The 57671-nt window shown below is 42.6% G+C and carries 52 protein-coding genes (1 of these 52 only partly in view); 16 read left to right on the top strand and 36 right to left on the bottom strand.

Annotated elements, in window-relative coordinates:
• Positions 1–22: 22 nt before the first annotated feature.
• Together MSMAS_RS04340 and MSMAS_RS04335 are read right to left on the bottom strand one after the other, a co-directional pair.
• Positions 23–622: a TIGR00296 family protein gene (locus tag MSMAS_RS04340; RefSeq protein ID WP_011032437.1), complete on the bottom strand. Its 600-nt coding sequence runs from the start codon at positions 620–622 to the stop codon at positions 23–25.
• Positions 623–832: 210 nt separating this feature from the next.
• Complete coding sequence (locus tag MSMAS_RS04335) at positions 833–2083, bottom strand: phosphoglycerate kinase (protein ID WP_011032438.1); 1251 nt, start codon at positions 2081–2083, stop codon at positions 833–835.
• 200 nt (positions 2084–2283) lie between these two features.
• Here MSMAS_RS04335 and MSMAS_RS04330 point away from each other — a divergent pair, with 200 nt between their 5' ends.
• From MSMAS_RS04330 to MSMAS_RS04315, 4 genes are all read left to right on the top strand, one after another.
• Positions 2284–2877 (top strand): uracil-DNA glycosylase, encoded by a 594-nt coding sequence (locus MSMAS_RS04330; protein WP_011032439.1) that lies wholly within the window; start codon positions 2284–2286, stop codon positions 2875–2877.
• 414 nt (positions 2878–3291) lie between these two features.
• Entirely contained in the window at positions 3292–3588 is a 297-nt protein-coding gene (locus MSMAS_RS04325; protein WP_011032440.1) for an Hsp20/alpha crystallin family protein, read from the top strand.
• 23 nt (positions 3589–3611) lie between these two features.
• On the top strand, positions 3612–3806 hold the full coding sequence (locus tag MSMAS_RS04320; RefSeq protein ID WP_011032441.1) for a 4Fe-4S dicluster domain-containing protein: 195 nt from the start codon (positions 3612–3614) through the stop codon (positions 3804–3806).
• A 142-nt stretch (positions 3807–3948) separates the two neighbouring features.
• Positions 3949–4116 carry a 4Fe-4S dicluster domain-containing protein gene (locus MSMAS_RS04315; RefSeq protein ID WP_011032442.1) on the top strand — a complete coding sequence of 56 codons (168 nt, stop codon included), beginning with the start codon at positions 3949–3951 and terminating at the stop codon, positions 4114–4116.
• Positions 4117–4239: 123 nt separating this feature from the next.
• On the opposite strand, the gene MSMAS_RS04310 is transcribed toward MSMAS_RS04315, so the two are convergent.
• The 4 genes from MSMAS_RS04310 to MSMAS_RS04295 all read right to left on the bottom strand — a co-directional run bounded on the left by MSMAS_RS04310 (position 4240) and on the right by MSMAS_RS04295 (position 8213).
• Entirely contained in the window at positions 4240–5598 is a 1359-nt protein-coding gene (locus MSMAS_RS04310; RefSeq protein WP_011032443.1) for a HEAT repeat domain-containing protein, read from the bottom strand.
• Positions 5582–6460 carry a hypothetical protein gene (locus MSMAS_RS04305; RefSeq protein WP_137726805.1) on the bottom strand — a complete coding sequence of 293 codons (879 nt, stop codon included), beginning with the start codon at positions 6458–6460 and terminating at the stop codon, positions 5582–5584. Before MSMAS_RS04305 ends, MSMAS_RS04310 begins: the two co-directional genes overlap by 17 nt.
• A gap of 1 nt (position 6461) precedes the next feature.
• Entirely contained in the window at positions 6462–7091 is a 630-nt protein-coding gene (locus MSMAS_RS04300; protein ID WP_011032445.1) for a helix-turn-helix transcriptional regulator, read from the bottom strand.
• A gap of 369 nt (positions 7092–7460) precedes the next feature.
• Positions 7461–8213: an acetate--CoA ligase family protein gene (locus MSMAS_RS04295; protein WP_048046339.1), complete on the bottom strand. Its 753-nt coding sequence runs from the start codon at positions 8211–8213 to the stop codon at positions 7461–7463.
• 261 nt (positions 8214–8474) lie between these two features.
• Here MSMAS_RS04295 and MSMAS_RS04290 point away from each other — a divergent pair, with 261 nt between their 5' ends.
• The gene (locus MSMAS_RS04290) at positions 8475–8801 is read left to right on the top strand and encodes a hypothetical protein (protein WP_048046338.1); all 327 of its coding nucleotides are present in this window, start codon (positions 8475–8477) and stop codon (positions 8799–8801) included.
• On the opposite strand, the gene MSMAS_RS04285 is transcribed toward MSMAS_RS04290, so the two are convergent.
• Entirely contained in the window at positions 8787–10013 is a 1227-nt protein-coding gene (locus MSMAS_RS04285; RefSeq protein WP_015411143.1) for an acetate kinase, read from the bottom strand. The two genes, MSMAS_RS04290 and MSMAS_RS04285, sit on opposite strands and share 15 nt — an antisense overlap.
• A 103-nt stretch (positions 10014–10116) precedes the next feature.
• Positions 10117–11118: a phosphate acetyltransferase gene (gene pta / locus MSMAS_RS04280; RefSeq protein ID WP_011032449.1), complete on the bottom strand. Its 1002-nt coding sequence runs from the start codon at positions 11116–11118 to the stop codon at positions 10117–10119.
• A gap of 343 nt (positions 11119–11461) precedes the next feature.
• Between pta and MSMAS_RS04275 the strand changes: the two genes are divergently transcribed.
• From MSMAS_RS04275 to MSMAS_RS04250, 6 genes are all read left to right on the top strand, one after another.
• Positions 11462–12031, top strand: a complete 570-nt coding sequence (locus tag MSMAS_RS04275) for a flavodoxin family protein (RefSeq protein WP_048036470.1) — start codon at positions 11462–11464, stop codon at positions 12029–12031.
• Between the two features lie 280 nt (positions 12032–12311).
• Positions 12312–14081 (top strand): chloride channel protein, encoded by a 1770-nt coding sequence (locus MSMAS_RS04270; protein ID WP_048046337.1) that lies wholly within the window; start codon positions 12312–12314, stop codon positions 14079–14081.
• Between the two features lie 363 nt (positions 14082–14444).
• Positions 14445–14798 carry a carboxymuconolactone decarboxylase family protein gene (locus MSMAS_RS04265; protein WP_011032452.1) on the top strand — a complete coding sequence of 118 codons (354 nt, stop codon included), beginning with the start codon at positions 14445–14447 and terminating at the stop codon, positions 14796–14798.
• A 463-nt stretch (positions 14799–15261) separates the two neighbouring features.
• Positions 15262–15756 (top strand): SRPBCC family protein, encoded by a 495-nt coding sequence (locus MSMAS_RS04260; protein WP_175413369.1) that lies wholly within the window; start codon positions 15262–15264, stop codon positions 15754–15756.
• A gap of 53 nt (positions 15757–15809) precedes the next feature.
• Positions 15810–16283, top strand: a complete 474-nt coding sequence (locus MSMAS_RS04255; protein ID WP_011032454.1) for a VOC family protein — start codon at positions 15810–15812, stop codon at positions 16281–16283.
• A gap of 117 nt (positions 16284–16400) precedes the next feature.
• The gene (locus MSMAS_RS04250; RefSeq protein WP_011032455.1) at positions 16401–16820 is read left to right on the top strand and encodes a RidA family protein; all 420 of its coding nucleotides are present in this window, start codon (positions 16401–16403) and stop codon (positions 16818–16820) included.
• Positions 16821–16934: 114 nt separating this feature from the next.
• Here the strand turns inward: MSMAS_RS04250 and MSMAS_RS19405 are convergent, their stop codons facing one another.
• Entirely contained in the window at positions 16935–17102 is a 168-nt protein-coding gene (locus MSMAS_RS19405; RefSeq protein ID WP_015411148.1) for a hypothetical protein, read from the bottom strand.
• Between MSMAS_RS19405 and MSMAS_RS04245 the strand changes: the two genes are divergently transcribed.
• From MSMAS_RS04245 to mtaA, 3 genes are all read left to right on the top strand, one after another.
• A complete protein-coding gene (locus MSMAS_RS04245) occupies positions 17083–17763 on the top strand; it encodes a CPBP family intramembrane glutamic endopeptidase (RefSeq protein ID WP_015411149.1) in 681 nt (226 codons plus the stop codon). The two genes, MSMAS_RS19405 and MSMAS_RS04245, sit on opposite strands and share 20 nt — an antisense overlap.
• Before the next feature lie 411 nt (positions 17764–18174).
• On the top strand, positions 18175–21603 hold the full coding sequence (locus MSMAS_RS04240; RefSeq protein ID WP_048046336.1) for a HEAT repeat domain-containing protein: 3429 nt from the start codon (positions 18175–18177) through the stop codon (positions 21601–21603).
• A gap of 143 nt (positions 21604–21746) precedes the next feature.
• Positions 21747–22784 carry a methylcobamide:CoM methyltransferase MtaA gene (gene mtaA, locus MSMAS_RS04235; RefSeq protein ID WP_011032458.1) on the top strand — a complete coding sequence of 346 codons (1038 nt, stop codon included), beginning with the start codon at positions 21747–21749 and terminating at the stop codon, positions 22782–22784.
• Positions 22785–22832: 48 nt separating this feature from the next.
• Here mtaA and MSMAS_RS04230 read toward each other — a convergent pair whose 3' ends face one another.
• From MSMAS_RS04230 to cfbD, 10 genes are all read right to left on the bottom strand, one after another.
• Positions 22833–23198 (bottom strand): cupin domain-containing protein, encoded by a 366-nt coding sequence (locus tag MSMAS_RS04230; protein WP_011032459.1) that lies wholly within the window; start codon positions 23196–23198, stop codon positions 22833–22835.
• 48 nt (positions 23199–23246) lie between these two features.
• Positions 23247–23888 carry a hypothetical protein gene (locus MSMAS_RS04225; RefSeq protein WP_226987725.1) on the bottom strand — a complete coding sequence of 214 codons (642 nt, stop codon included), beginning with the start codon at positions 23886–23888 and terminating at the stop codon, positions 23247–23249.
• A 357-nt stretch (positions 23889–24245) separates the two neighbouring features.
• The gene (locus MSMAS_RS04220) at positions 24246–24920 is read right to left on the bottom strand and encodes a PHP domain-containing protein (protein ID WP_048039858.1); all 675 of its coding nucleotides are present in this window, start codon (positions 24918–24920) and stop codon (positions 24246–24248) included.
• 595 nt (positions 24921–25515) lie between these two features.
• Complete coding sequence (locus tag MSMAS_RS04215) at positions 25516–27144, bottom strand: IS1634-like element ISMma3 family transposase (protein WP_048046335.1); 1629 nt, start codon at positions 27142–27144, stop codon at positions 25516–25518.
• A 127-nt stretch (positions 27145–27271) separates the two neighbouring features.
• The gene (gene hflX, locus MSMAS_RS04210) at positions 27272–28558 is read right to left on the bottom strand and encodes a GTPase HflX (RefSeq protein WP_080503017.1); all 1287 of its coding nucleotides are present in this window, start codon (positions 28556–28558) and stop codon (positions 27272–27274) included.
• 2 nt (positions 28559–28560) lie between these two features.
• On the bottom strand, positions 28561–28956 hold the full coding sequence (locus MSMAS_RS04205) for a DUF2209 domain-containing protein (RefSeq protein WP_011032463.1): 396 nt from the start codon (positions 28954–28956) through the stop codon (positions 28561–28563).
• A 122-nt stretch (positions 28957–29078) separates the two neighbouring features.
• A complete protein-coding gene (endA, locus tag MSMAS_RS04200) occupies positions 29079–30131 on the bottom strand; it encodes a tRNA-intron lyase (protein WP_048039778.1) in 1053 nt (350 codons plus the stop codon).
• Between the two features lie 212 nt (positions 30132–30343).
• The gene (gene cfbB / locus MSMAS_RS04195) at positions 30344–31840 is read right to left on the bottom strand and encodes a Ni-sirohydrochlorin a,c-diamide synthase (RefSeq protein ID WP_048039780.1); all 1497 of its coding nucleotides are present in this window, start codon (positions 31838–31840) and stop codon (positions 30344–30346) included.
• Between the two features lie 150 nt (positions 31841–31990).
• Positions 31991–32788 (bottom strand): Ni-sirohydrochlorin a,c-diamide reductive cyclase ATP-dependent reductase subunit, encoded by a 798-nt coding sequence (gene cfbC, locus MSMAS_RS04190; RefSeq protein ID WP_015411155.1) that lies wholly within the window; start codon positions 32786–32788, stop codon positions 31991–31993.
• Positions 32789–32876: 88 nt separating this feature from the next.
• Positions 32877–33989 (bottom strand): Ni-sirohydrochlorin a,c-diamide reductive cyclase catalytic subunit, encoded by a 1113-nt coding sequence (gene cfbD, locus MSMAS_RS04185; RefSeq protein ID WP_048046334.1) that lies wholly within the window; start codon positions 33987–33989, stop codon positions 32877–32879.
• On the opposite strand from cfbD, the gene MSMAS_RS19710 reads away from it, so the two are divergent.
• Positions 33988–34110, top strand: coding sequence for a hypothetical protein (locus tag MSMAS_RS19710; RefSeq protein WP_015411156.1), 123 nt, complete (start codon positions 33988–33990; stop codon positions 34108–34110). The genes cfbD and MSMAS_RS19710 overlap by 2 nt on opposite strands.
• A 289-nt stretch (positions 34111–34399) precedes the next feature.
• Here MSMAS_RS19710 and cfbE read toward each other — a convergent pair whose 3' ends face one another.
• The 5 genes from cfbE to MSMAS_RS04160 form a co-directional block, all read right to left on the bottom strand.
• Positions 34400–35851, bottom strand: coding sequence for a coenzyme F430 synthase (gene cfbE, locus MSMAS_RS04180; RefSeq protein ID WP_011032468.1), 1452 nt, complete (start codon positions 35849–35851; stop codon positions 34400–34402).
• A 26-nt stretch (positions 35852–35877) separates the two neighbouring features.
• Positions 35878–36270, bottom strand: a complete 393-nt coding sequence (gene cfbA, locus MSMAS_RS04175; RefSeq protein ID WP_011032469.1) for a sirohydrochlorin nickelochelatase — start codon at positions 36268–36270, stop codon at positions 35878–35880.
• A 502-nt stretch (positions 36271–36772) separates the two neighbouring features.
• Positions 36773–39478, bottom strand: a complete 2706-nt coding sequence (locus MSMAS_RS04170) for a PAS domain S-box protein (protein ID WP_048046923.1) — start codon at positions 39476–39478, stop codon at positions 36773–36775.
• A gap of 612 nt (positions 39479–40090) precedes the next feature.
• Positions 40091–41080 (bottom strand): tocopherol cyclase family protein, encoded by a 990-nt coding sequence (locus MSMAS_RS04165; protein ID WP_011032471.1) that lies wholly within the window; start codon positions 41078–41080, stop codon positions 40091–40093.
• A complete protein-coding gene (locus MSMAS_RS04160) occupies positions 41073–42659 on the bottom strand; it encodes a hypothetical protein (RefSeq protein ID WP_011032472.1) in 1587 nt (528 codons plus the stop codon). Before MSMAS_RS04160 ends, MSMAS_RS04165 begins: the two co-directional genes overlap by 8 nt.
• Positions 42660–42926: 267 nt before the next feature.
• Here MSMAS_RS04160 and MSMAS_RS04155 point away from each other — a divergent pair, with 267 nt between their 5' ends.
• Positions 42927–44171: an IS110-like element ISMma5 family transposase gene (locus MSMAS_RS04155; protein ID WP_011032474.1), complete on the top strand. Its 1245-nt coding sequence runs from the start codon at positions 42927–42929 to the stop codon at positions 44169–44171.
• A 12-nt stretch (positions 44172–44183) separates the two neighbouring features.
• On the opposite strand, the gene MSMAS_RS04150 is transcribed toward MSMAS_RS04155, so the two are convergent.
• The 12 genes from MSMAS_RS04150 to MSMAS_RS04090 form a co-directional block, all read right to left on the bottom strand.
• A complete protein-coding gene (locus MSMAS_RS04150) occupies positions 44184–44531 on the bottom strand; it encodes a hypothetical protein (protein WP_011032475.1) in 348 nt (115 codons plus the stop codon).
• Positions 44532–44543: 12 nt separating this feature from the next.
• Entirely contained in the window at positions 44544–45836 is a 1293-nt protein-coding gene (locus MSMAS_RS04145) for a TIGR00341 family protein (protein WP_011032476.1), read from the bottom strand.
• A 157-nt stretch (positions 45837–45993) separates the two neighbouring features.
• The gene (locus MSMAS_RS04140) at positions 45994–46473 is read right to left on the bottom strand and encodes a YgaP-like transmembrane domain (RefSeq protein ID WP_011032477.1); all 480 of its coding nucleotides are present in this window, start codon (positions 46471–46473) and stop codon (positions 45994–45996) included.
• A gap of 81 nt (positions 46474–46554) precedes the next feature.
• Positions 46555–47028 (bottom strand): hypothetical protein, encoded by a 474-nt coding sequence (locus tag MSMAS_RS04135; RefSeq protein ID WP_048045991.1) that lies wholly within the window; start codon positions 47026–47028, stop codon positions 46555–46557.
• Positions 47029–47299: 271 nt separating this feature from the next.
• Complete coding sequence (locus MSMAS_RS04130; RefSeq protein WP_011032479.1) at positions 47300–48130, bottom strand: transglutaminase-like domain-containing protein; 831 nt, start codon at positions 48128–48130, stop codon at positions 47300–47302.
• Positions 48131–48463: 333 nt separating this feature from the next.
• The gene (locus MSMAS_RS04125) at positions 48464–48718 is read right to left on the bottom strand and encodes a hypothetical protein (RefSeq protein WP_011032480.1); all 255 of its coding nucleotides are present in this window, start codon (positions 48716–48718) and stop codon (positions 48464–48466) included.
• Between the two features lie 415 nt (positions 48719–49133).
• Complete coding sequence (locus tag MSMAS_RS04120; RefSeq protein WP_011032481.1) at positions 49134–49946, bottom strand: alpha/beta fold hydrolase; 813 nt, start codon at positions 49944–49946, stop codon at positions 49134–49136.
• 54 nt (positions 49947–50000) lie between these two features.
• Positions 50001–52238 (bottom strand): amino acid permease, encoded by a 2238-nt coding sequence (locus tag MSMAS_RS04115; RefSeq protein ID WP_011032482.1) that lies wholly within the window; start codon positions 52236–52238, stop codon positions 50001–50003.
• Between the two features lie 969 nt (positions 52239–53207).
• On the bottom strand, positions 53208–53567 hold the full coding sequence (locus tag MSMAS_RS04105; RefSeq protein WP_011032483.1) for a hypothetical protein: 360 nt from the start codon (positions 53565–53567) through the stop codon (positions 53208–53210).
• Between the two features lie 1200 nt (positions 53568–54767).
• Positions 54768–55442 (bottom strand): nucleotidyltransferase domain-containing protein, encoded by a 675-nt coding sequence (locus tag MSMAS_RS04100; protein ID WP_048045850.1) that lies wholly within the window; start codon positions 55440–55442, stop codon positions 54768–54770.
• 546 nt (positions 55443–55988) lie between these two features.
• Positions 55989–56342: a hypothetical protein gene (locus tag MSMAS_RS04095; RefSeq protein ID WP_011032485.1), complete on the bottom strand. Its 354-nt coding sequence runs from the start codon at positions 56340–56342 to the stop codon at positions 55989–55991.
• A 401-nt stretch (positions 56343–56743) separates the two neighbouring features.
• On the bottom strand, positions 56744–57671 hold the 3' portion of the coding sequence (locus tag MSMAS_RS04090; protein ID WP_048046333.1) for an acyltransferase family protein. 248 nt of this gene lie beyond the right edge of the window; only the last 928 of its 1176 coding nucleotides appear in the window; the start codon falls outside the window, past its right edge; it ends in the stop codon at positions 56744–56746.

Raw genomic sequence — 57671 nt, 5'->3', positions numbered from 1 at the left:
ATATCTCTTTCAGAACTTTTCTTTAGAACTTCTCTTCTATAACTTCCCCGTCAGGCTCCTTTTCTTTGAATATCTGCCCTTCGAAACAGTAGACTTCTGCCCCTTTAACCCAGGCATCCGGAGAAAGACCTGCTTTCATGCATGTGTGGCTCAGAAAGTCAATGGAATCCATGTCATTCTCAGGCGCCACCTGTGGAAGCAGCAGACCCTGGCAGTAGCCCTGTTTTACGATAAGCCCGTGCTTGCCGATCTCCACCTTATCCGGAAGCTCCTTTGGAGAAGCATTGATTTTTTCAGGCTGGGTCAGTATAGTAACCTCAACCAATATATTTTTCATCTCGTCCTGTTCAACAGTAGGAAAGCGAGGGTCACGGGTTGCCGCAGAGATTGCGGAGTCCAGTATTGCTTCTTTAAGGGTTGAATCAGGGTAAGGATGACCTATACATCCCCTCAGGAGGCCGCCCTCGGTTAATGTGACAAAAACGCCCCTATATTCTTCAAAGACCGGAGAAAGCTCAACACCTGACGCGTCAGGTCTGGGAGACTTTCCCTTCGACAAAAATATTTCAATAGTTTTCCTTGCAAGCTTGACTGCAGCCCTGCCTTCTGTTTCTGTAAGCATGCTTGAACCAACACCTGTAACTGCATTTAACCTTTTATAAGCTTAAGCTGTTAATCATATCTTTAAGCTGAAGACCAGCCAGATTATAAGTCATTATCAGCTTATGGGTATCTGTTTACTTGTATGTCTGTGCGCCGGTGTAACAGTATGTTTATCGAAGCTGGTTAAAGTAGGTTTCTGGCATTGCCGGAAGCTGCAGGAAACAGGCCTTTAAAGCTTTTTAGCTTCCTGATACTTATTGTAAGCAGCCTTGAGAGCTTCGACGCCTGGCAGCTTTTCCCCTGCAAGGAAATCAATACAGGCTCCTCCTCCAGTGCTTATGTGTGAAAAGCGGTGTTCAAGCCCGAGGTGTGCAACTTCCACAGAGATATGCCCGCCGCCAATGATAGAGAAATCGGATTTAATAGCAGCTTTTATAATTTCATGGGTTCCGAGGGCAAAGTCCTCAATCTCTGAAACCCCGGCAGGGCCGTTCAGGACAACTGTTTTGGCATTCTGGATTTCATTGGTGTAGTCCACAATGGTTTCAAGACCTATATCGTTAATGGGCAGAGAATCGGAATTAAGTTCGGAAATAGGAGCTTCAACACGCTTTTTGTTATCATTTAAAGCAACGTCTTTCGGAAGTCCGATTTTATCTTCGAACTTCGCAAGCAAACCTCTCGCCCTTTCTATCTGGTCTTCGTAGCCCTGGGATTTAATGAAATCCAGATTGGCTTTTCCTATATTTACTCCGGAAGCGGCAAGGGCAACGTTTGCAACTACCCCTGTAAGGAGGACTCTGTCAGCTCCCCCGTTTGTGAGGACATTTTCGGTTACTCTAAGTGAGTCGTCCACTTTTGCCCCCCCCAGCACGAAAACGCTTGGCCTCTCTCCACTTTTAACTCCTTTTTCCAGGGAAATAAGTTCTTTTTCCATTACCCTGCCTGCTCCGGAAGGGAGGACTTCGGTAAAGCCTACAACAGAGAGATGAGACCTGTGAGATACCGCAAACGCGTCATTAAGGAAAATATCAACAAAGGGTGCCAGTTTTTTAACCATAAAAGTATTGGCCTGCTCGGCTGTAGTCCTCTCGAGGCTCTCTTCAGAATAGAACCTGACGTTTTCGAGCATGATGACGTCCCCGTCTTCCATAGAAGCGATCTGAGTCTTCGCAAAAGTCCCGAAGATGTCGTCCACATAAGTAACTTGCCTGCCCAGATACCTGGACAGCAGGTGAGCATGAGGTTTCATAGTGGTGAAGTCTTTTTTCCCAGGCCGGCTCTGGTGCGCAAGCACAACGACTTTTGCACTCTCAAGGTCTTTAAGAGTGGCAATATGACTCCTGATCCTCATATCGTCCAGAATGTGACCCTGAGTGTCCATAGGAGAGTTCATGTCGACCCTTAAAAGAATCGTCTTTCCGCGTATGTCAAAATCATCGATCGTAAGAAAGTTTCTGGAAGTCATTACCCTCAGCACACCTTTGTAAACAAAATTTTATATATATCGAAGAATAAAGCTTGATAAATAAAATTTAAGAGAATCTTATTCTTTCAGTATTGGTTATCTTGTCATGGAATTTTTTCCATAAATAAGTTTGTCCTCGTATACATCTCAAGAGATAGATTACTATTTTTATATGAAAAATAAGAAAAGAATAAGCCAGAGAGGCAATCGATATGGTAGCAGAGGAAGAGAATTGCGGAAACCGTGAAGAAAGGGTTAGAAAACTGGTTGAAGCAGGGTATGAGACTGTAGCACGGGAGATAATAGCCTGTATAAGGTGCCCTCTCCATGAAAGTGCAATTAAAAGAGTGATAGGAAAAGGATCCTGCAATCCGAAAGTTTTCTTTATAGGAGAAGCCCCCGGAGAAAGTGAGAACAAATCAGGAATTCCCTTTTACGGCAGGGCGGGAAAAAAGCTGGACCAGATGGTTGAGTATATGGGGCTTTCGGAAGAAGACTGGTTCGTAACAAACACAGTTAAATGCCGTCCCCCGGGAAACCGAAAGCCAAGGGTACAGGAAATAGAATGCTGCAAACCCTTCCTTATTGCCCAGATAACCCTTCTTAACCCCAAACTCATAATTCTCCTGGGCAACACAGCTGAAAAGTCATTTTGCCCGGAAAGAAAACTGGAGTGGGGAGTCCCGGTAGAACATGAGGGAAGGACAATCCTTAAACTTTACCATCCTGCAGCCCTGATTTACACAGCTTCGAAGATAGAAGTCCAGCGCGGTTTCATTGATAAAAACAGGGAGCTCTGGCAGTAAAGAAAAATAATAGAAGGGAAGAAAAATAATAGTAAAGAAGAAAAATAATAGTAAAGAAGAAAAATAATAGTAAAGAAGAAAAATAATAGTAAAGAAGAAAAATAATAGTAAAGAAGAAAAATAATAGTAAAGAAGAAAAATAATAGTAAAGAAGAAAAATAATAGTAAAGAAGAAAAATAATAGTAAAGAAGAAAAATAATAGTAAAGAAGAAAAATAATAGAAGGGAAGAAAAATAATAGTAAAGAAGAAAAATAATTGAAAAGGAGAAAAAAATAGAAAGAAGAAAAATGGAACTGAAAAGGCGTTATTCCTCATAAAATATAAATAAAGCGATCCCGCTATAATTATCTAGATTTGCTTTATAATTATGTCACATAAATAAGAATTATTTTACAATACCGGGGGGTAAGAGATGTCAATGGTGAAAATGTCACCTGATGTGCTTTCATGTTCTGATGATGAGGGAAATCTGCTTATAGAGGTAGATATGGTCGGGGTAAAGAAAGAGAATATTGAATTGAAAATGGTTGAAGAAGGCTTTTTCATAAGGGCAAAAAAGGAAGAAACCGGAGTTGAATACGCTGGAACATACGCATTTTGCTGTAATGTAGTCCCGGAAAAAGCTGTTGCAAAATACACTGATGGAAAACTGTATGTGAAAGTGCCCTACAGGGAATCTACAGAAACGGTAGATGTTAAAATCCAGTAAAAAACCGATTAAATGGAGAAAATATGCATCCAGTAATTGATTATAGCAAATGTAACGGCGCTCTTGCCTGTTATGAGGTCTGTCCTGCAGAAGTTTTTGATATTGAAGAAATGAACGGGGTAAAAAAAGCAGTTGTAGCCCGCCCGGAAAACTGTATAGAATGCGAGCAATGTGTGGAAGCCTGCCCGATAGATGCTATTGAGCTGGTAGAGGAGTGAATTTCAGACCTCCGGAAAGAATTGCCAGGAAAAGCAAACAGAGTACCCGGCAAGAGCTCAGCAGAAAAAAAACGATAGAGATTCCGGAATAAGCCGAAAATCCTGAAGGGATAAAAGTGCACCCAAGAATTGACTATAATAAATGCATTGTTCACTTGAATGCTATGATACATGCCCTGTGGACGTTTTTGACGCGGAAGAAACAGAAGAAGGAAAGAGAGCAGTTGTGGCGCGTCCTGAAGACTGCATAGAATGCGAACAGTGCGTTGAGGTCTGCCCTACCGACGCAATAGAACTGGTAGAGGATTAACAGACCCGGATTGCAATGACTATGATTGAAAATGCATCATGAGCACAGGTCTCCCTGGCAGGGAAAAAGACACAGTATAGCGGGGAGATAGGCTGATAAAGCCTCATTGTTACCTCCAGCGTATCAGGAAGTAGGAGAGTAATTCTCCTCCCTTCCTCCCTCTATATTATTGAGTGCTTCCTCCGCAGCAGTTCTGACATTCCTATATTCTTCCATATCCGTGCTGATCCGGCGCAAACCCTCGACAGCTTCCGGTCCTCCGAGTTCCCCAAGAGCCCGGATCTCCGCAACCCTAACATCCCTTTCCTTTTCAGTCTCCATAGCTTTGAGGAGAGGTCCAACGGCTTTCTGATCTCCAAGTTTGCCCAGACCATTTGCAGCACTTTGCCTTATTTCATGACGTTCATCTCCAAGTAAAGAAATAAAAGGATCAACTGCTTGAGGATCTCCAGTCTCGGAAAGAAAATGAACAATTACCAATCTTACATGCCGGCTCTCATCATCAAGGGCATCGATCAGGGCGGCTGTGGCATCAGGATCATTATATCTCCCCAAGGCATGGACAGCAACACTGTGGAGAGCCGGATTTTCAGCTTGAAGGAATGCCACAATAAAGGGTATTGCTTCTTTACTTCCAATATCTCCGAGGGAGTAGGCAGCAGCTTTCTGCACCTCGAACTCGTCGTCTCCAAGCGCATCGATAAGAGGCTGTTCTGTCCGGGCAATTTCTTTAGGTCCTTTAAAGTAACCCAGAGCACTGGCAGCTTCCTCTCGAACCTCCGGGACCTTATCGTCCAGCATTTCAACCAGGTAGGGAACAGCAGCAGGGTTCTGGATCTGCCCAAGGGCACGAATACTGTTGATACGGACATCCGGGTTCCGGCTGTCAAGCAGCTCAATAAGTTTTTCAACTGCCTCTTCGTCCCCCAGGTTTCCCACAGCACCAGCTGCAGACCTCCCGAGTTCCCTGTCATCAAACAGCTCTATGAGAGCAAGAGCAGCTTTCGGGTCCCCTATGGCTCCCAGAGCAAATACGGCTTTGCTGCGCACTTCATCATTATCGTCATCAAGGAGCTCAATAAGCAGGTCCGCGGCTTCCGGAGCTTTCAGCTCTCCAAGAGCCTCAGCCGAATTCATACGGACTTCAGGTTCAGGGTCCTCAAGAGCCTCAATAAGAGGTTTTGATGCTCTCGGTTCTCCTATTCTTCCAAGGGAATAGGCGGCAAGGCTGCGTACCTGCGGGTTATCATCTTCTAAAGTTTTTATAAGAGAATTGACCGAAGGCTCCCCTATATCGATAAGTGCATAAGCTGAAGCATAACTTACATTCCGGTCTTCATTCCCGAGGCTCCGTACCAGTTTGTCCACCCTGGCCTCGATAGGTTCCTGGCCAAGACAACCAGCACAGATTCCGGAGAACAGGAGCAGGAGAAGAAAAAGTTTTGCAGACCTGCTGCCGAGAAGTTCACACAGCTTTATCATATGCATCACCCCCTTTCCCTCCAGGAGGAACTAACAACTCAGCAGAAACCGACCTGTTCTGCCACGTCGAAGTCACATTAATCCTGAAACGATCTCCACTTTTTCCAACCACCGCATTCTGGACGGGCATATAAGATTCTCCTGAGGGCTCTCCATATGCTATTTCCACAACTGCATAGGGATAATCCGACCAGGTCCAGAGAGGAGTCTTGTCATACTCACCCACACCATAGATCTCGGAAGATGTAAACACCAGGTCCCCGGTCTTCTCGTTTATCACTGTAAAGTTTGTGGATACATTCTTTTCGGAGCCTAGACCTTTGTTGATAAGGTAGCCGTAGATCCTGTAAATATCAGAAGTATTCCTTCTCTCCATTTCATATTCCAGTTTAAGGTAGAGATCTCTGGGAATTTCGGGAGGAAGAATCTCTACCAGATAGGTATCTTCATCAAGAGTCCTGCTATTCTCCACAACCTTCACTTTTACAGGATATTCTCCGGGAAGATAATACCCTATCCATACGCCAACCGAGTTATTTCCCGGAAGAAGATGGATCGGCTTCTCGTGCGAAACAAACTCAGTATCCCACGGGTCTCCGGAATCCGAAGGTATGAGCAGTCCGGAATTGTGGTGAGCCACTCCGTCACTGTCCACAAAAGTATTTTCAACCTCAAGCCACACGTCTACAGGTCCTGTACCATTGTTCCTGAGCACTATGTCCAGCTGTCCTGATTCCTGAACTCCAATAGGAGCAGCGCTCATATCTGCGATATGTACATCAGGCCCTGTTCCATACCAGAAAATTCCCAATAGCAGTATAAGAAAGAAAACTAAAACACAAATCAAGGTTCCTTTCCTCACTTTATTCCCCCTCAGCCCCTTTATCCTTCATTCCGGCATTATCCTTAAGCTCATTAGCTATCGAAATGCAGTTGGTAAGCCCGTACTTTTTCTTTGTTATTATGCCCCGCCTTTCCAGGTTAATAAGGACCCTGGAAACTTTGGCTTTGGAAAAATCAAGGGAATTCACGAGTTCATTCTGGAGAATTCTTCCCCCTTTTGCCGCAATCAGTTCGACAGCTTTTTTTTCATCCCCTTCAAGGACCCGCAAAAGGACAGCCGTAGGGTCTATATGAGCCCTATCAGGCTGGAACCCTTCACCCTGGAAATTCTCAGCAGAATCAGATGAGACCTCAAAACTCCTCTCCTGGGGGTCCTCGACTGCAAGATTAAGAACTTTTACCCGGGCTGAAGGGGTAGTCAAGGAAAAAACGGGTTCTTGAAGCCCTGAAGACCGCAATACCTGAGCCAGAGCCAGCCCTCCCGTAAACCCGGAGAAAAGAAGGATATACGCTTCTTTTACTGTATACACATACGGAATATCCACAACTTTGAACGTGTCTCCTTCGAGCTGGATTACCACCGGAGTGTCTTCAAGCAGAAGATCAACGGCGACAATGCTTGAGAGGAGCAGGATACCCACAGCCAGCACGAATTTTTTTCGTTCTTGGATCGTACTACCACCTCATTTACTACCTCCAGTATGTATGAAACAAATGTTATAATTTTAGTTTGACCTGAGCCCGAGACGTCTCATAATTCCGAAACCACCGGGAGTTGATATCGAAAAAATATTTTTGGCGAGCATATAAAAAAATAAGAGGATTTACCCCTCTAAGACAGAAAAATAAGCCAGGATACGGAATAAATCGTGTACGTAGAACGGCAGTAAAACGGGCTCTGGATATAAACAGACAGAGTATGGACAGGTTAAGAAATAAAGAGGGAGAAAAAAGCCTGTTCACGATAAAAGTAATCCAGAATCTCACTTGTTCTTCAGATTACCAATTTATATAAAAAATTAATTTTTCTTCAATGTAAGCCTCATGTCCACTGCAAAAGCTCCCTTCCCTTCTTCCAAAACCATCATAGGATTAATCTCAAACTCCTCAATTTCCGGAAAATCACAGACAAGCCTTGAGATTCTTAAGATGGCATCCACCAGAGCGTCAATATCCGAAGGCTTTGCACCCCGCGCTCCGGCAAGAAGAGGATAGGCTTTGATCCCTGTAATCATCTCCCTGGCTTCCTTTTCATTCACAGGGGCAATGGCAAACCTCACATCCTTGAGGATTTCCACGTAAACCCCGCCAAGCCCGAACATTAACATAGGCCCGAATGTCGGGTCGCGGATCATCCCTATAATTACTTCATTTCCCCCTGAGAGCATTTTCTGTATCTGTACTCCTTCAAGAACCGCATCCGGCCTTTTTTCAGGAATCTTTTCCATCATCCCCAGATAAGCTGCCCTCACCTCATCTCCACTTTGCAGAGAAAGCCTGATCCCTCCAACATCCGATTTATGTGATATCTGCGGAGAAACAACCTTCATCACCAGAGGATAACCTATCTCCTCAGCAGCTTTCACGGCTTCCTCTTCAGTTTTTGCAAACACAGTTTTCACCACTGGAATACCATACGCTTCCAGAATGCCTAAAGACTCAAGGCCCGGTGTTCGCCGCTGAACATCCAGTGCAGCTTTGAAAATTTCATCCGCCAGAGCTTTATCTGAACCGGATACCGTAAAGGCTGGATCTACCTGCTTCATACTCATATGACGCCCTCAGAACAGTTATTCTTTAAGATAATTAATTTCATTAATAAGTTAAAAATTGTGAGGTCTTAACTTCAAATTGAAAAAAGTTTACTTTAATCCTCTGGAGTGAGTTTTACTTCGAAAAATCAGAATATAGTTTCCTGAGCAAAGTCACTGCTATAACTTATAAATCAGTCCTTTCAAGTGAAACTTGCTTGGAAAACCAAAAATTAGTCCTCTTGAGCGAGCGGAGCGAGTGAAAAGGACAGCGTACTCCCGATGCGCAATTCGGGAAGGACAGCGTACTCCCGAGCCGCAATTCGGGAAGGACAGCGTACTCCCGATGCGCAATTCGGGAAGGACAGCGTACTCCCGAGCCGCAATTCGGGAAGGACAGCGTACTCCCGAGCCGCAATTCGGGAAGGACAGCGTACTCCCGATGCGCAATTCGGGAAGGACAGCGTACTCCCGATGCGCAATTCGGGAAGGACAGCGTACTCCCGAGCCGCAATTCGGGAAGGACAGCGTACTCCCGAGCCGCAATTCGGGGTAAAAAAGATAATAAAAGGCAAAGGAAAGGTTCCTTTACCATCAGATAGGCACTGAGCTTCTCAGCTTTACTTCGGTTTCACAGATTTCCTTTGTGTCCCTTGCAATGGTCAGTTCTTCATTGGTTGGGATAACAAGGACCCTGACTGTTGCATCCGGAGTGCTGATGTCGATTTCCTGGCCTCTGATCTTGTTCTTCTCTTCGTCGATCTTGATGCCAATTCCGTCAAGGTCAGCAAGGATTCTCTTTCTGATGCTTGCGCTGTTTTCTCCGATACCTGCGGTAAAGACTATTGCGTCTACACCATTGAGAACGGCTATATACTCACCTATGACTTTCTTGATCTTATATGCGAAGATCTCAAGGGCAAGTTCGGCTTTCTGGTTGCCTTTGGAAGCTGCTTCGTCAAGATCTCTGAAGTCGTTGCTCAGACTGGAAACCCCAAGCACACCCGACTTCTTGTTCATAAGGGTATCAATCTCTCTGGTTGACAGTCCTTCCTTTTCCATGATGAAGGGGACAACTGCGGGGTCAATAGAACCGCACCTGGTTCCCATTGCAACTCCCTCAAGAGGGGTAAAGCCCATAGTAGTTTCAATGGATTTTCCGCCTTTAACAGCTGTAATGCTTGAGCCGTTACCAAGGTGGCAGGTGATTACCTTGACATCCTGTTCGGGTTTTCCGAGCATAGCGGCAGCCCTCTTGGCAACATAGAAGTGAGAGGTGCCGTGGAAACCATATTTTCTGATCCCGTACTTTTCGTACAGTTCATACGGCAGAGCATACATGTAAGCATATGGCGGGATTGTATGGTGGAATGCCGTATCAAAGACAGCAACCATCGGGACCCCAGGCATAATTTCCTGACAGGAAGAAATTCCCATCATGTTTGGAGGGTTATGAAGAGGTGCCAGTTCGAAGCAGTCCTTGATTGCTTGTTCTACGCCTTCATTGATCAAAGCCGAGGAATTGAATTTTTCCCCACCGTGCACAACTCTGTGCCCGACAGCATTGATCTCGTCCATGCTCTTTATAACACCGAATTCAGAATCTGTGAGAGCCTTGACAACTTCTTCGAGTGCGATCTTGTGGTTGGGAAGATCGGTCTGTTTTTCCAGCTTTTTGCCGTCAAACCTCTTCTGGGTGATAATAGAGTTATCGATACCTATTCTCTCACAGAGCCCTATTGCAAGAGCGGACTCATTTGTCATATCAATTAATTGATATTTGAGAGAAGAACTCCCTGCGTTTATAACCAGTACTTTCATTTGTGAACCCCAGTTCAATCCATTACTTTCAATTACATTTAGAGTTTCCGGATAAATGTTACTATATATGAAAGTTAATAAAACGCTGTTTTAACATCTAATATTATTTATCCTGCGCCGCCGCCTGCACACAGGTAATTGCAACAGCACCGACAATGTCTTCGTCACTGCAACCTCTGGACAGGTCGTTAATTGGCTTTGCCAGCCCCTGGGTAATAGGTCCGTAGGCCTCGGCTTTGGCAAGTCTCTGAGCAATCTTGTATGCAATGTTTCCAGCATTCAGGTCAGGGAAGATAAAGACATTGGCTTTTCCTGCAACAGGGCTTCCTGGGGCTTTTGAAGCTGCAACTTTGGGAACAATTGCTGCATCTACCTGCAGTTCACCGTCTATTGCAACATCAGGAGCAAGTTCCTGTGCAAGCTTTGTGGCAGCGACTGTTGCCTCGGTCAGTTTGCTGTGTGCGCTTCCTTTGGTGGAGTAAGAAAGCATTGCAACATATGGAGTGTCCTGTACCAGCAGTTCAAATGTCTTTGCAGAAATGACCGCAATATTTGCAACATCTTCTACACTTGGCATTTCGACCATTCCCGAGTCAGCAAAGAGGAATGTCCCATCGGACCCGTATTCACAGTCAGGTACGGCAATAATGAAGAAAGCAGATGCAAGAGCTGCGCCTGGAGCAGTCTTAACTATCTGGACAGCAGGTCTCAGGGTGTCCGAAGAAGAGTGGGCAGCTCCTGATACTACTCCGTCTACTTCTCCGAGTTTTGCCATCATGACAGCAAAGTAAACGTAATCGCTCATTATTTCAGCTGCACCTTCGAGTGTGACGCCTTTGTGCTTTCTCAATTCGTAGAAAGCGTTAATGTATTCATCCTTTCTCTCATAGGTCTTGGGATTTACAATTCTGGCTTTTGAGAGATCCAGATCGCCTGCAAGTGCCTTAATATCGGCTTCATCACCGACAAGGACAACTTTTGCAATACCTCTTTCAAGGATCTTGGCAGCTGCCTGGAGGGTTCTTATATCTTCAGTTTCAGGTAAAGCGATTGTTTTGTTGAGTTTCTTTGCTCTCTCACTGATTTTTTCTAAAAATGTTACCAATCAACCAACCTCCTATATAATTAGAGTAATTAACTTAGCTGGCTCTTGATATATAAATTTACGTAAAAAGCATAGAGGGATATATAAAAATCAAAAATATATATTTTAAGAGCCCGTGTATATATCTATATTAAAATATTTATCCTAAAGTATATGAAGACCGAAGGCAATCTCTGCTGAAATTTTTTATAACTTGAAAGATCTGTTACAGATGTCTGAAAGATCTGTCATTAATATTTGAAAGATCTGTTACAGATGTCTGAAAGATCTGTCATTAATATTTGAAAGATTTGTTATGAATATAAATGATAAATAGATATAAAAGAATTCCGGAATGAAACGAATGAAAATATTGGGAATTTCAGGAAGCCCGAGAAAGGGCCAGAACTGCGAGAAAATGATTGCAAGCGCTCTTGAAGTAGCAAAAGAAAGAGGATTTGAAACAGACACCGTTTTCCTCTCCTGCTCTGAGGTCGCTCCGTGCAAAGCTTGCGGGGCTTGCAGAGAAAAAGACTGCTGTGTGATCGATGACAGTATGGAAGAAATTTATGAGAAAATGAGGGCAGCAGATGGTGTAATTGTTGCAGCTCCCGTATATATGGGAAATTACCCTGCCCAGCTCAAAGCCCTTTTTGACAGGAGTGTACTGCTCCGCCGTAAAGACTTTGCACTTAAAAACAAAGTTGGAGCAGCTCTTTCAGTCGGAGGCTCAAGAAACGGAGGACAGGAAAAAACTATACAGTCCATTCATGACTGGATGCATATCCATGGGATGATAGTGGTTGGAGACAATGCACACTTCGGTGGAATAACCTGGAACCCTTCAGAAGAAGACTCCGTAGGAATGCAGACCGTTTTCGAAACTGCAAAAAAGCTGTGCGATGTCCTGGAGCTGGTTCATAAAAAGAAATAAGCAACAGGCTTAACTAACAGCTTTTATTGACCAGAGAAGTTAGTGTAAATTAAACAGGCTAGAGTAGAAATAAAAGGAAAATGAGTCTCTCAGAAATTGGACTGGACCCTGAAACATAGATATATATTTTAGAGAGATACATTTAAATAAATGCTTGAAATCTTCTGGGCAGAAAAAGAAATTCAGGCAGATTAATATTAAGAGTTATTCAGAGCCCTGAGGATTTACTTTTTTCAAAAAAAGAGTTGAAGCGTAAAAAACTCCTGAGAGGCGCGAACATTTGGAAGTTAAGCCAGAGTCCAGATTCGGTATCCACAGAATAAAAGAATACCCCAGGCTAATCGAGTACATCAGCAGGTTTGATACAGAAGCTACCAGGGTCAATTCAATTGCCATTTTAATAGGACTCCTGACAGGGCTCGTTATAGGAGTTTATGACCGCGCTCTCCAGTACAGCAATACTCTTTTTGGGATGCAGCAGGGGTTCTCTTTACACGAATTCCCGCATTACTACGTAATCTTCATGCCCGCCCTCGGAGGGCTGGTGGTGGGGGCGATCTCTCACTTCCTGATAAAAAAGAGGTACGGTGTAGAAGGTCTTATAGAAACCGTAACCCTCAGAGGAGCAAGAATAAAGCTCACTGATGTTTTTCTGGAAGTATTCACTTCAATAATTACTATCAGCTCCGGAGGCGCTCTCGGAAAGGAGGCTCCGGGTGTACTTGCAGGAGCAGGGACAGGCTCTTTTGTCGGGAAAATCCTGAAAAGCCCGGAAAGACAGCTCCAGGTCCTTCTCGGGTGCGGGGCTGCCGGAGGGATTGCAGCTGCTTTCAGCGCTCCGCTTGCAGGCGTGGTCTTCGTGGTGGAAGTGATTTACGGGGAACTTGAAACAAAAACCTTTATTCCGATAGTAATTTCATCTGTCTTTGCAACCCTTGTCTCAAGCACTCTTTTCGGGATAAAACCCATAGAGATCTCTTCCTACCAGCTGGTCAGCCCCTATAAAGAGGTCGGGCTCTGCCTTATCCTCGGGCTCCTTGCAGGAGTGATCTCAACTATCCTTATCCAGGCTCTTTATTATATGAAAGACCTTTTTTCGGAAATCCCTGTCCACCCCGTCTTCAAGCCTGCCCTTGGCGGTCTTGCGGTGGGCGCACTCGGCCTATTTTATCCCAGAGTTCTCGGGATGGGATATAACGTTATCATGGATGCCCTGAACAGCCAGCTTGCCTTTAACCTCCTGTTAATCCTTCTCTTCCTGAAAATACTCGCATTCTCCCTGAGCCTGGGATCGGGAGGTTCAGGAGGAACAATTGTACCCTCTCTTTTCACAGGCGCAATGCTTGGAGGAGCCTTCGGGACAGCTGCAAATCTCCTCTTTCCGGGGACGATAGCAGAGCCGGGAGCCTATGCCATGATAGGGATGGGGGCTGTCTTTGCCGGAACTGCGAGGGCGCCACTTACCGCTATCCTGATCCTTTTTGAGATGACCAGAGACTACAGCCTCATTCTTCCACTTATGTTTTCCTGCGTCCTGAGCAACGTGATGTCAAATGCCCTGTACCCTGAGTCGATTTTCACGGAAGGGCTCCGCAGGAAAGGGTTCAAGATTCGGAAAGGCAGGGAAGTAGATATTATGGACTCCATGCTTGTGAAAGATGCAATGGTCACACATGTCCAGACCGTCTCGGAAGAAAAAAATGTGGGGACCCTTATCGCCCTCATGCAGGCGAGCCGTCATGCCGGTTTTCCGGTGCTGGATTCAAAAGGCAAACTTTCAGGGATAGTAACACTTTCAGACCTCCGCAGCAAAGTAAAGTATGGAGAAGTTGACAAGAAAATAGGGGACATCGCTACCCGCACCGTAGAAGTAGCCTATCCCGACGAAACCCTTGAAGCCGTTCTCAGACGCCTTGGATCAAAGCAGATAGGCAGGCTTCCTGTCGTGGACCACGAGGAAAAGACAAAACTCCTGGGTCTCATTACCCGGAGCGACGTCGTAAACTCATACAACAAGAAAGTGATAGAAAAAGTTAGGGATACGGAATAATTGCTTCACCCGTAAAATACAGGCATTTGAAAGTGGTGAACAAAAAGTCCCTCACACAAGAGATATTCTAATCATACTCGATTCATTAAAAAATTGATTTATTCCAGGCTTTTTATTAATGAGCTCTTTTTATTAATGAGCCCCCCATAACCCTTAGTTTTTCCTCTAAATGCCGGATTGAAGTTATAAATCGATTTCGGATTATAAAAATCATTTTTGAAAACTTTGCTTGCATTAGAACTGAATTACTTAGAATTAATCCCGTTTTTAAGCCTGAGAAGAAATAATCAAGTAAATGTTAGATTCTGAGAAGAAATAATCAAGTAAATGTTTGATTAATACTGTAGATCAGGATGTGATCGCATGGATGCATTCGTCAAAGATAAAATGAATCAAAGTATGAATGATAGAAAACAATATCATTCCCGATTTTTAGAAAATTGCAGTACTTATAACTCATTTCTGGAGTTAGAAAAGAAAGCATTTGAAGCTGGCAGCCTTTCACGGAAACATAAGGAACTCATGGCCCTGTCTATTTCTATTGTTACCAAATGTGAGCCCTGTATAGAATGGCATGTCCAACAGGCCTGTTTAACAGGTGCATCAGATAAAGAGATATATGAGACTATAGATGTGGCCCTCGAAATGGGAGGGGGCCCTGCTGCTTATTCTCGATTTGCATTGAATGCACTGGATTTTTACAAAAAACAGGCATGAAATTCTTGGAATAACAGGCACAAAAAATGAAAGTATCTGGAAGTACTTTCATGCCAGGAAAAAAATAGAAAAACTGTAACTTCCTTTTTTAATTACTTTTTTGGCTGAGTCTGCTTTCAATGATAAGGGATCAGTCCCAAAAATCAAAAACTACTTTTTGAACCTCGGTTTTTAAATAATCAGTCTGGCTACCGGTGAGGAAATTTGTTATAAGTTCCTGTGAATATAAAAACAAAAATGCGCTCTGTATCAGTTCAATTGTAGACCTGAGCATACACTTACTATAGACCTGAACATACACTTTGCCAAACGGTTTAGAAATACCTCCATTTAATACGGTAGCCTTTTTGTAGGACGCGATTTATAGTTACATGGGAAAGGTGAATGAAGCACTGATGGGAAAAAAGGCTTCATACTTTCTGTTTTCAAACTACGGATTAGCTCATTGAAGGGGTATGGGGAAATGGCAAAAAATAATCCTACCAGGATTACTGCAGAACCTGGAAAGCAGGAGATTATTATCACACGGGAATTTGATGCTCCGCGAGAGCTTGTTTTTAAAGCATTTACAGACCCGGATCTTTATACACAATGGATTGGACCCAGAGGGTTCACAACGGCTCTTAAGATATTTGAACCGAAAAACGGCGGTTCATGGCAGTATATCCAGAAAGACCCGGAAGGAAATGAGTATGCATTTCACGGGGTAAACCACGATGTTACAGAACCGGAAAGAATAATCAGTACCTTTGAATTTGAAGGGCTTCCGGAAAAAGGGCATGTCATCCTTGACACAGCGAGATTTGAAGCGTTGCCAGGTGACAGGACAAAATTAACATCTCATTCTGTCTTCCAGACGATTGAAGACCGCGATGGTATGCTTCAGTCAGGTATGGAAGAAGGTATCAATGATTCTTATGAACGTCTTGATGAGTTGCTGGAAAAAATGAAAAAATAAAACTTCCATTGAAAGAAAAAACTGTTTAAAATAATAAGTCCGGAGAAAAATACATGCAAAAAATCACCCCATTTTTATGGTTCGACAGCCAGGCTGAGGAAGCGGTTAACTTCTATATTTCCATTTTTAAGAATTCAAAAATATTAAGCACTGTGCGCTATGGAGAAGCAGGGCCCGGGCCGAAAGGAGCTGTGATGTCCATGACATTCCAGCTTGAAGGACAGGAATTCATTGCGTTAAACGGCGGCCCAGAATTTACTTTCTCACCAGCCATATCGTTTTTTGTCAACTGCGAGACTCAGGAAGAAATAGATGAGTTGTGGGAGAAACTCTCTCTGGACGGAGAAAAACAGGGTCCTGCATGGGTTAAAGATAGATACGGCATTTCGTGGCAAATAGTTCCCACTGTTCTGGGAGAACTGTTGAGTGACCCTGATACTGAAAAATCCAGAAGAGTTATGGAAGCAATGCTTCAGATGGATAAAATTGACATAGAAAAGCTAAAGCAGGCACATAAGGGACAATGAACCGGACGTTTGTGGATATTGTCCAGCAGCTTTCTTAAAGGACATTTCTGCAAAACAGCAAACCGTTTGTTATTTTCTCTGTAAGGTAAAACATATGTAATTGGGGGATTTTCAACGATGATAGATTCAACTAAAGGGCAGGTTTCTTATATAAATCCTGACGATCTGCACAAAAACCCGGCATTCACAAACGTAGTTGCAGTAACCGGTCAGGTGAAAACGATTTACATTGGAGGTCAGGACGCAGTAGATGCTTCCGGGACAATTGTTGGAAAAGGGGACATCAAAAAGCAGACTGAGCAGGTTTTAGCCAATTTGCAAGCAGCGCTGAAAGCTGGAGGCGCTGAACTGGAGCATGTAGTCAAATGGAACTTATACGTAGTCCAGGGGCAACCTCTCCAGCCAGGTTTTGAAGCGTTCCAGAAATTCTGGGGCAGAAGACCTGACCCACCGGTCATAACCGCTATGTTCGTGTCAGGATTGGCAAACCCTGATTTTCTGGTAGAGATGGATGCAATTGCTGTTGTTCCTCAATGAGTGCTATCCCCACTACGAAGGCCGGGAAAAACTCTCCTCAAAGATGTTTAGACATATCTGAAGAGCAGAAAAAAAGAGCAGAAAAAACCATTTTCGACATGGGAGAAATAAACATCAGGGGTCACAGGACATGAGCAGCGATGTATCATCGGAGAAGTCTCCTTTAACCTTCTTTGTATTAATTTTCGCTCTTTCAATTCCGTTTCTGTTGTTTGGCGGAAGGCCACTGCCTCTCCCGATAAATCTTCCTGTGAGTTCTTTTATGTTAGTTTGCCCGCTCATAGCAGCTTCGATACTTGTTTATAAAGAAAGCAAATTTGAAGGAATAAAGGAGCTATTGAAAAAGACTCTCAATTATAGAAAAATAAATCCAAAGATCTGGTACCTGCCTATCTTTTTGTTGATGCCAGCCATTATGCTGCTATCTTATCTGGTAATGCGTTTTATGGGAAAGCCGCTTCCCGAGCCTCACATTCCTGTTCTGGCGATTCCTCTGTTTTTTGTCATGTTCTTTATTGCTGCTGTATTTGAAGAAGCAGGCTGGATGGGATATGCAGCTGACCCCATGCAGCATCGCTGGGGTGCATCAGGAGCTGGAATTCTCATGGGGTCGATATGGGGGATGTGGCATCTTGCGGGATGGCATTTTCAAACTCACCATACTGCGACATGGACTGCAGGACAATTTATCTCTACAGTAGCACTTCGAATCATTATTTTCTGGCTCTATAACAATACTGGAAAAAGTGTATTTGCAGCAGTTCTCTTTCACGACATGATGAATGTCAGCGAGTTTCTGTTTCCAAATTATGGTTCACATTATGACCCGGTTATTACCGGAGTGATCACTGCAATTTTAGCTGCGGTAGTGACGTTCCTGTGGGGTCCCAGGACATTAGCCAGGTTCAGATATTCCGGGCAAAACATAAGGCTGCCATACTAACATTAGCAGGGAAAATAAATAGCTATTTTATAACATAATGTTTATAAAAACATAGAGTAAAAACCAAGCCTGGAAAAATTCTGCAGAATCTTAACAGCATAGGGAGTGTATCAGAATGAAAAGTAAACTCGTGGTTGTTTCTGTCTCTTATAATAATGGGCTTTACCGCGAAGTGCTCAAAGGAGAAGAAAAATGAAACCTTAGGATTTTGATGGTATCGTCCTCCCTGAGCATGTAATCGAGATTTATCGGCTGCTCGGTGGAGAAGTAGCAGGGGATTTCATCGGTCTTCTACAAATGATGAATTCTTTAAGAAAATGATAAATTCTTTAAGAAAATGATAAATTCTTTAAGAAAATGATAAACTCTTTAAGAAAATGATAGAATCTTTATGAAAATGCTGGGATTCTTATGCCTGAGACTGGAATAAAGGTAAATGAGGAGCTGGAAAATTACCTGAAAAACACGATACTGGAAAAAGAGACGGTAGAAAACAGAAATAAAATATGCGATTTTTATGTTGAACTGTCTGCCAGGGAGACGTTGACAATCACACGCCGGCTTTTCGAAGAAAAACTCTATCTGGTGCACGAATTCAGGATTTCACAGCTTGTAGAAAAAGAAAAAAACCTTCTAATTTGCGGAGAGGCAGGTTCGGGAAAAACATTCACGCTTAAATGGCTTAATTTTATTTTTTCCCGAACCTGCCTTGAGGAAAAAGAGGAATACTTCCCTCTTTATGTGACTCTTGATTCCTATACTAAAGGCTCATTTTATAACTACCTGAAATCAGAAGCGAAGGAAAAGGGGATATCAGGGACCGATTTCAGGAAATTACTCCAGGGCAAAGCCGTACTGCTTCTGGACGGGCTGGACATGCTTTCGCCTTCAGATTATTTTTCCCCTTTTAAAGAAATTTCTGACTTTATTTCGGATCATGAAGACTGCAGGTACATTATTGCTTCAAGGCACGGACCTTTGGGGAATATAAAAAGCACATTTGCGGTCTGCGAACTTGAAAAATTATCAGATGAAAAAACAGGGCTTTTTATAGATAATTACGTCCCCAATAAGAGGCAGGCTAAACTTTTGAAAGCCAGGGTCCTGAATAAGATTAATTCACATCCTTTTCTCCGTAACCCCTTTTTGCTCCAGCTCTGGATAAGGATTTCAATCGCTCAAATGGAGAACGCGGGAAAGAAAAGGTCTGACAGGGAGCCTGTTCCTTTTGATTCTGACTCTATTCCTTCCAGCCGGGCAGAACTTTACATTGATTTCGTTTCAGAACTTTTCATGAATTATCGGATAAAAGCAGACTCCTATGGCTCTGGAAATACTCACCCCGGGAGTATAAAAACGGAAGGAGCGGATGTATGGAGAAAAGAGCTGGAAAATTTTCTAATGGACCTGGCATTTAAAATCCAGCGCAGGAAAGAGATTTCATGCAGGTACGGTTATGCCCTTGAACTGGCAGAAAAATATGCCAGGCACGGCATGCCTGTCAAAAGAGAAACGCCTGTTAAAAGAGAGAGTGAAGAAATAAGCACCGGCGAAGAAATAATAATTAAAAAGGCAGAAGCAAAAAAAGCAGAAGCCAGAAGGCTTCTCAGAACCTGTTTTGAACTTGGCCTGCTGTCGAGAACCCGTTCAGAGGTAAGGTTCGGAATAGACAGGTCTTTTCAGGAATTTTTTGCGGCTTTAAAACTGAAAACATTCCTTGATGAAGGAAAGGATATTTCAGAAGCATACCTGCACCCGGAGTGGAAAAATACGGTTATATTTACATCTGAGATGGTCGAATCAGGGGATGAACTGGTAAATTCCATGATCTCCTGTGGGAATTTAGACCTTGCCTCAAAATGTGCAGGAAAAGCAAGCCCTGAAACAAAAAAGAAATTATGCTTAACACTTGCCTCCAGGCTTGACAGTAGATATACAGTGGAAAAAATAAGGACAATTCACAGCCTGGGAAGCCTTGGTGCCTGTGGAATTGAAGCCAGTTCAAAAGTACTTGAAAATAGGGATACAGGCATAAAAAGAGAGGCTGTAAGAATTCTTGGAGAAACGAAATCCAGGACAGCGCTTGCCCCTCTGACGGCTGCACTTGGAGATGAGGATTATTCCGTGAGAATAGAAGCCGTAAAGGCTCTTAGCTTGATAGGGTCCGAAAAAGTAGTGGAAGTACTTACAGATGCTCTCGGAGACAGGAACCGGGCTGTCCGCCTGGAGGCTACGGACGCACTGGTGAAGATTGGGTCAAAGAAGGCGCTGGAAGTTCTCGTTCTTGCACTCGGATCCAAGGATGATTTCGTTCGCTTTGGAGCTATAGGAGCTCTTAGCCGAGCAAACCCGCGGGAAGCGGCAGACCCACTTATAAAAGCGTTTCAGGAAGAGAATAAGCTCGTAAGGCTCGGGGCTGCAGAAGCTCTTGGGCAGATGGGGTCTGAAAGAGCCGTTGAACCGTTCCTTGTTGCCCTTCAGGACGAAGATGAATTTGTCAGGTGGATAGCTGCAAAAGCTCTTGGAAAAATAAAATCGGACAGAGTTTCTGAGAGATTCACGGATATACTGGAGGATAAAAGCCATTACGTCAGAAGGGAAGCAGCAAAGGCTATTGGAACGGCGTGTTCGGATAAAGCACTCGAGCACCTTATTTCCGCACTTTCGGATGAAGATGAATTCGTGAGAAAGGCGGCTGCAGAAGCTCTGGGCGAGATAGTACCCGAAATAGCAGATTCAGGAACGGCTGCCGATGCACTGGTAAGAATGCTCAACGACAAAAGCCATTTCGTCCGCCTGGAAGCTGCAAAAGCACTGGGAATGATAAGATTCAGAGAAGCAATCTACCCGCTTCTTTTTGTGCTGGGGGATGAAAACCGCTTTGTACGGAAAGAAGCAGCAAAGGCTATCGGCCAGCTCGAGTCCGAAAGAGTCCTTGAGCTGCTCAGCCAGGCACTTATGTCAGAAAACCAGTTTGTAAGGCAGGGGGCGGCTAGAGCCCTTGGACAGATGAACCCGGACGGAAACCGGAACCAGATGTCGGATAAAGTCTTCGATTCCCTTGATAGTGCCTTTGAGGATAAAGATAAACTTGTAAGGAGAGAAGCAGCAAGGTCTCTGGAAAATATATCAAAAAACATGCCTGAAAGAGCCTTCAAGTCCCTGATTAATGCTCTTGACGACGAAGACGATGAAGTAAGGAGGCTCCTTGCCGGAATACTGACATGCCTCGGTTCCGAAAAAGCCGTCCCCCGCCTGGTCAGTGCTCTCAAATCCCATGACCCTGTTGTAAGGCGCTTTGCAGCCGAAGCCCTCGGGCAGACGGGGTCCGAAAAAGCGATTGAGCCCCTGATAGATACAATGCTTTCCGATACTATTGGTTTTGTTAAGGGTGAAGCCGCGCGCGCTCTCGGGAAAATACATTCCGGAAAAGCCGTGGAGCCTCTTGTTAGCGCACTCCTTGATGAAAACAATGAAGGAAAATGGGGAGCTGCTGAGGCTCTTGGCAGGATTAAAGCTGAAAGTGCAGCTGCTCCTCTTATTCTTGCTCTTGAAGATAAGGACGATTTCACACGGCTGGCTGCTGCAAAAGCTCTTGGCAGGATAAAACCGAAAAAAGCCATAGAGCCTCTTATAAATACACTTTACGACCAGAACCGCTTTGTAAAAGCAGAAGCTGCCGGAGCTCTTATGAAGATCTGTACAAAGGAAGACAAAGAGCAGATGCAGAATTTACTTGATTCGGAAAATGAACTTGCAGCAAACCTTGCTTTTGAAATCCTGGAGGAAATTGAAATGGAGGAACTATCAAAAACCAGAGTTTTTCCGGATTTGCAGTAACTACAAAAAGAGAACAGATTTGAATGATGCAACCAGAATAAAATAAAAATCAATTTAAAAATGTTCCTTTGAAAAAAGTACTTCTTTGGAAAAGGTATTCCTTCGAAAAGGGTACTCATTTGAACAGTACCGGAGCCAGAAAAATGGAAAAAAGCCTCAGGAAAAACTTTCTTAACGCCCTTCACGGAAATCCTGTTAACAGGATCCCTGCCCTTTCTGTTACCCAGACCGGAACCGTAGAGCTTATGGACATGACCGGAGCAGCCTGGCCGGAAGCCCACTCAGACCCTGAAAAGATGGCAAAACTGGCAATTGCATGGCACGAAATAGCAGGCTTTGAAGCTGTCCACTATCCTTACTGCCTGACCGTTCTCGCTGAAACCATGGGCTGTGATGTAAGAATGGGTACAAAAGACATTCAGCCCTCGGTTCTGTCTCACCCTTTCTCAAAAGGGCCCGAGAATCTAGGGATTCCTGAAAACCTGCTCGAAAAAGGAAGGATCCCGGCTGTCCTCAAAGCAACTGAAATTCTGGTAGATATGATTGAAAACAAAAAAGGAAGGAAAATTCCCCTGATTGCAGGCATGGAAGGTCCTCTGACAGTTTTTACTCACATTGCCGAAATTAAAAACTGCCTTATCTGGGCACTAAAAAAGCCAGACTATTTTAATACATTTATGGAAACTTGCACCGAACTCTGTATTGAGTATGCAAGCACACTTTTCGACCACGGAGCAGATGCCCTCTGTATGCCCGACGGCGGAATAGTGGGATCAAGAATGATGCCACCTTCAGTCCTTGAAGATTCGGTAAAACCTTTCTACAAACGCCTTTGCAGAAAAGTAAATGGTCCCGTGATACTGCACATCTGCGGCGATGCTGGAGATTCCCTGAGAACTCTTTCGGAATGCGGTTTCGAAGCTATCAGCATAGAAGAAAAAGTGAGCTTGAAAGCTGCAAAAGAGGCTATTGGCGACAGGGCAAGGTTAATCGGAAATGTTTCTCCCTCAAGAACTCTGCTTTTCGGAACCCCGGATGCCGTGAAGGCAGAAGCAAAACAATGCCTTTCAGCAGGTGTGGATATTCTTGCGCCGGGATGCGGGATCGCACCAGGGACTCCGCTTTCTAATATAAGGGCGCTTGTGGAGGCAAGGGACGAGTGGTATGTGGAGAAAGGTTGAAAATTACGATGGACAGGTGTAAAAATGACAAAAGAAGAAAACCACTGATCATTTCATCAATTCCGTATCCTCATGCGAATACGCCGGCGCACAGCAGCAGAGAATTTTCAGTTCTTTTTCACCGGTGTTCATTATCCTGTGCGGAGTTCCGGGTAGAATACAGACGGTATCTCCTTTACGGATTTCAAACTCCTGCCCGCCGAGGGTCATTATCCCGCAGCCTTCCGTGATGTGATAGATTTCCTCAGCCACTGCATGTTTGTGGAGCATTGTTTGTCCTCCGGCAGGCACGGTAGCTTCGGCAAGGCTCTGTCCGGAATTTCCGTGGATTGCGGGGTGCATGAGTTCACGGATTATTGAACCGTCTTTTGTAATATAGGGATCTATCTTTCCATATTCGGTTTTTAGCTGCATTCAAAATTACTGGGGCTGGCAACTATATATTTATTTTTACTATTTTTTTCAAAGGGGAGGCGAGGGTTCTTCTTGCCATAATTCGGAAAAAATAAGGGAGCATTCAGGGATTTTCTCGGCACTTACTAAAATCATATTAAGGTAGAAAGGCCCCCCGCGTTTAATTTCTAAAGGGGCAGGGTCTACGAATTCCAGGATGTCAGCCGGATGTTTGAGATAGAATTTCTCGCGCTCCGGACGGTTCATGTTTTCTTTACAGGGAAGGCCAATTGCAAAAATTCTGGAATCAGGAAGGTTTCTGGCTCCTGCGTCAAGAACAAGCGCAAAAAAGTAGTAAAGCCCATGAGGCAGGTCAAGCATGCACCTGATGTCTGCTTCAAGCTCGGCTAATAAAAGACTCCGGGTTTCTTTCCTGTATACCATTAAAAACAGCACTTTATCTCCGGAAAAGAGTTCCTGGACAGTGTCCGGCAGGAATATGTTTCCGAAGACAAATTCGCATTCTTCGTAAGCCGAAGATGTAAAATCGTTCCTGACAAACAGAAGGCCTTCCTGGTCAGAAAGCGAATAACCCATATTACCTTCAAGGTCAATTATCGGATATTTGCCTGCAGAAGTATCCTTCCAGAATCTGTCAAGAGCCTTAGCCTCAATTCGGGACAATATGCCTATACATTTTCCAGCAGCCATGCCTTCCAATACTGAGCCCCCAGTACCCTGGCTCATTTTCAGCAGCCAGGCATTCCCGGTTTCGGAAAAAATGATTTTTAAATCAGAGGTTACAGAAGATTAATCCCTGAGTAATATATAAAAAGCATTGTATAAATTTATAGTCATGAAAAGGAACTGAATAATCTGGACTTCAAGAAAACAAATCAAGAAAATAGATCCGGATAAAAAGTCCGAAAAATAAATCCGAAAAATCGGAAAAAATCCAGAAAAATCCAGAAAAATCTAGAAAAAACAGATAAGGGTAAAAATAAAGGAAAATCAAGCAATATTAGAACAGTTAATACTATCTAAAAAATTAATAGTTCCAGTCGTTTTTTAAGATTTTCCGAATAACTTTCTCTTTATTTTCCTTTTTGCGCTTCCTGACATCTGTTCAAGGATAATTGAAGTTGGAGTGTTTTTCCCTGCAGGGGCGACTTTCCCTTCCCTGATAGCCTTCAGTACTGCTTCAACCGTATTCTCTTCAGCGTCGATTTCAGTATATGCCTGCCCCACCATCTCGGGAATATGGGAATCACTCCCGGCCACTCCGGGTATTCCGAGCCTTTTTGCTTCTTCCAGGGCTTTCCTGTTGGCCGAGTTAAAAAGACAGCGAGAATTGAAGACCTCAACCGCATCAATATCAAGCCCTTCGAAACTTCCTATCCCGTGGGAACTGCGTTTGAATGGGTGGGGGATAATAACTGTGCCGCCAAGTTTCCTTGCCTTCAGGATTGTTTCTTCCGGGCTAAGCAGGGGCTCGATATTTTCCTTTACTCCCAGAACCAGAATATGCCCTTTTGAAGAACTCACTTCCACCCCAGGGAGTACTGTAATTTCAAGGCCGAGTTCAAGGGCTTTTTCCGCGCAGGCGAGGCCGCCTTCCACAGTGTCGTGGTCACAGATAGCAAACCCGTCGAGCCCCCGTCTGCGGGCAACCTCAATAATGTCCCTGTGGCTTGAATTGCTATCCTTTGAATGCTCGGAATGTACGTGAAGATCGAATTTCATGATAATATAAAATTGCAAGTAGAATTTATATAAATTTTGAAGGGGAAAAGAAAAAAGAAACCAGACGTATGTAAAATCTCCTGCTTATAATAGAACAGGAAAAAAGTGGTAAAATAATAGGAAAATAGTATGAAAAAAATACTTTGAAAAAAATAGTTTGAAAAAAGTCAACTAACTGCGGCAGGATTTCAGGATACCGGGTTCACACTTTAAAGAAAAGAGGCGCTACCTCCAGAAAGAGAAATCTTCCCGCATTTTATAGTGACGGCAGGATAAAATAAAAGCATTTCGATTGAATACGAATAAATTAAGATTTAAGCAAAAATCAGATAAGAGGCAAAAGGAGGAATCACGAACGGGCACACTTATTTTAAAAAATCTGGTGTAGGGGTAGTTTAGGATATTAGGAGGGTCTGATATCTTCAGTAGACACCCGTTCGCAAATAAACAAACGACTTTTGGGTATAAATGTCTTTCGTAGACATACGAACAATATTCAAATTATGCAAAAAACTTTCTGAGAAGAAAAATATTGGCAAACATAAGTTTAATATGCCAATGATTTTTATATCCTACATTCGGCAGGTTGACGTAATTAGAGATAGATATTTTCATATTTTTCTCCCATGAGCCTCAGTATCTTCCAGTGAATATCCTCCATATTCAATATTTCGGACTCTATTTCTCCTTGTTTCTGAATCCTAAGTTCTGTAATTCCCTGGAAATTGAAAAATATCCATCTCATTGTAGGTCTTTTTGTTGACTTCCCTTTTTGATCTGGAACCGTTTCATTTTCTTCTTCTAACTTTGTTCTTAATTTCCATTCTGCAATTGAATAAATCATTAAGCAGAGAACCATTATCATAGTCAGTGCTTCAATTCGGGATTTTTTCTTGAGGTAAACTTTCGATATGCTAAACGTATCACTTTTCAAGAACCTGAATCCTTTTTCTACATTGTCCTGTCCTTTGTAATACTTCAGCATATCTTCAGGAGAAATACTGATATCATTACTTGCAAGAATGAAAAGTCCCATTTTCTCCATTTCTTTCAAAACAAAAGCTTCATTAGTCTTTAAACTGCCATCAATCCTGTAATAAGTCTTTAATTTCTCATCTTTTGAAGGTCTGCCTCTTTTACCCGATTCACGTTTTTTAATGGCTTTCAAATCAACATTTTCAAACACAATTGAGGGGAAATCTTGAATCCATTTCTCTGCGGCTTTTAATGCATCATCTTCACAGAAGAAGTCCTCTCCTTTCAGCTTTTTAAAAGACTTCTCTGCTTTTTCAAACTCTTTGTCAAGCTTTGTTCTGAGAGTTTGCTCTTTTTTCTCTTTCATCTTGTGAGAAAGCAGCAAAACCCACTTTTGTTTAACTCCACCATATTCCACAAAGGTTTGATAAAATGAGTATCTTTCGTCGCTTTTTAGCGTTTTCAGGTTCAGATTTGCAGCTAACAGTTCCTTTGCCTCGGTAATTGTTGCAGGAACGCGACTGATCCAGAATGACGTTCCTATGTTCTTGATATTATTGTCTGTGTAAAAGGAACTATCAGCGACATAGTACACTTTGCTTTCAGGCCTTAGAACTGATTTAAGAGAGTTGATAGCTTCCAGAATTGTGTTTTTGTCGGAAGCATTTCCTGAATGGGTGTTCATGAAAAGAGGTATGCCATGCTGATTAACAATCAAGCTCAGTACAAATTGTTTGAGGTCCCATCTTCCGTTTTTGGGAATTCCAAAAGTAATATCAATAGACTCAGTTTCTTCGTCTTCATAATCCCCATAAACGCTGACACTTGTAGTGTCAGCGTGTAAACAGTGAACAGGAATAGGTAGACGAGCCATAATGTGAAGAGCAATTTCCGTAAACAGTTTTGTAGGGCCATATTTTACGATTCTATCAAGAGTCTCTCCGATAGCATATTGATTCAGGTCTTCTCTTGTTACATTGTCTCCGAAAAGCCTTTCAGTAGAAATGTTTTTGAAAAAATCAGGAAAAAGGTACAGACGTTGCCCTATGAAACCAAGACCATTGAGTACCATGGCAAGGATGCAAACTGAGTGAGGAACATTGTGATCCCTTTCCTTGGGAAGTTTCTCATCGATCAGTTTGTCAACTTCAAGTTCTCTGAAAACTCCAGCCATGAGACCAAGGTGACCTAAGAACCTTGTACGTTTTAAGGAAGATTCAACTCTTCTACTACTGTTTTTCTCTGACATGGGAAGACCAGGAAAGAGATATAAAATTAATAATATTAATCTATATGTTTACCTGCCGAGAGTAGGTTATATAATTGGAAAAGTTTATCATAATTCCGTGCTGCCTGAAAGGGAATTAAAAACAAATTTAACCCTGCTCATCAGGATTAAGTTCCAGAGATTTTATCCTGTTAATTATGTCTTCTCTGGCTTCATAATCCACTGAAATCCTTTCTCCGTACTCGACCCTGTGCACAATGCCTTCATCGTAGAGCCAGGAGAGGACTGACATCCCTTTTTCCGAATTGGGGAGAGAAAAAGAATAGAAAGACCAGGCAGGCAGATGTTTGATTATTTCATCTTTTAACTCCTGCATTCCGATCTTCTTTTTTGCGGAAACAAATACAGGATTGGGAGCCATATAGCCAATTTCTTCCATAAGAGCTTCAAGCTGGGCTTCTTCAAGCAGGTCGATTTTGTTAAGCACTGTGATTATCGGAACTCCCTGTATGCGGTCCCAGAGAGTGTCGTGGGACGTGGAGAGCTTTTGCAGGATTGTTTCGGGTTTTTCACCTGCATCAACCACCAGCAAGATGAGGTCGGAAAGAAAGATTTCATCAAGGGTCGACTTGAATGCATCGACAAGCCAGTGAGGAAGCTCCTCTATAAATCCCACGGTATCCGTCAAAAGTGCTTTTCTTCCTCCCAGGTCAAGCGCCCTGGTTGTAGGAACAAGGGTTGTAAAAAGCATGTTCCTGGCTTCAACGCTTTCATTAACAATCGCATTGAAAAGTGTGCTTTTTCCGGCATTGGTGTAACCTGCAAGAGCGACAAGGGAAAAGCCTTTCCTGTGCCGAAAAGCCCGGAGAGACTCGTCATCTTTTCCTGCAGACTCGAGTTCATCTTCGATCCTGGCTATCCTTTTCTTCAGGTCCTGCTCGTAGGCGTCTTCATAGTCCCCAAGCCCCATAAAACCTGCTCTTTCCTCTTTTTTCACAAGGGAAACAATAGCTCGCGCTCTTGGAATTTCATATTTCAGCCTGGCAAGTTCAACCTGAAGTTTGGAACGGCGTGTAGTAGCTCTTTTTGCAAAAATCTCCAGGATAAGCTGGAATTTGTCCATTACCTGGCACCCGCAGATTTCCGAGATATTGAAAAGCTGAATTGTGGAAAGTCTGTTATAGAAAATTACCTTTCCGGCTCTCTTCTGCCTCACAAGTTCGGCAAGTTCCTCTATCTTTCCTTTCCCGAGCTGGTACCTTGAGTCAGGAAACCTTGTCTGGGTAAGCTCACCGACAGGGATATAGCCTGCGGCTCTTGCAAGCTCTTTCAGTTCCTCAAAGAGGTATTCACTGCGTTCTGGGTCAGCCCGCGGGTTTGTCCTTTTTACTAAAATTACCCGGCTTTCAGCCTCTGTTTTCTTATCTGCTGGAATTTTTACGCCTCGATGTTGAGTTCTTTAATAAGTAAATTTCGCGCACTCAGAGAGATGTGGTGGGCAAGCTCGATAGCTCTCCTCTCAGCCATGGACTCCTGGTACTTAAATGCCTGCGAAAACATGCTTTCAGGCACCCAGAGGGGCTGGTTATACATATCCCCTTTTTCTGCCACAATCGTGCCCTCAAAGGAAAGCTGGTCAGCCGTATCCTCAATTAACTGGACAATATCAAGGAGACCTGGAGCTTTTTTAAGCCAGACTGGAAGAATTTTTACCTGTTTTACCTTTTCTATGTGGTCAGCAGAAACAGTGAGAGCTGCTGCTGCACAGACCATGTAGTAGCCGCCTTTTATCCTGTGCCTTCCTGAAATGTCCACTGCAATAATATCCCACATTTTTATACTTCACCCTCTTTACGGGATGAAAACGTAACAAGCCAGAAGTAAAGTCAATAAAACACATTCGTTCTTTAAGAAATAATACAGAAGCAATATGAGATCAATAGAATCAAACGGAATTACATTTTGACCCTGCCTATATCAAGGTACTCGACTTCTTCCCCTTTCTCGACCGCAAAAAGCATTCTTTTTCTTACGCTGTTTGCAAGCCTTACAGCCCCGGACATGACCGGAAGCCTGAACTCATAATCTGCAGGGATAACGTTCACAAGGTATTCTGAGTGGGGAATTTTTTCTATTGATTCGACTTTCCTGTAGACTCTGAAATGTGTCCCGAACTTAAATCCTGTCTTAACCACATGCCCGGAGTCCCTGAGGGCTTTATATGCGCTGTATTTGCGCAGGAAAGAGCCTTCGATTTCCGAAGCTTTTTCAACAAACTCTTCGAATGAGAAGATTTTTCCTTTCCTGTCCCGGACGACTATAACCCCTCTCGAAAAAAGGTAGAGGGACTCGACCAGCGAAAGCTGCAGCCTTTCAGGATCAAGCATTTTCCCGTAAAAGCCCCTGGAATAAAGTGCCCCGGAGGCTTCTGCATCCCAGGCTATTACCCTGTCTTCAAGGAAAGTTGCATCGGCTTTGACTGCAGGGAAGGGCTCAGGCATTTCCCCTTTGGGAGAAGCGGATTTGATTTCGTAAAAGGTGAGGTCACTTTCTTCGTCCACAACAGCCAGGATGAACTGCTTGTGGACATTTTCTGCAGAAGCGACGGATTCCTGCAAAAGTTTTACAGAAAGGGGCTGCCTTTCGGAAAGGACGTGAACAAAAATTTTTGCTGCGCTTTTTCCCGGGTGGCTGCCTCGAGGGTACACCCTGAAATCCGCGGATGAGGGCTGGACATAATATCCTCTTTCTTTGAGGTCCTTGTAAACGATGTACTTAAGCTCGAAATTCTGCTGCCTCAGAGAAGCCTGTTCAAAAAATGCCCTGAAACCTAGCAGTTTTCCTTCAAGCTCGATGTCGAGTTTTCCTCGGGACTGAAGGTACGCAGCCTCCACAAGTGAGAGTTCAAGCCCGTCGTCTTTTGGACGCCCGAAATAACCTGTTTTGTAAAGTTCGGCTACAGCTTCCTTTCCTGCGAGGACCCTGTCCCCTTTAAGTTGTGTTTTCAATAGATTCACCTGAAAAGAAAATGGGATGAAAATAAGTTACATAAAAATTTATTTTATAAGATCCCGGTTTTTAACAGTCTGATTTGCACCGGACCGGATTTTTACCCTGGCATTTAAGAATCCGGCTCTTATTAATAACTGGTGTATAATAATCCGGCTTAATATAATATTGTTTTTTCTGCCTGCAGAGGAGGCAAGTTGCTCGTAACTCTTTAGCTGGAAACCCTGGAATCCCTGAACTTTCTTGCAGCTTCGACTAGAGAGCCGGCAAGCTCCCTGTATGCAACTCCGTGAAGGTGTGCATAAGAGCCAATGGTATTGTTAACTATGAGCCCGTCCCTGTCGCCTCTTATCCCCGTGCCCCTGGAGAGTGCTATTGCAAATTCCGCATCATCCGGGATTTCAAGGATTTCAGAGTGGTGGAATTCGTGCCCTTTGAAGCTGTTGCCTTTTTTCCCTATAGGGCAGTCCCTTGCAAGGGTCCCGATATTGTAACTGACAACCCGTGTCTGTCCCATAATTGTGTGGCCCGGAAGAGCCCCGACCATTGAATAAGTGGACTCGGGCATGGAAGCATCGTGATAAGTGCCTTTCCCGGGGACACCGGTACTGATTTTTTCCGTAAGGTACATGAGCCCTCCGCATTCGGCATATATGGGCATACCTTCAGCAGAAGCTTCTTTGATGGCTTTCCGTATGGTTTCGTTGGCTTCAAGTTCGGTTGCAAAAAGTTCGGGGTAGCCGCCTCCTATGTAAAGCCCGTCAACCTCAGGAAGCCCGGGGTCATTTACAGGGCTGAAGTAAACAATCTCAGCACCTGCAATTTCCAGGAGGTCGATATTGTCGCGGTAGTAGAAATTAAAAGCTTCATCAAGAGCAACCCCTATCTTCGGCTTTGGAGAATTTTCATTTACGGCAGGGGAAAAGATACTGTTTTCCAGAGCTGTAAGAGGTTTTGCACTTTTTGCAATTTCCAGAAAACGGTCCACATCAATTCCTTTATTGATAATCTCTTCAATGCCGTGTAGCCTGTTCTCAAACCCTCCATCTCCGAGCCTCCGCCTTCCTTCTAGAGCCGGCATAAGCCCGAGGTGCCGCATGGAAATCTGCATCGAAGGGTCCCTTGGAATGATCCCTAAAACAGGCACGCTGGTATAATGTTCTATTGCCTCTTTTGCCTTCTGTGCGTGGCGGCGGCCTCCGATATTATTGAGGATTACTCCCGCGATCTCAACATCGGGGTCGAAGTTCTTATACCCGCCTATGAGAGCAGCAGCTGAGCGTGTAATGCTGCGAGCATTGATTACGAAAACCACAGGGCATTTAAGGATCTTTGCAATCTGGGCAGTGCTCCCGACGTCGCTTAGACTTTCAAAACCCTCAAAAAGCCCGCGAACACCTTCAATAATTGCAATATCGGCCCCACCACCGGTTTCACAGGCATGGGTGTAAACATCAAGAATTCCGTGCTCATCCATAAGGTATCCGTCAAGGTTCCTGCAGAACCTGCCCGTGATCTCGGTATGGTAACTGGGGTCGATATAGTCAAGGGCGACCTTGAAAGGCTGGACTTTATACCCTCGTGAGACAAGGGCAGCCATGAGCCCCATGGAAATTGTGGTCTTGCCTGAAGAAGAGCGGTCTGCGGAAATCAGGACTCTGGGAATACTCCCGGCATCTTTTCCGCCCGGATGGTTGCTTTGGGACATGTTTTCACTACCCCTGATGTGGTTTTTCTATTTACTGCGGCACAGGTAGTTTTTACGGATAGTTTTGCAGTTATGATGCTTTTAAGAATTTATTTTTTCATGTTTCGCTTATTTTCAATTATTTCCAGTTCGCGTTCCAGAACTTCCGGTTTACTTTGTCATTTCCCTCAGCCGCTCATCGCTCAGGTGGTCTGCCATAACCTTTTTTTCATTTTCCAGGATTGCTTTTCCAAGCTGGCGGTAGACTTCGGCAATATCGGAGTCAGGAGCTTTCTCCATAACGGAATAGCCTTCCCTCTCCCAGTCCTGTACTGCCTGCCTCTTTGGAATGAAAGCCATTAACTGGCTGCCGATTTCTTCGGAAAACTTTCTGACAATTTCCTCTTCCCTGCTTGCGTTTCTTGAGTTGCAGATAACTCCGCTGAGAGGCATCCCGATTTTGGAAAGCCCTTTACAGATATTGTTTGCTGCATAAAGGGGCATGTACTCTCCCGAGGTCAGGACATAAGCCTCGTTTACAAAGCCTTTCCTGACAGGGGCAACAAACCCGCCGCAGACGATATCCCCGGGTACATCGTAGATTATGAGGTCCTGTTCTTTCAGAAGGTCTCCGGTGACGCTCTTTAATTTCTGGATTGCGACTATAATTCCGCGTCCTGCACAGCCTATTCCAGGCTCCGGGCCTCCGGCTTCCACGCATTTGACGCCTGCATACCCTTCAAAGACAATGTCTTTTTCCTTAACATCCACGCCTTCGCGGAGGAGGTCAAGAATTGTCGGAATTCTCCGCCCTCTGAGAAGGGTTATCGAAGAATCGCTTTTGGGGTCACAGCCTATGATCATAACTTTCTTGCCTTCTTCCGCACAGGCGGCTGCAACATTTGAAGCTGTGCTCGACTTGCCTATGCCGCCTTTTCCGTAAATTGCAATGATCTTTTGTTTTTTCAAAGGATCTTCCTCCCGCTATTGAATATTTTCCGGCTTTATCCTGATTTATCATGGACTCTGGTTTTTTATCCGGTCTTTCTTTCCCATTTCAGGCTTCCTTTGCAACTTCCCTTAATGTGGCTCCGAATTCGGACTCCACGATCTGGCTTACTCCAAGGGTCTTTGGGTGGAGGTCAATCTCAACCATAACATGCTCATGCCCCATTTCTTTTAATGGGAGAACCTGCCTTGGACCATTTGTGATCGAGATCAATTCCATATGCCCTATGTTTTCCATGGGAACTGCATGTGGGACACCTGTGATAACGGCAAAATCATAATCACTGTATTTTTCTTTTATCAGCTCGCTGACCTTTTCCCCTGCAACAGGGTATTCGTCCATGCCACCGATTATCTCGTGAATCTCGACCCCGTGGGCTTTGAAGTCCCGCATAATATATTCTGCATGCTGCCTGACACGGGGAAGCCCGAGCTCAGGGTCAATGTTTGCCATGTTTACCAGGTTTTCCTTTTTCCCGAGAGCCTCTGCAACCTCATTGACTGCAAGGGTAATATCTGCAAACATATAGCCGGTTTCTTTTTTGGCGTTCATTATGATCAGGCCTTTCTTGCCTTCCTTCAGGAGTTCAACAAGCCTCTTTGCAACTTTATATTTGACGTCGCCCCTGGAGGGAGCAAGGTACTCTTTGCTTGCAGCCCCGAATTTCTTTTCAACCTCTGTGGCTTTCTGGAGGAGGTATTCCTGGCGCTCGAACTCTTTATGGTCAATTATCCCGGCATCGAGTGCGGATTCCAGAGCAAAAATCACGCCTTTTGTGTTGTTGTGATAGCCTGCGTGAACTTCGACTTCAATTACAGGGATGTCCGGGTTTGCTTCAAGCACGGCTTCGTGCATTTCCTCTCCTATGATCATGCTGGCGCAGGTCCCGACAACGCCCAGGATTTTCGGGTTGAATAACTCGATTGACTTGTTGATGACCTGCACAAGCTTATCGTGCCCACCGAACACAAAACCGTTTTCGTCAAGCCCTGTGGTTACCACATGGATCCCGTCTTCTTCAAGCAGCCTTGCATGTTTGAAAGAACAGCCTGGAGGCCCGTGCAGGATTGCAACATCTACGTTTAAGTCCCTGAGAGTATAAAGAGCCGCAACGATTGAACTCGGGCGGGGATGGATAATTGAAATCTCTTTTTGAGTCATGACAAATCCTCTTTCTGATTATACGAATACCGGTATGGGTTCCATCCGGAAAATTTCGGAGTCCCGCAGGACAATTACCCCTGCATTAACGGGAAAGGTGCCCGAAAACATGATTATTTGAATTTTAATACAGTTAGACAGGTGAAATAGCCATATAAATTAAACAGGTGACGGTCGGCTAAGGGTTAATGAATGATAGTTAAATCAGTGATGAAATCAGACAGGCAACGGAAACGAATACAGATTGGAAGACCCTGTATAAAATTGTATCATAAAAATTCTGCAAAAAGCCTGCTGCCCGAAACGAATCCTGAAACGTAGACAACCACACATGTGTTCCCTGTTTTCCAGATTGGAGAGGAAAAGTTTCGAAAAAACAGCACACATTTGAAGCCACCTCAAAACATTTCTCAGCGGAAACATTTCACAGAGGAAAGGATAATATCTTCAGTTCCCGCAAGTTCCACAGCTTTTGAAAGCCCTTCCTGGATGCTGCCTGCATAGGAAGCGTTTTTAGCAGTTACTTCCTGCATCCTTTCTCCTACCAGTATAATTTGCCCGCATTTTGTACCTGATTTTTCTACAAACTTCTGCACTGAGGCAGGAGGCAGCCCTTCACAGACCTGGGAAGCTTCTTCTCCGAGGACGAGGATTACACTCCTCTTTTTTTCGTCTTTTTTCTTAAGAAGGGCATACTCAAGGGCTTTTTCTGCAGAAAGGATGTCCATCCCGGAATTTGAGTTGTCAATCAGGGCAATCCCGTTAAGTTCTTTTTCCTGCATCCTGCCTGAAAGCCCTCTGAACTCCTCAAGCACGGAAACTACATCTTTTACCTCAACCCCGAGTTCGAGAGCTGCGGCAGAGGCTGCAACAAAAGCAGTCCTGTATGCAGAACTGCTGTATCCCGGGCTCAGGGAAGCTGAAAAGATTTCTTTTCCCCGGCTGAGAAAACGCAGGGTAGAGCCCGAAACTTCTGAAATGCCTGAAGCTTTTTCGGTTTCCAGGACAAAGTCCGGAGTCCTGCCAGTTTCAGAAATGTTTGCATGAGCCTCTGCAAGAAAAGGGTCTTTAAAGGTGAGAACCTCTGCCTGGGTTTTTTTTGCAGCTTCAAGGGCTTTTTCCGCCCCCGAATTGATGAGAAGGACACTTCCGGGTTTTGCATTAAGGATAAGCTGGAGTTTTGCGTCGCTTGCAAGGGCTGTGTTGTTTGCGATCCCGTAATCAGGGGAAAGAGTTGTAAGAATCCCGAAATCTGCTGTCCCGGTGCCTCCGATAGAAATCTCAAATATGAAGAATTCAGGCTTTAAATCAGGTTCTACTCCCGCCTCAAGGCTTTTTTCAACGGCTGTAAGGATGCTTCCAGGAGTGATGCTCAGGCCCCTGTAAATTGAAGAGTGAAAACCGTTATCCCAGACTTCCAGTCCCCGGGAGGTGTGGAGCACAACTTTGAACCTGCGAGAGAGCATGTCAGCGAGAAGGGAGGCAGTACTTGTTTTTGCTTTTACGCCCGTTACCTCTACTATTTTTGTGCCCGAAAGCCACGGGTTTTTTTTAAGGATCTTTCCCACGATTTCGTGGTGCGAAAGAATGGTTTTTCCTGCTGCTCTGGCTTCCTCCAGCATGGAGTAAGCAGAATCAAGGTGTACGGGTGCTACCAGGAGGTCAAATTCGGAAACGGGGAGGGGAGCTTTTGAACAGCGGATGCCGTATTTTTCTTCAAGCTCCCCGAGAAGCGCAGGGTCCACGGTCCCGTAAACGTCCACCCCGGACACATCATTTCCCAGGGCTGCAAGCTTTTTTGCGATTGGAATGCCGCCGTGAGTAAGGTCAAGCACGGCGAGCTTCTTCCGCAGCAGGCCCATAATAAAACCGGACTCGAATATTATTCCTACAGGGACTCCTGGACCCTCTTGAAGACGAGTTCTGCGATCAGTTCGTCAGCACCGAGAGGCTTTGCGTAGCAAAGGGGGACTTCCTTCCCATCGATTTCAAGGATTCCGCACCCTTCTTTGTCAAGGCTCAGGATTTCAGGGATGTCCTTTGTGATGTGGACGCCTGAAGCCAGAAAAACAGGCACTGCTGAAATCTTTGTTACTCCTGTACCGGAGAAGCCTTCAATTGCCTCTTCAAGGGTCGGCTCGCTGTTTTCCATAAATCCTGCTCTAACAACAACATCAGAGTGCTTTTGTGCGATGTAATTTGCGATCTGGGTTACTACTTCCTTGTTGTAAGGCAGTTTGCTCCCGTGGCCGATGGCCAGAATTCCAAGTTTCTCGGTCATTTTTAAAACCTCTTATATATAAGCTAAACATTGTTCAGAATCTGCTTAACACAATTATTCTGATTTGTAACATCACAGAGTTTAACATAGTTAGAATTTATCCAATATATTCTCTTCGTTTCTAAAAAATTATATATATTAATTAATTTATGAAGTGACCGAAACTGTTTCATATGATAAAAATAAGAGAATTTAAAGACAGTTTAAGAGATGAACCTGAAAAAGTAGTTACCATCTATATCCATTTGGCATCGGTTAACGAATTTTACGCACAACTTCGAATACCAAGTATAACTATTTTCCAACAAAATTCATAGATATATGACATAAAAAATAACACTTTTTGACGTTTTAATCCTCAACCGAATCCAAGTGTATCTATATCTTTTTCGATAATAGCTGCTAGCTAATTTTCGATAGACCATTGAGTTACAGTTTGTCCTGAATTAGTCGGGAGCCGCAATTATCGTACAAGAATTCGATTTTACTTTATATATATAATTTATATTTGTACTGTAAATCTTATAGTAAATTCAGTTCCGGAATCTCTATTTAACTCAATCTGGCCTTCTAACTGGTCAACCAGGATTTTTACTAACTGTAAGCCAAGAGAGCTGGAATCTTCCAGATTAAAGTCCTCAGGAATACCAATTCCATTGTCCGAAACTATTAAAATAACATTAGTGCCACCATAACTTTCTTTTATGACTCTCTGCTCTTTGTTTTCGTGTTCTGCAGAGTCTTCCCTGTAAAGTTTGATTTGAATTTCCCCATAATCTCTACCTGAAAATGCGTACTTCAGGGAGTTGGAAACAAGTTCGTTAACGATAATTCCCAATGGGATAGCAGTATCCATATCGAAGAAAATGTTTTCTTCCAGCTTGATGTCCAGGCTCGTATTGACATTTTCAAGTATATAAGTCTGGAAAAGATTTTCAACAAGTTTTTCGAGGTAAGGCGAGAAGTTTAATGTATCCGTTCCCCTGCCTTCGTGCAGCTCTTCATGGATAAGAGCGATTGACATTACTCTGTTCTGACTTTCTATGAAAGCGTTAAGGACTTCCGTATCCTCAGCAGATTCTCTGCTTCTGAACTTTTCAGCCTGAAGGTCCAGAAGGGAGCAGATTACCTGAAGATTATTCTTTATCCTGTGATGGATTTCCTTTTTACGGGCAATTTCGAAATTCCTGAGGGCTTCTTCGGCTTCTTTTCGTTTTGTAATGTCAGTATGAAGGTTCATAGTTCCAAAAAACTTACCATCCTTATCAAAAAGAGATTTGGAGTTTGTATATGTCCAAACTGGATAGCCGTCTTTATGTATAAATTTAATTTCAAAGCTCTCATTGACATTTTTCCAACCTTTTTCTAACATCTGTTTGATAATAGTCTTACTTTCATCACTGAGAAGATCCCACATCGATCCGCCAATGAGTTCTTCCGAACTGTAACCAAACATATCTTCAATCTTCTTATTGACGAAAGTAATTCTTTCTTCAGCATCAACTATGCTTATGCCTTCATTTGCAGTCTCCACGATGTTGCGGTACTTCTCTTCGCTTTCACGAAGTTTTTCTTCTATTTTTTTTCTTTCTGTTATATCTCTGGAAATGAAAGAGATAGCAATCAGCTTTCCATAGGAATCAAAAACAGGAGAAAGAGTTATCGAGACGTATATTGTCGTACCGTCCTTCCTTAACCTTAAGGTCTCATAATGCTGGACCTTTTTCCCATGCATTATCTCTTCAATTAGTTTTATGGTTTCTTTATCTAAATGAGGTGGAGTAACGATAGATACAGGCTTTCCCAGAACCTCTCCCACCGAATAACCATAAACATTCTCAGCTTCTTGATTCCAGCCTGTAATGTTGCCATCCAGGGATATAGTTCCAATAGCATCGTTTGATGATTCCACAATATTTGCCAGGATCTTGAGCTGTTCTTCTACTTTTTTTATCTCAGTGATATCCTGAACCGTTCCTTTCACCTGAACAGGGTTATTTTTCTCATCAAAAACAACTTCAGCCTCTGTACGGACTATGCGCTCTTCTCCGTCACCTAAAATTATCCTGTAGTTACCTGCAACAGATTCTCCATTTAAACCCTTTTTTAGGGCATTATCTACACGGTCCCTGTCATCTGGATGCACATAACTCAGGAACTCGTCATAAGTTGCGCCCGATTCTTGAGGGGAACGTCCAAAAATGTGATATAGCTCGTCAGACCAGCATACTTCACCAGTTATAAGATTCCAGTCCCAGCTTCCAATATGAGCCATTCTTTGAGCTTCAGCAAGCCTACTTTCACTTTCCTTTAACGAAATATAAGATTTCTCAAGCTCTGATGTACGTTCTGTAACTGTTTCTTCTAAACTGTCGTGTGCCTCTTTCAGGGCTTCTTCTGCTTTTTTGCGTTCGATTACCTGTGCAATTAAAAAAGCTACCGAACTGAGAAAATAGGTATCATCTGAAGTAAACTTCCTTTTTTTCCTGGAATGGACACCAAGTACTCCGAATATTTTCCCGATACTGCCGATTGTAACACTTACTCCGCTATTAACCTCGTGCATTCTCAGTATTTCAGGTTTCTTAAAGCGGCTTTCTCCTGCAAAATCTTCCACAACCACAGGCATACCTGAAAATAAGGTACATCCCGCCTGTGACTCCTTTTCTCCCCCAATAATAGCTTTCCCTACAAGCCCATGTTTCCATCCAGACCCAGCCCTTAACAGGAAGTTTCCGTCGGGCATAAGTTCCAAAATTTTACAATATTCTACTTCAAGTATATTTGCAATCAGCTTTACGCTCTCATCCAGAAAGATTTGCAGGCTTTCGAATTCAAGAGCGACTTTTCCTATTCTGTAGAGAATGTCGTTCTGCTTTTCCTTGATACGGAGCCTTTCTTCAAGCTCTTTCTGGTCAGTTATGTCGAACCCATAAATGTTTACGCATTTTTCTTCAGATGAAGGATGAAACGCGACCAGGTATACTTTTTTCTCTATTTTTAATTCCATTTTTTCAGGTCTATTTAAAGTAATTACACTCTTCACGAGGTCTCTTAAATAGGACGGCAATTTTTCCCCTACCACCACACCCCATTCGTGTAATAAGGGCTCACCTGCTTTGTTTGAGTAAAGAACAGTACAATTATTTGCCACACTCAGCACAGGATTCGGATTCTTTGCCGGAAATTGCTCCAGGTCTGTTTTCATAATTCCCATCAGACTCCTATCTTTGACGGCAGTATACCTGACTTTATCTTATTGTTGCGACCACTCACACGCGAGAATATAAAAGTTAATCTATAAAAATAGCAAATGCATTAATTTAAATTTTTCTCATTTAACAATTATTGCTAAAATTCTCTCTTTGTAATTTGACCGTTATAGAATTTAACTACTGATAGATATACATTTGGAATTATTCCCTGCCATGAAGCACGCCTGTCTACAGGAGAATCTGCTTCATGTAATGTGAAATCCCTTCGAAAACCCTGATTCATTCCAATCAAAAAATATTCAGGACTCTTTATTTTATTTTATTTAAAATCGGTTCTCTGAACCCAAAATCAAGCTAAAACAAAATCCAGTTTTCTTGTCAGGCAGCAAACGAATTCCCAGTCAAATATGTAACGCTAAATACAATTAAAAAATGTAACGCTAAATACAATTAAAATTTAGTCCAGATTTGTGCATTGCAGGAGTTGATTTGTATAAACTGTCATAGGTTACATTTGCGCATTTTGCAAGCATAAAAAAGAATTGAAAGAGTAAAGATATAGATACTCTTACTGATTTAAAACTATGAAGAATCAACTTTCCTAATCATTTCTTCAACCCCTTTATCAGTTCCGTAATATTGCCCACGAATTCCAGTCCGGCATTTCTTCCTGTCCCCGAATAGATAAGCTCGGTGCCAGAACCTTTTTTCTTTAACAAGTCCACATTGATGCTGGAATTTAGCGACTCGTTTACCTTAGCCGTCATTTCTCCCAGTTTTGGAGCAGGAAGATCGACGCCTTTCGACCTGTCCGCATCGATATCGAGCCGATATGTTTTATTTTCCAGCCGGATCCGAGTATTATCTGCGGTCACATCGAGTAAAGTGACTTTTGCCCCGGAATAAGCCGTAAATTTGTACAGCTTTTTATCGTACAAAAAACCGAAGATATAACCCGTAAAATAACTGCCAAACCATGGTATTTTCGCTATTGAGCCTGAGAGTGATACACCTTCCCGGTCGAAGTGGTTGGTCTGCATCCATATCCAGGAGGAAGGCATTGAGACGCCCCAGTCCTTTTCAATATAGCCCTTGCCGCCAGTGAAATCTGTCCTTATGCCGTCAACCTCGATGAACCCCTCGATAGAGTGGTCCATGCTCAATATGCCGTGATAGCATTCCATTCCAGGCACAAACGCATACCAGCCCATCACCCCTGGGGATAACAGTTTCACAGGCCAGGGGTAAGTGCCTTTAAAACTGATTCGGGCAGTGATCAGGCCTCTACCCTGCCCGAGGGTGAGATTCATTCTCTCGGAGCTGAAAAAGGACCCGCCAATAGAGAGTTCAAACTTTTTGTCACTCGCTTTAAGCTCATCGAGAGGATACCTGAAATAGCGCATTCGCTGCGCCCTGGCATCCAGGAACATTACAAATGCGTGGGACTTCGAAGGGTCGCCAGTTATGGAGACACCGGGTATGACTGCACAGGCATTCTTTTCGCTGTGGTCCACCACCTTAAAATACCAGCCTTCGAAAAAATTCTTCTCTTTTCTCCGGCCATGAAATATTTCCGGCTTCCAGATATCAAACATAAGTAAGCTTCCTTAACTCTGCCTTCAAACCGTCTATTTCGTACTCAAGCTCCATTATTTGAGATTCGCAGGCCCTTAGTTCGTTATCCAGAGTTTGAAGGTCAGAACTGAAATATTTCTGTGAGATTTTTCGGAAAGATTTCCCCAAAGATAAAAATAGTGTTGAAAGTTCCTGTTTACTCATCAGGGCTTTTTCAGTAAGCTCTTTTTCCAGCTCCAGCCAGGGGTAGGAATGTTCACTCCTACCTGACATATTTATCTCATTTTTATCCGACATACTTTTTATATTTTCTTTAATCCGGCTCTGGACTTTTATTTCCTTGAAATGTTTATCGTTCAGAATTTCTTTTTCATTTTTGATTTTTTCAATAGTTTTAATAATCTTTCCTGATGAACTCAAATGTGCTGCGGAAGACGAGGAATTTACGACCTTTTCTCCCATTTCAACCCATCTTTTATCCTTATTCCAGTCATCAACCTGATTAAGTCCTTTTAAATATATTATTTTTGTTTCGGTTTTTACCCTGTCGGCAAATCCGGTTTTTTTGTTTTGCAGTTCCGAAATTTTCCTGTTTCTGTTATTGATTTCAGACAGTGTTTGAAGCATGTCAGCAAATATTCTTTTTAAATCAGGATCATTTTTGACGGCTTCCATCTCCTGTTCGAACAGTGTTTTCGTGAGCTGGTAACAGGAGTTTTTATATTCCCGGTCCAGTATTTTAAATTCCCCGTGTAATTCTCTTACTCTAGTCAGGGATTCTTCCCATTCGAACCTCATTTTTTTAATGAGAGATATGTTTTCCTCAATTGAATCAAGATATTTCTGTTTCTTCAGTACAAACTCAATCTCTTTATCAAAGCCATCAAAAGAAAGGCTATCTATGAAGGAATTCTCTTTTGAAAAGTTTTCTATAGGAAAGCTTTCTTTAGGAGAACCTTCTTTGGAAAATCTGTCTTCAGAAAAGCCCTGTCTGGAAATATCTTCTTTATATCTCGAGTTTTTATACCTTGAAAGTACTGCCTGTCCTGTTTTTCGTTCGTATTCCTCTTTTTTAGTTTCAATTTTCTGGATCTGCTTCTTACATGAGAGTATTTTCAGGTTGATGCATTCAGGTCTGAACCTTTCAACCCAGCATTCCGGTACCCTGACTTTACCTTCCCGGATTCTGGAATCGAATTCCCTGACGTACTGGATAAAAGAAGAAGGCTTTGTCAATGCATCCGGAGACAAACTGGCTCCGTTTAAGTTTGAAGCCCTATTTTTTTTCAAAAGCTCGTCAGCATTTTCTGTTATGGTCTGACCTGCTTTTCTGAGAATGCCCGTGCCCTGAATAATTTCCAGAGAATTCAAATCTATGAGCCACGTCTCAACAAATGTTCTTTTGAATAAATGCATATCATGCCCGTTATGCTCTACAAATTTTTTAGCTGTTTCAAGGCTTTCAGCATCTCTGAACCCGAAACAAAGTGTCATTACACATTGCCCTGTCTGAAGCAGTGCTAAAGAGTGCTTATCTGCAAAGTATAAAAAAGACTTATGGATATTTTCATACAGGAATTCAAAATCATTTTCATTCATAAAATCGGTTACCTTTGCACAAAAAACACACATGATATTCTTGGAATAACATGCCCAAAAAATGAAAATCCTTTTCACTTAGCTTTTTTGATAATAGAACTCCATCATTACCTTTGGACAGGAAGGTTGTTTTTACTTTGGTTCTCCGAAGCCGTCAAAAAACTAACCATTGAATTGCCATCGAAGGCCCAGATGTGACCTTGATCACGGATGCCAAATTGCCTTTGAAGCAATTCTACTGTCCTGGAAATGATGGAGTAATGTAAATTGGACGGAGAAATAAACAAATCTTGTGGTTTAGACATTCACAAACGTTTTGTTATTGCTACTATCCTCAGTAGATCCGGTGAAAAACAACAACATCGTTTTGCCAGAGATGATGATGGGATTTTAGATCTTAAAAATTTAGTAACCTCTGAAAAATGTGATGTTGTTGCCTGTGAATCAACAAGTGATTTCTGGGTTCCGATTTATGAGGCATTGATAGATCATTTGCCTGTTATAGTTGGAAATGCTCGAGATATGAAAGCATTTACACATAAAAAAACAGATAAAATAGATTCCGAAGTAATTGCAAAACTTGCATTGAATAAGATGGTTCAACCATCAAGAGTTTTTCCGAAGAAACATAGAGAATTCAGGTCATACGTCAGGCTTCGCCTAACTCTTGTAAGAAAAAGAACGGACATTAAAAATGAAGCTCATGCAATTCTTTCCTCCGAAATGTTACATCTGGGTGATGTTCTGACTGACATTTTTGGAAAAAATGGTAGAGCAATTCTAGCAGGAATCTCTTCAGGTAAAAATATTGATCAAATTATAGAGTCGCTTTCTCCAAATGTTCGGAAAAAGAGTGTTCAGATAAGGGAAATTCTGGATAGAGAAATATCACAGAGTGCTGCAATAAGGCTTCAGATATGTCTGAATCTTATAAAACATTTAGATGAAGAAATTGAAGTTCTTGAAAGAGAAATTTTCAATTATGCTTATCAAAAGCATAAAAGAGAAATGGAAATTTTGATGTCAGTTCCAGGTATTGGGGAGCTTGGTGCGGCAACTCTAATTGCTGAAATAGGAGATTTCAGGGATTTTCCAACGGGAGATAAACTTGCTTCATGGCTTGGAATAGTTCCTAATGTGTATCAATCTGCAGATAAATACCATAACGGAAGAATCACTAAGAGAGGATCAAAAGTAGCAAGGTGGATTCTAACTCAGATTGCTCAAGCAGCAGCAAGAAAGAAAAATAGCAGATTAAAGGAGTTTTTTAACAGGAAAAAGAAGACAATTGGATATGCTAAGGCAATTATTGCCTTAGCAAGGAAAATTGCAACAATAATATGGCATTTGATCACAAACGATGAGATGTACGAAGATGAAACAGGATACCAAAAGGGAGAAGTTAAAAAGAGAAAGATTGTTGAGGCAGAGATATTCTCGGTTGATGAAAGGATAACAATAATTAGTGGAATTATCGCAATTATGGGAAAAAAGGAAGGAGAGAGTACGTGATGAGTTTTCTCATCATGGACTTTCATGCCAAATAAACGGCCTGCCATTTGAATAGAGTATTCCTGCCACAGGAAAATTTTTCCTGAACATTTTCCAGTGCCTCTTTAAAAGGCTGAACTCTTCTTTATTCAAATTGTTCCGTTCAATAAAAAATAGAGGCAATGGGCTGGTTCCGGGGAAATAGTTTGCAATCACGGGCTTTGCTTTCAGGTTTCTCTTTTTCTCATAATTTTCATCTTTTGTGGCGGAACATTCAATTTCTGACATGCACCCGATTCGATCAATAAAATTCTGGGCACAGCAGTAAAAAGCAGGCTCGTCTATCTTTTCACTCCCATCTTCTCGCTTTAAATTACACAAAAATAACGAATTTTATGCAGTCTGCTGAGTCTCAACGAAACCGACTCTGACCTCGAAATTTCTATTTATAGCCTCAGTGAGGCGTCTGTCTATTTGAATTGCAATATCCTCCGGGACTTCCTGTGCTGCAGGATGGGCCACAACAATATCAACCCTTACAGGTTCTTCTAAAAGGATATTGCCAGAGTCGTAACCTATAGAGACTTCGACAGGTGTCAGCCCAATTCCACTGTACATGGGCTCTTCAAACATGTAATTGACTTCCTCGTTCACCTTCTGTTCAATTACATAGGTCTGGTAGGATGAAAAACTGACAAGGATCAGAACTACAGAAAGAATGGTGATTGCAATAAGGAGAAGAGCACTGCGGGAGATCACGGCATAACGTGCATGGTTGATTGCAGAGAATTCAGGCGGCCTGAACCCGGAAAGCCAGAACAGGACAAGTGTAGAGACATTGACTGCAAGCATGTTGATGACCACAAGCAAAGCAGCAGCAAGAGCCACCCCAGGCAGTCCCCATGCAATTCCAAGCCCTGATGTTGCGGCAGGAGGGATAAGAGCAATGGCGATGGCAACTCCTACAAGAGCAGATCCTACGTTTCGAATTACGCTGATAGCGCCTGCAAGGCCGGACCCCAGGGCAAGCAACACATAAAGGAAATTGGGGCTTATGCGTTCAGCAATCTGGGTCACATCCCGAATATCGAGGCCAGGAGGCAGGAAGAAAGATTCCTTGATAAAGAAACCTACGAGTGCAGAAACTGCAATTGCCATCACGAGACCTGTGACCTGAAGCACTACTCCTCGAGAGGCAAGCTTCCTGTCATCCACAACCGTCCCGACACTGGCAGTTATTGCAGGTCCCATCAACGGAGCCACTACCATTGCCCCTATAATCGTCGCAGCCGAATCTAGCAAAAGCCCGGCAGTTGCAATGATCGTGCTCAGGATCAGAAAAGCAAAATAGGTTGAAGCTGCAGGTGCAAGGCTCCGTGCACGCGCAATCAGTTCTTCCCTTGAAATACGTTCCCCTGCATACCGGCTCTTCAGCATATCTATATGCTCGGAAATTACCGTTTCAGGAGACAATACTATGGTGTAAACTCCCCTAATTACCCCGGCTTCGCGGAGTTTGTCAAGTATGGGCTCGACGCCTATGGAGGGAATAGGGAACTGAACAAGAGCTTCGAAATCCCCTCTTCCTGTTTCATCCCAGACAGCATAGTCGATCTGTTCATTATCAAGAACGCTCAAGACAGACTCGCGTTTCCCTTCGGGTATAAGCACCTGGACCAGACGCATGATATAATATAAAGCTGTCTGGATATATGAATTGTAAAGAATAATCGGTATTAACCCGCGCAGAGTAAGAATTGTTCCGGAAAAAACACCCGGGAGCCATTATAAAATCGGAAACAATAAACGCTAAAAATAAATGACCGGTAATTTAACCGGAATCTTAAATGCCTCCACTGCTGCTGACGGCTTCTTTTGCACTGTCCCTTCCACTTTCCTGGAAGGAAACGACATCAAAGTCTCCTCTAAGGGCTTTCAGGGCGTATTTTTCAGCTTCTATTTCTTTTCTGGTCCGGATAAAAAGCCGTCTGAATAAAGATACAGGAGGACACCAGCCCTGTATGGCATGTTGAAGCAGGAAAGTTGAAACCACAACAGGCAGGATTAACCATTTTCTGCTCTCTTTTAAGCCAAGCACCGCTCCAGTAAAAGAAAGCATAGCTGCATTGGCTTCAATATATCGTTCAATATCCCATTCATGATCAAGTTCTTCAATTCTTTCAGAAATCTCGTAGGCGGTCCTGTCCGAATAAAAACGGACAGTTGCTGCAATTTCAGCATCGATAGCTTCATTAATTTCGCGGGGAGTGTTGGCTCTTACCCTGTCTCCCCTCACAAGTTCTCCAAATTCAACCACCGGCATATTCCCCCTGGCAAAAAATACGTTCCAGATAAATTTAAAAATTAATAAAAATCAAAAATTTATCTTTAAAGTTTCTGCCCCTTAAACATCATCAATTTCAGAAAAATTCTCTGCGTTTTCTGTCCTGTTTTCCTGGTAAAAAAGATCATCGAAATCGCCGCGCAAAACCCTCAAGGCATATTTTTCGACATCAATTTCCTGCCTGGTACGAATACCGGCTTTTCTGAGAAAAGGTACAGGAGGAGCCCATCCCAGTACAGCATAAAGAAGCAGGAAAGTTGTGGCTATTAAAGGCAGGACAAACCATTTTCTGCCCCTTTTAAAACCAAGCACCAGCCCGACAATGGAAATCACAGCCGCACGAGTTTCAACATGGCGCCCTATATCCCATTCACTGCAAAGCTCTTCTATCCTCCTGGAAATCTCATAGTCGGTCTTGCCCGCATAGAACCGTACGCTTGCAGCGATTTCACGGTCAATTGCTTCATTAATTTCAGGAGGCGTATTAGCCCTCACCCTGTCTCCCTTTATAATCTCCCTAAAATCAGCAATCACAAAAATCCCCCTCTTAATCAAACAGATCTTCAGGCTTTACTTTCCCCTGATGCCCTGAACCGGAATACCCTCCACTAAAATAGGGTGGAGATATGATCATATAAAGTTAATCATAAAAATTTAGTTTCAATACTTACACCCATAACGAAAAAAAGATTAAAACAGTATTAATTTCTTCACGCAAGAGCACATAAAATAGATCTGAACTCCAGAACCAGCCGGTATTGACAGGGGCCGGGCATAAAAAGGGAGTACAGCCTCCCTGTAAACGTTAATACTCTACAAGGCCATTCGGGTAATATATGACACTCTTCCCATCAAAATACACGCCTCCCGGGTGCATATATCCATTTGACCCGCTCCAGTCGAAGTTGAGCCAGTACTGTTTCTTCCCGTCGTCCAGTTCTCTTTCGCAATACCAGACGCTTTCAGCAAAAGGGTACCTTTCTGCTATATAGTCCGTTATTCTGTAAACAGTATCAAGGTCATCCCCGATATAGATTTCGGGAAAAGCATGCCCGTATGACCCGTTATATGTGGTAACCACCCTTGTGTTAAACCCCATATTCTTCAAAAGGGCAGAGATAACAATGGAATAGTCGTCGCAGTCTCCTACATATCCGCTGTCTATAGTCTGTGAAGCCCTGAAGAAAAACTCGGCATTTTTGTCATACCTGTACTTCCATTGCCTGTTTACATGGTTATACACAGCACATGCATCTTCCATATTATATCCCGAAGACTTTCCTGTGATATTGAAAATTTCTTCCTTTATCCTTTCTTCATCTGAGTTAATGGCTCTCTGGAAACTCAGAGACATCCTCCTGCGTTCTGCAGAATAAGAGTAAGCTGGATCTTCTTCAATATATGTCGGGACTTCAGGAATCTCAGGGAGGGTAAAACTTTCATCACTTTCATTTTTTTCAGCAACCTTATTCTCCTGAGTTTCGGAATTTTCTTCCCGGACAGGATCTTCAGGAAGCTGCGTATTTAAATATTCAGTAACGAGGCCCTTATTAAGGCTGCCAGTGTTTATACAACCGGAAGTTACGGATATAAAAAAAATGAGAAATATAAATGTTAAAGCCTTTTTATGGGCCACAAAATCAGCTCCGGAAATAATTTATGGGTAAGAGAAGTAAATAAACTTCTCTAAAAGAACAAAAATGGTTTCAAATTCGGGGGCCGAATATTAGATTCAATAGGCCGAATATTAAATTCAATATCAAGATTTACTTTTCTCTTTTACGTTTTAAAAAGATTCCGCACTTGGGATAGTCCAGGCCTTCGCAATATTTACTGTCTGGAACGTAATGAGGACATGAGGAACAATATTTACATTTAGTATGGAAAATACTGGATAGTATCCCTATAGATATACCCCCATATCCGTATATAATCTAACGTTCCCAGGTATGAAACATTGCATCGGCCTTCACGCCTTGACCTGCTCTGCTTTCATGCCGGAAATACTTAAGTTTCCTGAATTGATCTCGGTGATTTTAAAGTACGGTAACCCTTTAACTGCCAGAAGGGCCATTGAATATTCCATATCCGGGGTATATCCCTTAATCTTTACAGGACTGGCTATGGCATTGAGCAGTTCTTCAAGATTAGGGCTATTTGATTTCCACGTCCCGTCACTCTGTGTTTCAGCAGTAAAAATTTTCCATTCTATTTTTACAGACATTAGTATCCTCCCCATGAGAAAACTTATTCTTTTACGCAACATACCAAAAAAATAAATCACTGATAATCAGACTTAATTATTTTTATATGTTTCTGTCTATAACTTTTTATTATCCTTATAATTATATATCTCCCATACAGAATCTAAAATTCTTTTCAGGGAAAACAGGAGGGGAAAACTACAAAATGGTCAGGAAAACACGACCATTACCTTTTAAAATTACAGAAGAATTATTAGGAGATTATAAAAATAGTAGATAAATACTAGATAAACATTAAATAAATAATAGACAAGTATTGTAAAAATTATTATAAAAAATTATAAAAATAATATAGAAGTATTGTAAAAGTATTAAAAAAATGTTGATCTGGAGAAATCCACCGCTTTCTATTATAAATCTCTGTGTTTTATGACCTTATAAATTTCTAAGAAAATTAAGTACATTCCGGTTGAATTCTTCAGGTTTTTCCATATTTGGCACATGAGCACAATCTGGCATTATAACTTTTTTTGCATTTTCGATTTTATTTTCAAGCAGATCAGCAGCCCTGAGGATTTCAGGATTATCAAGAGACCCGACAATAATAAGCACAGGAACTTTTATCTCATCCAGCCTCCCGGCAGCCGGTGGACTGAGCGGGTTAAGAGGGCTGGCATCGGCAATTGCCCATGTGCCGTTTTTAACCGCAACCCTGTTCATTTCAGCTGCATGCTTACGAACTGAAGGGCTGACCTGTTCAGGCTGCCGGAAAGTGCCATCAACCCAGAGGCGGATTTGCAGGTCACTCACAAGGTCCAGATCCCCCTTTTCGAGAGCTTGAAGCATCTCCAGAATCTCAGATGGGGGCTCCCCTGTCATTTCAAAACTTCCCGGAATCCCGCTTACAACGGTTAGAGACAGAACCATTTCAGGGTGTTCGAGCGTAAAATCAATAACTGTTTCTCCGCCCATGGAACAGCCCAGTAAATGTGCATGTTTAATTCCCAGGCCCTGAAGCAGGTGGTACAGGTCATGTCGGTGGGAAACGGGTCCTGTTACAGGATCGGATTTTCCAAACCCGCGCATATCAAAGCGAAGAACCCTGTAATTTCGGGTAAAAGACTCCCACTGCTCTTCCCACATGCCACTGTCAACAAACCCGGCATGGATGAGCACAAGAACCTCGCCCTTTCCCTCGATTTCATAGTAAAGCTTTCCGTCTCCAGAGTCTGCGTACCCGGTGGTCATTTCCTGTTGTCTCCTGTGTAATTAAGCCCGATCATCTTCCTGATTAGTGCCTGTTCAGTCCCTGCCTTTTTCCTTCCTGAACTTTGCATATGCTTTCCGGGCATATTTTTTCAGAAGATAATTCAGGCTTTCTTTTGAGATTGGCTTTGATTTTTTAACTATCATTACCGGCTTTCTCGCGTGCCTGGCAATCCTCTGAGATAGTGTTCCAAGTAAAGAGATCTTGAATCTCTCACTGGAATCCCCAATAATTGTCAGGTCGTAACCGTTTGAGACTTCAAGTATTGCGTCCTCGATAGAATATCTTTCAAGAAGTTTAAAGCTTGCAGGTGTGGAAGGGATCTTTTTAACCAGCCCTTCAAGTTCTTCAGCTATTTTTGCCTTCTTTTCCGGATCTTCATCAGGGCTGACAATGCTTATTATTCTTATTGAAGCCCCTGTATTTTCAGCAATCTTTTTTGCCAGAGAAAGACCGTGTACGGAGTTTTCTCTTCCGTTATAGGCTACAAGGACCTTTTTGATGCTGTCAGGCAGGTGCCCTTTTAAAAGTGCAATCTGGCTTTTCGAGGAAAGGAGAACATCGTTTGTTACGTCTCCAAAAGAGTACTTGAACCTCTTAGAATCGTGCCAGCCCATTATAATTATGTCAGCGTTCTCTATTTCAGCCTGCTCTATAATCGAATTGGAGATTGTGTGGTCAAAGGCAACAATATAGTCTCTTTTATTACCGAATTTTGCAGGATACTGCTCAAAATAATCCCGAAAACGGCTGTCTATTTCTATCTGTTTCTCATGGTAGAGTTCCTGACCCACTGTAAGGGAGATCTGGCTTGGAACCTCAACAACATGAAGACAGATTATCTCATTTCCAAGAAGGTCTGCCAGTTTAAGGAGGTCCCTTTCATGCCCGGGATTGGAAACAGGCACAAGTACCCTTCCAACAGGTTCCGGTTCAGCGCTCACCCTCTCTACATTGTTTTCCAGAAGGTCAAACAGGTTATATGCAGGCATAGCTTTGTCTTTTCCATAGAACATGTACCAGCCGGCTCCGGCAAATATCATCAATACGGAAAAAAGTAAAGGCAAACCACCAAGTAGAGGGAGCAGAAGCATACTCCCGACCACCCCGAAGATCTGCGTGAAAGGGAAAAAAGGGTCCCGAAATGTCGGTTCATAGCCAGGCAGGGTCCGTTTCCTGAGGATAATCACTGCCATATTCAGCAGGATAAATATCAAAATGTTGAAAGCCCCCCCAAGTCTTGCCAGCTGTTCTATGTCAAACAAAAACAGGAGCAAAACCATTACTGACCCGGTGACCAGAATAGCATTATGAGGAGTCTCATATTTTTTATGGATACTGACAAACCATTTCGGCATCAATGCGTCCCTGCTCATTGCGAAAGGGAACCTTGAAGATGACAGTATGGCGCCATTAGCTGTTGAAAGCGTTGCAAGAAGGGCGGAAAAAGCAATAAAGAATTTCCCGGAATCACCTGCAATAAAGCCTGCAATGTCTGCCAGGGGGGTCACTGTTGACGCACCCCCTTCAGGGCCTGAAAAACCTGCAACCACAGCCATAATGCCTGCGTAGAAAAGTGTTACCACAACTGCTGAAGCGATAAATGCCCTGGGAAGGTTCTTTGACGGATTTTTCACTTCTTCAGCAACAGCAGCGGCTTCCGCCAGCCCGAGATAGGAGATAAAAATCATACCTGCCGTGGTGAATATGGATACTACCCCATGCGGAGCTACCGGGAGAAGGTTCTCAGGCCTGACCTCGAAGGACACTTTTCCAATGAATACAAACAGTATTAGCAGCAAAATAACAACAATAAAGTTCTGGAGGGAACCACTGCTTTTTGCCCCACGGAAATTGATTATTAAGAGGAGCACTCCCGTAACAGCCGCCACCAGATATATTGGCATGGGATGAAAGATCTGAGCGTATTCTGCCAGACCTATGAGGGCAAATGTGCCTTTAAATATCAGTGCCAGCCAGGAGCCGAGACCTATCACCGCACCGAATGCAGCTCCCATTGTCCTGCTGATATAGTAATAGCTGCCTCCCGCAAGAGGCATGCCTGTTGCCAGTTCTGCCATGCTTATGGATGTGGCTATGGTAATAAGCCCGCCCAGCAGGAATGAGATTATTGCTCCTGAACCTGCGTTTGCCATGGCAATTCCGGGAAGAAGAAATATGCCTGCTCCTATCATCGTCCCGGTGCCTATTGCAAAAGTTGAGAAAAAACCCAGGCTGCGCCCCAGCCTCTCCGTTGTTTCAACTGGCGCCATTTACATCCCCATCTTGTCGGAACTCCCAGTCAGATAAACCGGGCTCCGTATAACCATGATCTTACTCTTATCTTTATTATTCAGATCACACATTTCCGCACTATGCATCCGGAAAGGCAACAAAAGCTTAAACCCCTTAATTGGGCCTGCTTTCGAATAAAAATCTCCAAAAAACGTCATTTTCCTCCAGCAGTACAGTTTAATTTCTGTTTTAGCGGATCATGCATTTGAACTAATGGATTATGCATTCAAACTAACCGATTATGCATTCAAACTAACCGATTATGCATTTGAACTAATGGATTATGCATTCAAACTAACCGATTATGCATTCGAACTAATGGATCATGCATTAGGATTAATAATAGGAAGAAGGCATCCTTCCATGGTTATAAGTCTCTTATTCTGTCCTGGTTGTTTTTGCTTTCAAATAGTACATATAATTATCCGTTGGAGACTAATTAGAGTTTTAACTTCCGTTTTATGGATATGTTTGCAAATTAATTCTTCTGTGCATACAATTTATTTTTGTTCCCCCGCTGCCAGTTCCGATCAGGACACTTTACTTAAATTTCCTTCAACCTTTTTCCTTTTCTCTTTACCAGAGACGTATAAAGGAGTGGATAAAATTCGAATAAAAAAATCGGATACTTCTAATTCCTGTTCAAAGCCAGTATGACGTCCTTTTTCAGGATCAAGGGATAAAACTTCGCCTGCCGGATACAGGAGATTAAAAGTTTTATTAAAATATATAGAAACGTGTCTTTTATATCAATACATGCTCTTTGCCTTTCGTATTAATACATGCTCTTTTTGATTTCTTATCCTCAACCTGTTGAACAGTTGTAAATCCGGTTATTTCCGGGGGCTTTATCTGATAGTTCCTCAGCATCAGGATCAAGCAGAACTATCGATTAAAATAATTGAGGCAAACTTTCTTTGTCGAAATGAACGCTGGCAGAAGTGAGATCAGGATTCCGAATCAGAATGATAGTATTCCTGTATACAATTTTCAAATATCTTTTTGGATTTTTCGAACCCTTCGTATATTCCGTCCAGATGGTCCTGAGAATAATTTGGTTTTTCTTTAACAACGATCGTATCTATAATCAGGTTAAATCTATCCTGAAGGCTGCGTATCTTTGTTTGAGGATCTTCATCTGTAGACGTAGAAAGAAACTTTTCTACGTTGTCTTCAAAAGTGTCTTTAGCTATTTCCAGGCCTTCATTTATCCCTTCTTTATAATCAGAATAAGCTCGTCTATCCTTATTTCTTTCAATTAAATCACTGAACTTTCTAACTGTCTTTTTAATTCGCTTCTGTTTCAAACTCCTCCCTCCCTGACAAAAACATAAACTGAGCAACAAAAGAAAAAATCAAATCCTGTACTGGTGGAATCTGGTTAGAGCATTTATTTTCCATTATTTATATATATAATGGACATAAATCCTTCCCAATCTACAGGCTTCTTTTTATCATAATTATTTCTTGACACCGGGATGATCTTAAGCCTGGAAATTTTGAATATAACCAGGAATAAGCTGGAGTTTTACTGGAACTTCATCCCTGCATTAACACATCGGATTAAGCGTATCTAATTTAACACATCTGATTGAGCGTATCTGATTTAACAGATCTGATTGAGCGTATCTTGATTAAACACATCGGATTAAGCGTATCTAATTTAACACATCTGATTGAGCGTATCTGACTGAAAATATTCTGTCCGTATCTTCAAATAAGCAATTAAAGGCATATATTACATTATAACTGAAAGTAAGACTTTAACAGATTCCAACATACGGACTGCAACATAGGATAGTACCTTAATCCTGGTTCCAGGGCATCCATATCCTCATGAATCACGGTTTTAAAAGATCCGTTTCCAGATAACAGATATATTTAGAGATATTTATAATATATTGGTATTAAATAGTTCGAAATGAACATAATAAAGAATAGGGATACTGAGGAATATAGATTCAGGAAACAAATTACTGGGATGACACCGACTGCTGGAGTCATTCTACTGGAGGCATTCATTTCCTGGAGGTCAGGCTGCAGCCCTGTCTCTCTCCCGAATTTATCCTTAATGGGATAACCAGCCGCAAAGAAAATTTAACCGGAAATCCACCTGTCAGTTAGAATTTTGTTAACATCTAGCTGTAGAATTTATTTATTCGATCGTTTATTTTTGACGCGGGCTATGACCGCAGTGTATCCGCCTCCAGACCGTTCCCGGAAACCTATAATGGTGTTGCCACCGTCACCGAACTTGCCCTTCAGTCCCGCAGGGAAAACTGCATATACTTTCCAGATCCGGTTTATAAAAGCTGGTAGGAAATAAAGTATTGGGACCAGTAGAAAAAGAAAGAGAACTGATTTTTATGTAAGCCCGCAGAAGGCTTTTACGCATTAACCGTTGCGCCAGGAAGCCTGTTTACATGTTTCCGGTAACAATGGAGTAAACTGCACCTGTTTGCTAACCCTGCCTTGCATGAATTAATTGCCCGTCAAAACGAGGGAATCTATTTATTCATAAATTCCTCGATAAGCTTTACCCTGTCAAGCCTTTCCCTCCTTCTGTTTACATTTAGCTGCAATTCCAGGGGTGGGACCTTTATTTCATACCCATTCCATTTTACGGTCTCAAGGTTTTGCCTTGCGTAAGGACCGCAGTCTACTGGCTCAGGAATATCCAGGATCTCCTGGGGATCAGATGCAATATCTATTCTTGCATGCAGGAAAATAACACCGAAGTCCTTTGTCAGCCATCCGTTAGTATCAATAATCGGCTCGATCAGGCAGTCTGAGAAAACTTCAGTGATTTCATCGATACACCTGGAATCAACCATAATATCAACATCATGTGGGTTCATTTTAATGCCGCGGATGCAGGCGGCACAGCTCCCTGTCAGCCACCAGTCAATATCCGTACCCTGAGCTTTCCGGCAAAATTCTGTTAAAGCCTGTTCCCACGGAACAGGAGCAAAATACCCGAGCTGGTCAAACATCAGTTTCGCATTCTCAGAATATCTTTTTTTTATTTTGTCCATGTATTTGGCGTTCTGAGGGTAGACTTTTACGTATCCTCTACCATCGTTTTCATAATAACACATTTTCAGAACACTTTCGTATCTGGAGTCAAATTCCGAAATCCTGAACACTACCTTCCCGTCCAGCTCTTCAAAGGATACTTTCATCCACTTAACCTCCTTAATTTGATTTCCTGGTTAGACCACTAAATTCCTTTAATTTGATTTCCCTGGTAAAATCCATCTAATTCCTTTAATTCGACTGCCAGTGATCAATTCTTTTAGCTATCAACTGGTCTTTACTGTCATGGTGTGTATTTTCCAGAGCCCTTATCAGACTCTTTTTCCTGGAATCATTTACATAAAATTTACTATTTAATTCATGAACTCACAAAACCCGGTTATCCTTTGAGATTCAGATTTCAGGACGTGTAAGGAAATAATAACCATAAAATAGACTACATAATCATAAAGAGAGACTATATAACCATAAAAAAGACGGAAATTAATCATAAAAAGAGATTGTATAGCCATAAAAAGAGACCGAAACCCAGATTTGTCCCTCCCAGGCAAATGGAGGAATCAATAACCTGAAGACTATACCAATCGAGGTTAAACGAGAAATGAGGGTTAAAAACCGGATGTTTAAGAATAGAATCTTTAAGAATGGAGATTTAAAGCTCGATTAATTATAATAAATTAAGAGGATTTTCTTTAATTCTCAACTGGTAAAGCCTCCTGCAGGAAATCCTCAAATATTTTTTTAGACCTTTCAAATCCCATATATATCCCATCTAAACACTCTTCAGAGCAATTTGGCTTTTTTGTAAGGACAATCTCATCCAGAAGCTGGCTAAATTCATCCTGTAAGTTTTTTGCCTTTACAACCCCAGCCTCATCCGAAAAGGATAAAGAGAACTTATCTACGTTTTCTTCGAAGGTATATCTGGCTATGTCCAGACCTTTATTTATTCCTTCTTTAAAGTCTGAATAAGCCTGATGATCCTTATTCATTTCAATATAACGTCTGAATTTTTTAACAGGACTGTTAATTATTTCTGTGGTCAAAATCCTTCACTTCCTTTTTTAAGTGACCTTCGCCAGGAGAATGGGCTCCAGGTGTTTTTCAACCACCTCCAGGCTAAAGAACCTGAATTTTGGGTTCAGGAGCTTTAAATTATTAGTTGCTATTAAAAATTTCACTCCAAAGCTGGAAATATTTACTTATATAAAATCTCGCCGCATTAAAATAAAAGCAGATATAGAAAAATAGTATTTACAGATATATTAAGCTATAGAATAAAAATTGGAAGTAGCTGAATATTTTAAGAGTAGCTGAATATTTTAAGAGTAGCTGAATATTTTAAGAGTAGCTGAATATTTTAAGAGTAGCTGAATATTTTAAGAGTAGTTGAATATTTGAGAGTAGTTTAATCCTTTAAAAGTAGTTGAATCTTTCAGGTAAGCATTTATGTATCCTGTACTGTCGGGATCAAAGGACGGGACAACCGGCTATAAAACTCCTTTGATAATTTTACGCCTGCCACATCAATGTACTTATAAAATAGATAGCTCAACGGTATAATAAGGAGTAAAGACAGAACAAATGAAATTAAAACAGCCTGCACATAAGAGAATACAGGATACAGGAGAAGGAACAATGCACAGCTAAAAGTGCTTATCACGGGGAAATGCACAAGGTACAGGGAATAGGATATTTTTCCGAGGAATACAGGCACACGGGAAGAAAAAACCTTCTGCAGGTCGATGCTGTTCAATAAGACATACATTACCATCCCTGCGCCTATGATATGATAGGTCATTTTTGGATCTCTGAAAAAGCCATTATTCAGGAATCCGTACACAGAATTCTCTGCCAGAGGGCTTATGGGATATGAACCCAGAAAGAGCCCTGAGATCAGTATGATAAACAATACTATCCTGTTATCTGTTTTAAATATCGATTTCTTACTGCTGAATATGTCTGCAAAGACCATTCCTATTATAAAAGCAAGGTAGTAAAAATTAATTAAAGCCAGAACTGCTGCAAGGTAGAAAGTCCAGCGGTTTCGAAGAGACCCGAATAATAATGCCATTGTGAAGACGAGCATGGACCCGTAAAATTCTATTGACATTGTCCATAGAACCGGGTTATACGGAATTGCCCCTCCCACAAAAAAAGAATTCCATGCTGCCTGCCTGACTGCATCAAGAATGCCGGGCGTAAAAGTCCAGTAGTCCCGGTAGTTACTGCCTGCAGCAAACGTCATGGTTTCAATGTAGTAACGATACAACCCGGTTGATGCCAATAAGTACGAGAACATCACTGCTGCAAATACAGGAACAAACAACCTCAGGTACCGACGTGCTGCACTGCTTATGACAATACTGTTTTCC

The sequence above is a fragment of the Methanosarcina mazei S-6 genome (assembly GCF_000970205.1).
In the GTDB taxonomy this organism is placed as follows: domain Archaea; phylum Halobacteriota; class Methanosarcinia; order Methanosarcinales; family Methanosarcinaceae; genus Methanosarcina; species Methanosarcina mazei.
This window is presented reverse-complemented; position numbering and strand designations above follow the sequence as displayed.

What these genes read in the sequence shown, in the direction of transcription:
- MSMAS_RS04320 (WP_011032441.1), top strand. Translation starts at nt 3,612, where the DNA reads ATGCATCCAGTAATTGATTATAGCAAATGTAACGGCGCTCTTGCCTGT.
- cfbD (WP_048046334.1), bottom strand. Translation starts at nt 33,989, where the DNA reads ATGACTCAAAAAGAGATTTCAATTATCCATCCCCGCCCGAGTTCAATC.
- MSMAS_RS19710 (WP_015411156.1), top strand. Translation starts at nt 33,988, where the DNA reads ATGACAAATCCTCTTTCTGATTATACGAATACCGGTATGGGTTCCATC.
- MSMAS_RS04255 (WP_011032454.1), top strand. Translation starts at nt 15,810, where the DNA reads ATGCAAAAAATCACCCCATTTTTATGGTTCGACAGCCAGGCTGAGGAA.
- MSMAS_RS04165 (WP_011032471.1), bottom strand. Translation starts at nt 41,080, where the DNA reads ATGTTTGATATCTGGAAGCCGGAAATATTTCATGGCCGGAGAAAAGAG.
- MSMAS_RS04125 (WP_011032480.1), bottom strand. Translation starts at nt 48,718, where the DNA reads ATGTCTGTAAAAATAGAATGGAAAATTTTTACTGCTGAAACACAGAGT.
- MSMAS_RS04205 (WP_011032463.1), bottom strand. Translation starts at nt 28,956, where the DNA reads ATGTGGGATATTATTGCAGTGGACATTTCAGGAAGGCACAGGATAAAA.
- cfbE (WP_011032468.1), bottom strand. Translation starts at nt 35,851, where the DNA reads ATGGGCCTGCTGCGGAAGAAGCTCGCCGTGCTTGACCTTACTCACGGC.
- MSMAS_RS04310 (WP_011032443.1), bottom strand. Translation starts at nt 5,598, where the DNA reads ATGATAAAGCTGTGTGAACTTCTCGGCAGCAGGTCTGCAAAACTTTTT.
- MSMAS_RS04275 (WP_048036470.1), top strand. Translation starts at nt 11,462, where the DNA reads ATGAAAATATTGGGAATTTCAGGAAGCCCGAGAAAGGGCCAGAACTGC.
- MSMAS_RS04225 (WP_226987725.1), bottom strand. Translation starts at nt 23,888, where the DNA reads ATGGCTGCTGGAAAATGTATAGGCATATTGTCCCGAATTGAGGCTAAG.
- MSMAS_RS04230 (WP_011032459.1), bottom strand. Translation starts at nt 23,198, where the DNA reads ATGCAGCTAAAAACCGAATATGGAAAGATAGATCCCTATATTACAAAA.
- MSMAS_RS19405 (WP_015411148.1), bottom strand. Translation starts at nt 17,102, where the DNA reads ATGAGCGGGCAAACTAACATAAAAGAACTCACAGGAAGATTTATCGGG.
- MSMAS_RS04160 (WP_011032472.1), bottom strand. Translation starts at nt 42,659, where the DNA reads ATGAATGAAAATGATTTTGAATTCCTGTATGAAAATATCCATAAGTCT.
- MSMAS_RS04215 (WP_048046335.1), bottom strand. Translation starts at nt 27,144, where the DNA reads ATGTCAGAGAAAAACAGTAGTAGAAGAGTTGAATCTTCCTTAAAACGT.
- MSMAS_RS04290 (WP_048046338.1), top strand. Translation starts at nt 8,475, where the DNA reads ATGCGCAATTCGGGAAGGACAGCGTACTCCCGAGCCGCAATTCGGGAA.
- MSMAS_RS04170 (WP_048046923.1), bottom strand. Translation starts at nt 39,478, where the DNA reads ATGAAAACAGACCTGGAGCAATTTCCGGCAAAGAATCCGAATCCTGTG.
- MSMAS_RS04285 (WP_015411143.1), bottom strand. Translation starts at nt 10,013, where the DNA reads ATGAAAGTACTGGTTATAAACGCAGGGAGTTCTTCTCTCAAATATCAA.
- MSMAS_RS04330 (WP_011032439.1), top strand. Translation starts at nt 2,284, where the DNA reads ATGGTAGCAGAGGAAGAGAATTGCGGAAACCGTGAAGAAAGGGTTAGA.
- cfbA (WP_011032469.1), bottom strand. Translation starts at nt 36,270, where the DNA reads ATGACCGAGAAACTTGGAATTCTGGCCATCGGCCACGGGAGCAAACTG.
- MSMAS_RS04140 (WP_011032477.1), bottom strand. Translation starts at nt 46,473, where the DNA reads ATGCCGGTGGTTGAATTTGGAGAACTTGTGAGGGGAGACAGGGTAAGA.
- MSMAS_RS04240 (WP_048046336.1), top strand. Translation starts at nt 18,175, where the DNA reads ATGCCTGAGACTGGAATAAAGGTAAATGAGGAGCTGGAAAATTACCTG.
- MSMAS_RS04315 (WP_011032442.1), top strand. Translation starts at nt 3,949, where the DNA reads ATGCATTGTTCACTTGAATGCTATGATACATGCCCTGTGGACGTTTTT.
- cfbB (WP_048039780.1), bottom strand. Translation starts at nt 31,840, where the DNA reads ATGTCCCAAAGCAACCATCCGGGCGGAAAAGATGCCGGGAGTATTCCC.
- MSMAS_RS04250 (WP_011032455.1), top strand. Translation starts at nt 16,401, where the DNA reads ATGATAGATTCAACTAAAGGGCAGGTTTCTTATATAAATCCTGACGAT.
- MSMAS_RS04115 (WP_011032482.1), bottom strand. Translation starts at nt 52,238, where the DNA reads ATGGCGCCAGTTGAAACAACGGAGAGGCTGGGGCGCAGCCTGGGTTTT.
- mtaA (WP_011032458.1), top strand. Translation starts at nt 21,747, where the DNA reads ATGGAAAAAAGCCTCAGGAAAAACTTTCTTAACGCCCTTCACGGAAAT.
- MSMAS_RS04245 (WP_015411149.1), top strand. Translation starts at nt 17,083, where the DNA reads ATGTTAGTTTGCCCGCTCATAGCAGCTTCGATACTTGTTTATAAAGAA.
- MSMAS_RS04295 (WP_048046339.1), bottom strand. Translation starts at nt 8,213, where the DNA reads ATGAGTATGAAGCAGGTAGATCCAGCCTTTACGGTATCCGGTTCAGAT.
- MSMAS_RS04260 (WP_175413369.1), top strand. Translation starts at nt 15,262, where the DNA reads ATGGCAAAAAATAATCCTACCAGGATTACTGCAGAACCTGGAAAGCAG.
- MSMAS_RS04340 (WP_011032437.1), bottom strand. Translation starts at nt 622, where the DNA reads ATGCTTACAGAAACAGAAGGCAGGGCTGCAGTCAAGCTTGCAAGGAAA.
- MSMAS_RS04100 (WP_048045850.1), bottom strand. Translation starts at nt 55,442, where the DNA reads ATGAAAGTATCCTTTGAAGAGCTGGACGGGAAGGTAGTGTTCAGGATT.
- MSMAS_RS04120 (WP_011032481.1), bottom strand. Translation starts at nt 49,946, where the DNA reads ATGACCACCGGGTACGCAGACTCTGGAGACGGAAAGCTTTACTATGAA.
- MSMAS_RS04145 (WP_011032476.1), bottom strand. Translation starts at nt 45,836, where the DNA reads ATGCGTCTGGTCCAGGTGCTTATACCCGAAGGGAAACGCGAGTCTGTC.
- MSMAS_RS04265 (WP_011032452.1), top strand. Translation starts at nt 14,445, where the DNA reads ATGGATGCATTCGTCAAAGATAAAATGAATCAAAGTATGAATGATAGA.
- MSMAS_RS04220 (WP_048039858.1), bottom strand. Translation starts at nt 24,920, where the DNA reads ATGAAATTCGATCTTCACGTACATTCCGAGCATTCAAAGGATAGCAAT.
- MSMAS_RS04325 (WP_011032440.1), top strand. Translation starts at nt 3,292, where the DNA reads ATGTCAATGGTGAAAATGTCACCTGATGTGCTTTCATGTTCTGATGAT.